Source organism: Methylobacterium adhaesivum, assembly GCF_022179065.1.
Lineage (GTDB): Bacteria > Pseudomonadota > Alphaproteobacteria > Rhizobiales > Beijerinckiaceae > Methylobacterium > Methylobacterium adhaesivum.
In genome coordinates this window covers 168,424-224,610 of sequence record NZ_BPQD01000003.1, presented here as the reverse complement: position 1 = coordinate 224,610, position 56,187 = coordinate 168,424, and the positions used below count along the sequence as shown (strand labels likewise).

The following is a 56,187-nucleotide window of genomic DNA, read 5'->3' as shown; positions in this document are numbered from 1 at the left end:
AGTGCCGGTCTACGCCAACGTACTGGCCGCCCCGATCAGCGACCGCGACGCCATCCGCGACGCCCTCGTGGCCCAGGTCACCGGCACCGTGCGCTGGCGCGAGAGCGTCGCCGCCATGGCGGCCGGCGGCATCGACCTGTTCACCGAGGTCGGCACCGGCAAGGTTCTCACCGGCCTCGTCAAGCGCATCGCGGCGGGGGCCTCGGCCGGCGCCGTCGGCACTCCCGACGACGTCGCCGCGTTCCCCGCTTTCGTAAGGTAGGCTCTCCCATGTTCGATCTCACCGGCCGCAAGGCCCTCGTCACCGGCGCCACGGGCGGCCTCGGCGGCGCCATCGCGAAGGTGCTCCACGCGCAGGGCGCCACCATCACGGTGTCGGGCACGCGGCGCCCGGCCCTCGAGGCTCTCGTCGCCGACCTCGGCGGCGAGCGCCTCCACATCGTGGAATGCGACCTCTCCGACAAGGCAGCCGTCGAGGCCCTGGTGCCGGCGGCGGAGGCCGCGATGGGCGGCCTCGACGTGCTCGTGAACAACGCCGGCATCACCCGCGACAACCTCGTGCTGCGGATGAAGGACGACGAGTGGGACGCGGTGATCGCGGTGAACCTCACGGCGGCCTTCCGCCTGTCGCGCGCCGCCGTGAAGGGCATGATGAAGCGCCGCCACGGCCGCATCGTCAACATCGGCTCGGTGGTGGGCACCACGGGCAATCCGGGCCAGGTGAACTACGCCGCCGCCAAGGCCGGATTGGTCGGCATGACCAAGGCCATGGCGGCCGAGGTCGCCACCCGCAACCTCACGGTCAATTGCATCGCGCCGGGCTTCATCACCTCGCCGATGACCGACGCCCTCAACGAGAAGCAGCGCGAGGGGATTCTGACCCGCGTGCCCATGAACCGCCTCGGCACCGGCGACGAGATCGCCGCCGCCACCCTGTATCTCGCCTCCGACGAGGCCGGCTACGTCACGGGCCAGACGCTCCACGTCAACGGCGGCATGGCGATGGTGTGATCCGTCATCGGCGGCAAGCTTTGCTGCACCGCACACCCGAAAAACACGCCGGCGGCGCGAAAAAGCCACGGCGCTGAACGGGTTGTGAACCGGGCCTCGCCAGCACCGGAACCCTGTGTTAACACCCCGCCTGCCGTGCGAGGGGGGTTGACGGTTCGGCGTGTTGCGGAGATTCCCATAACGACGCGGGCCCGAGTCGCGGCCCGCCCGAAACGCGCGCGAGCGAACACACCGGCCGCATCCGAGACCAGCACACACGGTCGCGGGCCGGCGGCCACGGCGACACCATCACGACTCTTGAAGAGCTAAGGACCAAGACCGATGAGCGATATCGCTGAGCGCGTGAAGAAGATCGTTGTCGAGCACCTCGGCGTGGAGCCGGAGAAGGTGGTCGAGGGCGCGAACTTCATCGATGATCTCGGCGCCGACAGCCTCGACACCGTCGAGCTCGTGATGGCGTTCGAGGAAGAATTCAACGTCGAGATCCCCGACGACGCCGCCGAGACCATCCAGACGGTCGGCGACGCGGTGAAGTTCCTCGAGAAGAACTCCGCTTAACTTCGACGCGACGAGGCGCCGGAAGCGGGGTCGTACACGACCCCGCGCGCCATTCGTTTCAGGACGGGACCGGTTCGGGATAGTGCGATGCGGCGGGTAGTGGTGACGGGTCTGGGCATGGTGACGCCGCTGGCCAGCGGGGTCGAGGCCACCTGGAGCCGGTTGATCGCCGGGGAGTCGGCGGCGAAAGCCGTGACGGCGTTCCCCGTCGACGACCTCGCCTGCCGCATCGCCTGTTCCGTGCCGTTCGGGAACGGCAGCGACGGCACCTTCGATCCGGACGCCTGGATGGAATCGAAGGAGCAGCGTAAGGTCGATCCGTTCATCGTCTACGCCATGGCGGCCGCCGGTCAGGCCCTCGACGACGCCGACTGGCACCCGACCTCCCATGAGGATCAATGCGCCACGGGCGTGATGATCGGATCGGGCATCGGCGGCATCGGCGGCATCTACGACGCGTCCGTGACCCTGCACGACAAGGGTCCGCGCCGGATCTCGCCGTTCTTCATTCCCGGGCGGATCATCAACCTGGCGTCCGGCCAGGTCTCCATCGCCCACGGCCTCAAGGGCCCGAACCATTCCGTGGTCACCGCCTGCTCGACGGGCGCGCACGCCATCGGCGACGCCGCCCGGCTCATCCAGTTCGGCGATGCCGACGTGATGGTGGCGGGTGGGGCCGAATCCCCGGTGAACCGCCTCGCGCTCGCGGGCTTCGCCGCCTGCCGGGCCCTGTCCACCGGCTTCAACGACGACCCGACCCGGGCGTCGCGCCCCTACGACAAGGACCGCGACGGCTTCGTCATGGGCGAGGGCGCCGGCGTGGTGGTGCTCGAGGAGTACGAGCACGCCAAGGCCCGCGGCGCCAAGATCTACGCCGAGGTGGTGGGCTACGGCCTCACGGGCGACGCCTACCACATCACCTCGCCGGCCCCGGACGGCGACGGCGCCTTCCGCTGCATGAGCGCCGCCGTGAAGCGCGCCGGCATCCAGGCCTCCGAGATCGACTACATCAACGCCCACGGCACCTCGACGCCCATGGGCGACGAACTGGAGCTGAAGGCCGTGGAGCGCCTGCTCGGCGACGCCGCGCCCCGCGCCGCCATGTCCTCCACCAAATCCGCCATCGGCCACCTACTGGGTGCGGCCGGCGCCGTGGAAGCCATTTTTTCCGTTCTCACCATCCGCGACGGGGTTCTGCCGCCGACCCTCAACCTCGACACCCCCTCCGTCGAGACCGCCATCGACCTCGTGCCGCACGAGGCCAAGCGCAAGCGCGTCGATGTCGTGCTGTCGAATTCGTTCGGGTTCGGCGGGACGAATGCGAGCTTGGTGATGCGGCGGGTGGATTAGAGCAAGTGCCCTCATGGAATTGAGATGATAGAGAAGAGATTTCAAGTATTTGTTAGCTCTACCTTTAAAGATTTGATAACAGAGCGGCAAGAAATAACTCAAGCCCTATTGGAGCTCGACTGTATTCCATCTGGAATGGAGCTATTTCCCGCAGCAAACGAAGATCAATGGACATTGATCAAAAAAGTTATTGATGATTGTGATTACTACATAGTTATTATAGCTGGAAAGTATGGATCTCTAGGACCAGACGGTATCAGCTATACAGAAATGGAATATCGGTACGCACTCGATAAGCAAAAGCCAATTATTGCATTTTTACACAAAGATACAAGTACATTGCCCGCCAATAAAACGGAGGCCGGCATTTCAGAACGCGAAAAATTACAAAAATTTAGGACACTGGCGCAGAAAAAAGTTGTCAGATTTTGGGAAAACCCCACCGAGCTTGGATCGGTAGTAAGCCGAAGCCTTGTACAGTTAACAAAATCCACTCCGGCAATAGGCTGGGTACGCGGAGACAATGTCCCAGATGAGTCTGCCGCGCAAGAAATACTCAAATTACGCAAAATCATTGATAAATTAGAGAAAGAAAAAATAGAACGCGCTCATGCCGCCCCAGCTGGAGCAAGCCTATTATCTCAGGGAAAAGACAAAATTCAAATCGAATGCAGTATTTCTTACTATATTAGAGGCGATATATTTGCACAATCAGAGGAACTCAGCTGGGAAGTTTTGATCGATTGGGACACAATCATTGCTGCTGTAACGCCATCGCTTATTGATGAAGCCAATGAAGGCACAATGCGCGCTCGAATAAATGATGCCTTATTCGGCTATGATTATCATAATATGAAAAAAGACGAAATACTATCAAAGCATCACATTGACAGCACCAAAATAACCACTAAATCGTTCGAAACCTGCCTTGTACAACTAGTTGCTCTTGGAGTTATATCCAAAAGTACAAGAAATAGAAGCATTAAAGATAAAACATCTTATTGGAAATTGACAGACCACGGCGAAATGCTCATGTACAAGCTTCGTGCAATACATAAGAACACTTCAGAAACCATACAAAATCCGTAGCTTCCGCGAAAATCTCGTAATTTCCCCAGCAAAATATGCAGAAGTTTCTAGCTGTTTGACGCTGCTCATCCGACAATCCCCATTTCGCCACAAAACCGACTAAGCTCGCGCGCCAAAAGGCCCGCCCTTCGCGCCCGCCCCGGTGTCGCGCGAGAACGCCCCGTGCGGTAAAAGCAGCCGGGGAGGGGGCCCTGAAGGCCCGCACAGGATCACCATGTTCTTCCGCAAGCGCCCGACCCCCGAGCCCGTGCCGGCCGCCTCCGAGGAGCGGGCGTTGCCCCAGCGCCTGTCGCCGCGCAGCCCGAGCGAGGCGATCAAGCCCACGGCCGCGCCGCCCCCGCCCGACCTGCCGCCGCGCCGGCGCGGCGGGCTGCTCGCCACCGTCTCCGGGCTGTTCACCCTGTCGGTGGTGCTCGCCATCGGGGTGATGATCGGGCTGACCCTGTTCGAGCGTCAGGTAAAGGAGCCGGGGCCGCTCCCCGCCGACAAGGTGGTGGTGATCTCGCCCCGCTCCGGCACCACGGAGATCGCCCAGGCCCTGACCCGCGAGGGCGTCATCACCCACACGGCCCTGTTCGAGTGGGCGGCCCGCTTCAGCGGCAAGGCGCTGAAGGCCGGCGAGTACACGTTCAAGGCCCATGCCAGCATCGGTGAGGCCATCGACACCCTGGCCTCGGGCCGTCAGGTCCAGCACGCCGTCACCTTCCCCGAGGGGCTGACGAGCGAGCAGATCGTGGCGCGCCTCAACGAGAACGACATCCTCACGGGCGACATCAACGAGATCCCGCCCGAGGGCGCGCTCCTGCCCGACACCTACAAGTTCGAGCGCGGCGCCACCCGCCAGCAGATCGTCAACCTCATGCGCACCAAGCAGCGCGAGGTCCTGGCCGACATCTGGAAGCGCCGCTCCGCCGACATCCCGGTCAAGACCCCGGCCGAGATGGTGACGCTGGCGTCCATCGTCGAGAAGGAGACCGGCCGGGCCGACGAGCGGCCCCGGGTCGCCGGCGTGTTCGTCAACCGCCTCAACAAGCGCATGAAGCTGCAATCGGACCCCACCATCGTGTACGGGCTGGTGGGCGGGCGCGGCACCCTCGGGCGCGGCATCCAACGCGGCGAGATCGAGCGCGCGACGCCCTACAACACCTACGTCATCGAGGGCTTGCCGCCCGGCCCCATCGCCAATCCGGGCCGCGCCGCCCTGGAGGCCGTGGCCAACCCGTCGCGGACGAAGGACCTGTTCTTCGTCGCCGACGGCACCGGCGGCCACGCCTTCGCCGAGACCCTGGAGGGCCACTCGCGCAACGTCGCCCGCTGGCGGCAGGTCGAGCGCGCCCGGCAGGCCCCGACCCCGGACGCCGCCGTGGACAAGGTCGAGCCCACCCCGGACCCCGGCCGGGCCTCCGCCTTCGCCCCGGCCGAGGGCACGAACTTCGCTGGCGGCGGCGACCCCACGGCGCCGCGCTCCAAGGCCTTCGACGCCTCGGAGGGCACGCGCCTCGACCCCCTGCGCAACAAGACCTTCGACCTCAATTCGCCGAAAACCGTGCCGGTGCTGAAGCAGCCGTGAGGGCGGGGCGCGCGCGTTGACGGGAGTCGGCATCGCCAGGGCGATGTCACGAGCGCAGGACGGATCGGCGTAGACCGCGATGGCGCTCCCTCTCCTGAAAGGAGAGGGCTGGGGTGAGGTGTGTGACCTCTCCGGAAAACTCACACACCTCACCCTGTCCCTCTCCTTCCAGGAGAGGGGACCCGCGCCGCCGACGGGATGCGTGAAGACGGTCGCCAGGGACCGGGAAACGCCTCCCTGCACGCTCACCCGGTAGCCACCCGGCCGGATGCGGGGCATTGTCCGGCGAACTCGGTCACAATCGGTCGCATACCAGCATGATCCTCTCCAGCATGACAGGATTCGCCCGGGCCACGGGCACCACCGGGCCGGTCCAATGGGCCTGGGAGGTCCGCGCCGTGAACGGACGCGGGCTCGAGGTGCGCCTGCGGGTGCCGAACGGCTACGACGCGGCTGGGGAGGTCGCCCGCACCGCCCTTCAGAAGACCCTGGCGCGCGGGCAGTGCCAGCTCTCCCTCACCCTGTCCCGCCCCGACACCGCGCCGCGCATCCGGATCAACGAGGCGCTGCTGGCCGACCTCGCGGCGGCGGTGGCCCGTGTGCCCCTGCCCGAGGGCGTCGCGCCCGCCACCCTCGACGGATTGCTGGGGCTGCGCGGCGTCGTCGAGGCCGACGAGGATGCGAGCCTCGACGCCGACGCCCTCGCGCGCGACCTCGCGGACGGGGTGGTGCGCCTCGTCACCGACCTCGTGGAGGCCCGCCGCGCCGAAGGCCGGCAGCTCAAGGCCATCATCGAGGGCCAGCTCGCCGAGATGGCCCGCCTGACCCGCGCCGCCGAGGCGTGCCCGGCCCGCCAGCCCGAGGCCGTGCGGGCGCGCCTCGCGGCCACGGTCTCGACCCTCATCGCCATCGGCACCCTCGACCCCGACCGCCTGCACCAGGAGGCGGTGCTCCTCGCCGCCAAGGCCGACGTGCGGGAGGAGCTCGACCGCCTCGGCGCCCACCTCGCCAGCGCCGCCGACCTCTTGGGGCAGGGCGGCCCCATCGGCCGCAAGCTCGATTTCCTCGCCCAGGAGCTCGGGCGCGAGGCCAATACCCTGTGCGCGAAGGCCGGCGACATCACGCTGTCGCGGATCGGACTCGACTTGAAGGCCGTGGTGGAGCAATTCCGCGAGCAGGTTCAGAACGTCGAATAGGTTTTTCTCCATGCAGGCCACGGGCATCGCGCGGCGCGGGTTCATCCTCATCCTGTCCTCGCCCTCGGGTGCCGGCAAGACCACCCTGACGCGCCAGATGGCGTCCGATCAGAAATGGGGGCTCGACCTCTCCATCTCGGTGACCACCCGCCAGCGGCGCCCGTCCGAGATCGACGGCAAGCACTACAACTTCATCGACCGCGAGGCCTTCGAGGCCCTGCGCGCCGCCGACAACCTCCTCGAATGGGCCGAGGTGCACGGCAACTTCTACGGCACCCCGCGCCGCCCCGTGGAGCGGGTGCTCGGCGCCGGCCGCGACATGATCTTCGACATCGACTACCAGGGCACGCGGCAGGTGCGCACGAAGCTCACCCAGGACGTGGTGACGGTGTTCATCCTGCCCCCCTCGCTCGCCGAACTCCGCCACCGCCTCGAGCGCCGGGCCGAGGATTCGTCGGACACCATCGAGAAGCGCCTCGCCAACGCCCGCCTCGAGATCCAGCGCTGGAGCGAGTACGACTACGTCATCGTCAACGACGACCTCGACGACGCCTTCCGCAGCCTCGAAGGCATCCTCGTGGCCGAGCGCCTGAAGCGCGAGCGCCGCACGGGCCTCAGCGCCTTCGTCGAGAGCCTCCTCGCCGAGCCGAATTAGGCAGACGGCATCACCGTGGCGCGGCGCGCCTCCAGCATCTGCCAGGCGATGAGGGCCGGCACGCCGAGCACCACGTCGGGCACGCGCTTGGCCAGGGACAGGGCCAGCGCCGTGCCCGGATCGAGGCCGAACAGACCGCCGAGCAGCACGAAGCCGCCCTCCTGCACCCCGAGCCCGCTCGGCACCGGGAACGCCGCCGACTTGATCGCCTGACTCAGGGCCTCGATCACCAGGATCTCGGTCCAGCTCACCTCGGCGCCGCCGATGCAGGCGAGCGCGATCCAGATCTCGGCGGCTCCCATCCCCCAGGCCAAGAGGTGGAGGACGAACCCCGCCGCGAGGTCCCGGCGCCGGCCCGGCGCCCAGATCGCGTCCAGCGCCGCGTACACCCCGCCCGGCGCGCCGTCCGATGGGGCCACGGCCGCGCCGGCCCAGCGGCGCATCCGGTCCGTGCACCGGCGCACGACGGCCCGGGCCGCGCCGCTGCGCTGGACCGCGAAGAACGCCGCGACGAGCACCGCCGTCACCGCCAGCGCCCCCGCCGTCCACGTCGCCAGGGCCTCGGCCGTGCCGCCGCCGACCCGCGTGAGAAGCCCCACACCCAGGAGCGCGAACAGGCCTTGGGTCGCCACCTGCAGCAGCATGTCGACGAGGATCGAGGCCGCGGCGAGCGACCCCGCCACGCCCCAGAACGTCAGCAGGCGCCCCCCCACCACGTCGCCGCCCACGGACGCCACGGGCAGCAGGACGTTGATGCCCTCCCGCACGAAGCGCAGGATGAGGAACGCCCCCGCTTCCACCCCGGCGAGCCCCCGCAGGAGCCGTCCCCAGGCGACCCCGCACAGGGCGACGACGACGCCCCGGACGAGGACGATGCCGATGAGGCCGAGGGCGCCGATCCGCCCGAACGCATCGGCCACCGCGTGGAGATCGTGCGTCACCACGAGCCAGATGCCGAGGGCGAGGCCGAGCACGGTGCCGAGAAGCGGCAGCCGCCGCAGGATCGCCCGGCCGATCCGCCGTCCTCCGGTGCCGGGCGCGGTCATTCGGGGCGATTCCGCTGGATGGTGACGCCGGAAACGAGCTTCATCGCGGGCCCCGCCAGCCTTCGGTCTCAGGGGATGCGCGGTCCGGAGCCATCGTCCTCCGGCGCGCCGGGCGGCGTTAGCGCGGCTTTGGGGCCGAAATCGGGGAGGAGGGCGTCGAGGATCGCCTGACGGTCCCCGGCCGGATCGACGAGGGCGATGCGGCCCCGCGCCAAGCTCGCCGTCGTCGCCACCGCGACGGCGCGCTTCGGGCACGGGCCGAGGCACCCGACCTCGACGAGGCGGGGCTTCGCCATGCGCTCCTTCGACGATCCAGCGCGCTCCTTCATGGCGCGCTTGAGAACGCTGCGGAGGGCCCCCTTCGGCAGCCCCTGGCGCTTGGCGCATTTGGTACAGACGAGCACGACAGCGTCGAACTTCGCTCGGGCGTAGCGGATCTTCTCGGGCCCGGGCGGCGCCGTCTCACGAACCTTGATCTTCTTTCCCCTGGCACTCTCTCCGCGCGCCTGGGTATCGGCGCGCGCCACGTCTGTCCGGTCTCGTTTCATCGGGTTCCCTGAGGGGTGGCGCCTCTTACCGCGTCCAACCGGCCCACGCCTTAAAAAGGGCCGAAAAAAGCGGGACTCGGCAGGTCAACGGCATGGCGTCGAAACGGCTCCGCGTCGCGCCGGGCGCGCGCTGCGGGGTCGCGCTCGCGCGCCGAGCCTCCAGGAACCCGATGTGATGAATGTCGACGAGGTCAAGCAGTCGGAGCGCCTGCGCGGGGTGATCGACCTCGCCCTGCGGGCGGTGCCCGATCTGCGGCGCAACGCCGAGACCGTGGAACCGATCCCGGCCGGCCGGGCACCGGCCTTCCTGCGCAAGGCGGGCGAACGCCTCGACTGGCGACGACTGCCGGGCCTGCGCCCGGCCTCCTCGAAGCCGCCCAACCTCATCGGCGACCTGATCCGCAACTTCAGCGTGTTCGTACTGCTGCCGACCCTGCTGCTGGCGGTCTATTTCTACGGCTTCGCCTCGAACCAGTACATCGCCGAAGCGCAGTTCACCGTGCGCGGCAATGTCGAGCCCATGGAAGACGCGTCGGTGGGCCAGTTCGCCGACTTGGTGCAGAAGCACAACAGCCAAGACAGCTTCATCGTCAAGAACTACATCCAAAGCCAGACCCTCGTGACCAAGATCGAGGAAACGCTGAAGATCTCGGCGATGTTCTCCCGCGACGAGGCCGACTTCTGGAGTCGATTCCGGCCGCCGCAGCCCATCGAGGAACTGACGCAGTACTGGCGCAAGCACGTGATCGCGCGCATCGACGTGATCTCGGGCATCATCACCCTGACGGTCCGTGCCTTCACGCCGGAAGACGCCCTCGCCATCTCGAAGGAGGTGATCGCCCGCACGGAAGTGCTAATCAATCAGATCTCCCGGGCGGCTCAGGCCGACCTCGTGGCGCACGCGGAGTCCGATGCCGTTCGCGCCCAGACCCGCCTGCGCGAGGCCCACCTCGCCCTGCAGACCTTCCGCAATCGCTGGGGCATCATCGATCCGATCAAGGCGGCGGAAGCGACGCTGACGACCCTCGGCAGCCTGCGCAAGGACCAACTCAAGGCCGAAACGGATCTGCAGGTTCTGCGTGGCTCGAATCTCGACGAGAAGGCCCGCAGCATCCAGACCCTGGTGGCCAACCTCGCGGCGATCCAGCAGCAGACCAAGCGGCTTCAGGAGCAACTGACCACGGAGGGGCTCACGGGCACCGATCCGTCGAACAACATGACCCGGGCGCTCCTGGAATACGAAGGCCTGCAGGTCGAGAAGACCATCGCGGGCAAGCTGAACGAATCGGCCAATCTCATGGTCGATCGCGCCCGTGTCGCGGCCACCAAGCAGCAGATCTTCCTGGCGACCTTCGTGCCCCCGGATCTGCCCCACGATTCGCTTTATCCGCGCCGGGGCTACAGCGTCCTCGTGGGCTTCTTCTGCTTCCTGGTGCTGTGGAGTTCCCTCGCGCTCATCGTGGCGGGCCTGAAGGACCAGCGTCTGTAGAAGCGTCTCGCGGAGGTTCCAGGCTCCCCTCGCGTCAAATCCGGAAACCCATGTCCGAATTCGCCGATCTCGTCGCCCGTGCCGTCAACCCGTCCATGACCCGGGAGGCCCGGCAAGCCGTTTACGTCGTCGTCAAGGAGGCCGTGCAGCGTCTCCAGGCCCGTGACGGAATGACGGCGGACGATCCACGCATCGCCCTGCAGCAGCACCTCGTCGAGGAGACGATTCGCGATGTCGAGGCCGACATCGCCCGATTCATCTCCCTCGAGAAGCTCGAGCGGGCCCACGCCGCGCAGGTGGCCGACGAAGCGGCGCGGAACCGCTGACGCGTTGATCACGCCCCGTCACGGGGCCCGCGCTTCCACCGCTCATCCGGACGGAGACGACGGTCCGGATGAACCAAGCTTTCGCGATCGCGCGAGCGCCGTCATCACGAGACCGCCGTGATCACGTGTCCTGCCGCCGCGCGGGCACCTCGGTGCACCACACGATCTCGGAGCAAGAGCCGACGGTGAGCGAAGTCCCGCGCGGATCCTTCAGCCGTAAGTCGCCGAGGGGCGCACGCTGCCGGGCTCGACCACGCTCATGCCGGCATCGACGTACTCGTTGAGCTTGTTGCGCAGGGTCCGGATCGAGATGCCGAGGATCTTGGCGGCATGCGTGCGGTTGCCGAGGCAGTGGTCGAGGGTCTCGAGAATGAGTTCACACTCCACCTGCGCCACCGTCTGCCCGACGAGGCCGCGAGTGGCCGCCTCCGCGACGCGCGCGGCGCGCTCGGCCGGGCCGGCCACGGGCTCGCCGATGCTCTCCCCTTCCGGCGTCAGGATCGCCTCCGGACCGATCTCTGGACCGGACGCGAGCAGCACCGCGCGGTGCAGGGTGTTCTCGAGTTCGCGCACGTTGCCGCGCCACGGATTGGCGGACACGAGGGCCTGCGCCTCGCGGCTCAGGGGCCGCGCAGGCAGGCCGTTCACCTCAGCGTATTTGCGGGCGAAGTGGCCGGCGAGTTCGAGGATGTCGCTGGGGCGCTCGCGCAGTGGCGGCAGCTTCAGGTGCACGACGTTGAGGCGGTAATACAGATCCTCGCGGAACGTGCCCTTGCGGACCTCGTCCAGGAGGTTTCGGTTCGAGGTCGCCAGGACCCGGATATCGACCTTGACCGGGGCGGAGCCGCCGACCCGGTCGATCACCCGCTCCTGGAGGGCGCGCAGCAGTTTCGACTGCAGCCGCACGTCCATCTCCGAGATTTCGTCGAGGAGGAGCGTACCGCCGCTGGCTTCCTCGAACCGGCCGATGCGGCGCGCGACGGCCCCGGTGAAGGCGCCCTTCTCGTGACCGAACAGTTCGGATTCGAGGAGCGCCTCGGGGATGGCCGCACAATTGACGCTGACGAACGGCTTGGCCGTGCGGTTCGACTTGCTGTGGACGTGGCGGGCCAGCACCTCCTTGCCGGTACCGCTCTCGCCGGTGATGAGCACGGAAGCCTCGGAGCGGGCGATCTGCTCGGCCATCCGCACCACCCGCTCCATGGACGCGTCGCGCCAGACGAAGGCACGACCGTCCTCGGAGACCGCCTGCAGCACCGCCGCGATGAGGTCCGGATCCGGCGGCAGGGGGATGTATTCGCGGGCGCCCGCCTGGATCGCCGCCACGGCCGCCCGCGCATCCGTGGTGATGCCGCAGGCGATGACCGGGGTCCGAATGCGTTCGTCGACGAGGGCCGTCACGAGTTCACGGATCGGCAGGCCCACATCGATCATGATGAGATCGGCGCCCTTGGCGCGCAGCACCGCCAGCCCCTGCGGCAGGTTCTCAGCATTCGTAACGGCCGCACCCCGGTTCATGGCGATCCGGGACGCGGTGACGAGTTCGCTGTTGAGACGACCGATGATGAGAAGCCGCATGACTCAAGGTCTCCGTATCGGGGCCTCGCGCGGGCGCGCGGCGGGCCGGGAAAGGTCAGTGGTCGTTCTTGATGATCTCGGTCATCGTCACGCCGAGGCGCTCCTCGACGAGAACGACCTCGCCACGGGCGACGAGACGATTGTTGACGAAGATGTCGATGGCCTCGCCGACCTTGCGGTCGAGCTCGAGCACGGCGCCGGGCTGGAGCCGCAGCAGGTCGCCGATGGGCATCCGCGACGAGCCGAGGACCGCCGAGATCACCACGGGCACATCGAAGACCTGCTCGAGATCGGCGGCACTCTTCGGGGTGGTCGGCGCCTCACGGATGGATTCGGTGCCGAGCCCGTCGAAGGAGGCATCGGTTCCGTTGAGCTGCGGCAGGGTGAAATCGTCGGACATGGCGAGGCTTTCTGAAAGATCAGGCGGAAAGGCCGAGGGCTTTGAGCACGGCGGCTTCGATACGGGCGCGGTCGCGCACCACGCCGCCGTCGGCCCATTCGATACGGGCATCGCCCGGGACGAGGTCAGGTTCGCCCAGCACCACGAGGCGGCCCTCGAAACCGCGCTCGCGGGCCAGGCGCTTCACCAGGGCTTCGGCGTCGTCGACGAGGCTCTCGTGGACCCGCACCACGAGGTGCGGCACGCCGCGCAGATGCTGGAGCGCGGAGCGGGCCGCGTCGCCGATGGCGGTCAACGGAAGGGCATCGAGGGCTTCCCCCGCGATGCGGCGGCCGAGGGTCACGGCGAAGGTCATGGCCTGCTCCTCCCGCTCGGTATCGCGGGCATCGAGCTGGCCGAGCAGCCCGGCGGCGGCGAGACCGAGGCGTGTGAGCGCATCGGCCATGCGGGCCTGCGTCTGCATCTCGGCCTGGGCGCGGCCCTCCTGCACACCCTGGGCGTGAGCCTCGGCCAGCGCCTGGGCGTGAGCCAGCGCCTGGGCCTCGGCTTCGGCCTGAGCCGCCTCGTCCTTGGGGGGAGGGGGGCTGGCCGGACGGGGCCGGAATTCCGTGTCGAACAGGAAGGGGCGGGCGCTCAATAGACCAACTCCTCTTCGCCGCTCGACTTGGCGATCATGATCTCACCCTTCTCGGCCAGTTCCTTGGCGAGTTCGGTCATCTTGGACTGGGACTCGTCCACGTCCTTGAGCCGGATCGGCCCGAGCCCGCTCATCTCGTCAGTGATGTTCTTGGCCGCACGGGTGGACATGTTGGACAGGAAGAAGCTGCGCACCCGCTCGTTGGCGCCCTTCAGGGCCCGGCAGAGAGTCTCGTTGTCGGTCTTGCGCAGCAGGGTCTGCACGCTGCCCGGATCGAGCTTGAGCAGATCCTCGAAGGTGAACATGAGCTGGCGAATCTTCTTCGCCGAACCGCGATTGGCTTGGTCGAGGGCCGCGAGGAAGCGGCCTTCGGTCTGCCGGTCGAAGGCGTTGAAGACGTCGGCCATGAGTTCGTGGGCGTCGCGGCGCGTCGTCTGGGCAATGGTGGAGACGAACTCGGTGCGCAGGGTCTCCTCGATGTGCCGCAGGGCCTCCTTCTGCACGGTCTCCATGCAGAGCATCCGGTTCAGGACGTCGATGGAAAAGTCTTCGGGCAGAATGGTCAGAACCTTGGCGGCGTAGTCGGAGCGGACCTTCGAGAGCACCACCGCCACGGTCTGGGGGTACTCGTTGCGCAGGAACGAGGCGAGGATCTCGGGATCGATCTGGGTCAGACTCGCCCAGACGCGCTTCCCCGACGCGCCCTTGATCTCGGCCATGATTGTCGAGACCTGGCTCTCCGGGAAGATCTTGAGCAGCAGCGACTCGGTCCGCTCGAAGTTCGACGAGATGCCGCCCCCCGAGGAGAGACGCGCCACGAAATCGATCATGAGCTTTTCGACGGTATCGGCCTCGAGGGAGCCGAGTTGCACCATGGCCTGCGAGACCTTCTTGACCTCGTCCTCCTCGAGCATCTGCCAGATCGGCGCGCCCTCGGTTTCGCCGAGCAGAAGCAGCAGGGCGGCGGCGCGCTGGATGCCGCCCATCGAAGTGTACGTCAGCGCGCCACCCGTGGCCGCGACTTCCGTGCTGAGGTTCATACCTGAGGACATGGCCTCAACTCCCTAGGGCAACGTCTGTGGAAAGAGGGGGGATCGGCGGATCTCAGGGCTCGTTGATCCAGTTGCGCAGGACCTCGACGGTCTCGTTCGGACTGGCGCGGACCATATCGACCACGCGCTGGACCGCCTCGGTCTGGATCTGACCATTGACCTGGGCGAAGTCGACGAGGCGGGCGGTGGTGTTCTCACGCGGCGTCAGCGCCAGGGCCGGATCGGAGGCCGGGCCGGTCACCAGGGCGACGGGGCCGGGCTCGGTGTCGAGCATCTTGCGCAGGAGCGGGCGCACCACGGACAGCAACACGATGAGGGTGAGCATGGCCAGCACCGTCAGTTCGACGATGCGCATCACGTCCTCCCGCGACTGGGGCATCAGCGACTGGAGCAGGCTCGGCTCGGCGACCTCGGGCAACGCCGGGGTCTCGGCGAACCGCAGATTGACCACCTCGACCTGGTCGCCGCGCGCCTTGTCGAAGCCGATGGCCGTCCGCACCAGGGTTGCGATGCGCTCGACCTCGGCCGCCGGACGCGGCTGGTAGGTCGGCCGTCCGTCCGTTCCCGGCACGTAGGCGCCGTCCACGAGGACCGCAACGGAGAGCCGCTTGACCCGACCACCCTCGGCCACTTCGGTCCGGGTCACCCGCGAGATCTCGTAGTTGGTGGTCTCCTCGTTCTTGTTGCTCGAGTCCTTCTGGGCCGGGGGGGCCGGAGTCTGGTTGGCGCCCGGCAGCTCGTTGCCGACGGTCACGGCCCCTTCGTTTCCGGCCGTCAGGGAGTTCTCGTTGCGGGTCTGCGTGGAGCGCACGACGCGGCTCTCGGGGTCGAAGCTCTCCGAGCGGCTCTCGATGCGGTTGACGTCGAGTTCGGCGTTGACCTGCACCCGAGCGCGGCCGGTCCCGACGACGCCGGCGACGATCTCCTCGATCTGCGCCCGCAGGCGCCGCTCGATGCCGACCTGTTTCTCCTCCATGCCGAGGCTCTTGTCGGCTTCCGCATCGCGGGCGCCGTCGGCGAGCAGGCGCCCGCGCTCGTCGACGATGGACACGCGGTCTGGCTTGAGCCCTTCCACCGCCGAGGCGGTGAGGTGGCGGATGGCACGGACCTGCCCCTGGTCGAGGTCGCCCATGAGCTTCAGGACGATGGCGGCGCTCGGCGTCTCGCGATCGCGCTCGAACAGGCGCCGCTCGGGGATGACGAGGTGGACCCGCGCGGCCTGAACCCGGCCGATGGCCCGGATGGAGCGGGACAGTTCGCCCTCGAGCGCCCGCAGATGGTTCACGTTCTGGACGAAGTTGGTCGACGAGAAGGCATCGCCCTTGTCGAAGATCTCGTAGCCGACGCCGGCCTGGCTCGGCAGTCCCTTGCCGGCGAGATCCATGCGCAGGCGGGGTAAATCGGCACGCGGCGCCATGATGGTCTGACCGGCATCGCCCTTGGCCTCGTAGCGGATACCGCGGGTGTCGAGTTCGCGGATCACCGCCGAGGAATCCTGAATGGACAGGTCTGCGAACAGCACGCCCATGTCGGGTTTCGAAACCCGCAGGATTACGAAGGCGAAAAAGCCAATGAGGGTCATGGTGACAGCGGCCATGGCGGTCAGCCGTGCCGGACCCATCTTCGTCACCAGTTCAAGAACCGACTTCACGGCGCGACGCCTCCACCCGAGCAAACGTGACGGATCGCCCGTCCCCACCCGGCAAGTTTTGCCCATATCGTGGTTAGCGACCGGTTAACGTCCGTTAGGATCGGCCCCAAAACGGGACAGGAATCCGGAACGCGAAAAGACCGCGCCCCGGGGAGGGCGCGGTCTTTCGAAGGGAGTGCCGTGTAACTTTGTCTTTCGTACCGCCCGCCTCGTCCCCGTCGGGGCAGAGGATCCGGTGGATGCTTCGAGCGGGCAGGCGCCCGTCTCGGAGTGCCTCACAAATCTCCCGACCATCGCCGGTCCTCGCTCTGGGCCCGGCGGCGCAGCGGGAGTTGTGTGAGAGACACTCAGTGGCGGTAGTGCTGGATCCGAGTCGTTCGCAGCCCCGCAAGGCCGTGCTGGTCGATGGAGAACTGCCAGCTCAGAAACTCCTCCGTGGTGAGGGTATAGCGCTGGCAGGCTTCCTCCAGGCTCAGCAATCCCCCCCTCACGGCGGCGACGACCTCAGCCTTTCGGCGAATAACCCAACGCCGAGTGGTTGTCGGCGGCAGATCGGCAATGGTTAACGGACTACCATCAGGCCCGATGACATACTTAACTCTCGGGCGGCTCGGTTCGGTCATGATACGCTCTACAACTCGACTGACCTGTCGAATTTGGAAGCTACTCGTGCCCACTTAAAATATCTTGAAGCCAAAGGATCACATCTGAATCGTGCCCACGCTCATGTGGACAACCCCGATCCGATGTTCCGGACACTGCTGATCGGAACCCGTGCGGAGCCGATGAGGAGCACCGGCGAGGTGCCGCTGAGGTCGACGCCGTCGACCTTTCCGGTGACCTGCGTGGCGACCGTCACCGCCGACCCCGTGGCGTCGCGGGCATCGACCTGGATCGTGTACGTGCCGACCGGCGCGTTCATGCCCGTGGTGGAGAGACGTCCGTCCCAGACGTAGGACTGGGCACCGGCGGTCAGGGACTTGCTCTGGCTCGCCACGACGTTGCCGTTGGCATCCTTGATCGTGATGGTCGCCTGGGTGGCGGCCTTGGACGGGTTCAGGGTCCAGGTCGCCGATCCGTCGGCCAGATCCGCCGTCTTACCGTCGGACGTCACCGTCTGGCCGATGAAACCCGTGGCCGAGGCCGTGCTGGAGGACTTGGCGTTGTTCAGGATCGCATCGAGGCGGTCGTTGGACTTCAGCTGCTGCTCGACGCCGGCGTACTGGACCAGCTGCTGGGTGAACTGGTTGGTGTCCATGGGGTCGAGGGGGTTCTGGTTCTTCAGCTGCGTGGTCAGCAGGGTGAGGAACTGCGTGAAGTTGCCCGCGATCTCCTGAGACGAGGTCTTGGTGGCGGAACTCGCCGTGGTGGTGGCGCCCGTGACGCTGCTGATGCCGGTTGACATGATGGAGTCTCCCTCAGATTCGGATGTCGAGGCCAGTGAGGCCGCTCAAGGTGCGCAGGGGAATGGCCTCGAGGGCGGCGCGGCCCTCGGGCTGATTGAGACGGCCGGAGCCGGACCCGCCGTCGGGACGGCGTCCGTCGGAGCCTTGATCCTCGGTGCCGCGGCCGCCGGATTGCGTGTCGCTGCGCAGGGACAGGTTGATGTTGGCCTCGGAGGCGTCGAGGCCGGCCTGCGACAGGGCCTGTTGCAGACTGCCGGCATCCCGCTGGAGCAGGGCGAGGGTCTCGATGCGATCGACGACGAGGTGCGCCATGACGGTGCCGCGCTCCTTATCGATGTCGAGACGGACATCGATGCGCCCGAGATCGCCCGGATCGAGGCGGATCTCGAAATGGTTCGAGCCCTGAAGCGAGCGCAGACCGATGGTCATCGGCACGGCTCCCAGCGGGATCGGCGGCGACGCCGGCACCGGGGTTTGCGTGGCCTGGGCGGCTGGCGCCGCTGTGCCGGACGTCGCCGCCGTGGCGGCTCCGGCGGCAACGCCCGCAAGATGCGTGTCGAAGGTCTCCGGCGCGGCGTGATGCGGCGCATCGGGCATGGGCATCACCGCCGGGCCGCCCGCGGCGTCCTTGTTCCCAGCCACCTCCTGCACGGCGACGGCCGGATCGGACTTGCCGGAGGACGCGGCCTCGGACTTGCCGACCGTCGCGCTCGCGGAGGCAGCGGTAGCCTCGCCGGCAGCTGCGTTCGGCACGCCCTTCGGCGCCTGGGCGGCGCCCGCCACGCCTTGGACCGACACCGTCGAAGCCCCCGGCTTTCCCGCCGGTTTCGGATCGGATTTGGCGCCGCTCGACGCGGCCATGGCGAGGCCGACGAGTGCCTGTCCGGCGGCGGGCGGCGCGCCGTCCGGCGGCTGGGCCGCGCCCAGGGGAGGGGCCAGTCCCAGTTGCGCCGGATCGAAGGGGCCGGCGTCGGCGACTTTCGGTTGAGTGATGGCGCTCGGATCGGTGGACCCCGGCACCACATCCTTGGACGATAGGGCGGTCCCTGCCGCGAGTTGGGTGGCGTCCGTCGTCGGCGAGGCCAGTGCCTGATCGGTGCCGTCAGCGTTCGAAACGCCGGGCATGGCGGAAGCGACCTGACCGGCGATGACGGGCACGGCGCCCGCCTGCGCCTGGACCGCCCCCGATGAGGGCTGACCCAGATCCGCCTTGGCCGTTCCCGTAGCCGATGCGGCCTGGGCCGAACCACCCTGAACCTGCCCGGCCGGTCCCGCGCCGAAGAACGGCGCAGCCTGACCGCTCTGGCCGGGTACCGGCTGCGGCCGAGGCGGAATCGGAGGCTGGGCCTGGAAAAGGCCGAGGAGCGTTATATCCTGGTCCTCGGCGGATGCGTCGGAAACGTCGCTCTCATCCTGAGTTTCGTCGGTGGAGGCCGCGTTCGCCTCAACCTGTCCCGTTCCGGCATCGGTCGCCTCGGACGGTGTGCGGGGAGCGGTCGGGTCGGATGCGCTCGCCGGGGCCCGCCGCTCGTCGCTCGTCTGCCGCGTGGTGTCTTCGGACGAGGCGGCGTCTGCAACCGCCGCGCGAGACGGCGCAGGACGCTCGGCCTTCGCTTGATCGGTCCTGGCTTGATCGGTCCTCGCTTGGTCGGTCCTGTCCGAGGCGGACGCGGCATCGGGGCGATCGCGCTCCGCACGCTGCGGTCGGCTACGGGTATCCCGCGACGGGTTCGCCGCCTCGGGAGCGGCCGCCTTCGGATCATCGAGCGTGAAAGCGGGCCGCGAGCCGGTCCGCGTCGTGGTGCGCGCCGGAGCCGGAGCCGCGCGACGCAGGAAAATATCCGTTTCGAGGAATGCTTGTGCCATGGCGTCCGAACTCTCCTTGCCGGACTAGTCAGCAAGGGCCGAGCCAAGCCAAAAAATCTTCTAAGCTCTTGTTTTTACGGAATTTATCTTTCGAATCGGGAAAACGCTCCGAGGAAATTCCGCCCCTGCTCGGCAGGATCTGCCGATCGCGGACGGCTTTGCCGGGTTCGGGCTGCCGCCCGAAACGTCCGGTCCCGGACGGATCTCGTCCTGCCATCCAAGAGTGCGGCGGGCGTTGGGCGCGGGACACGCGAGCGAGCCCCGTCGCCCGGTCCCTGGAACTCGCGTACAAGGAACGCTATAGACTCGTGCCCGGGACCGGACCGGCCCGGTCGGCGAAATCTGGCGTGATGAATTCCCTCGATCTTCCCAAGGCTCCGCACGAGACGCGCGTCGTCGTCGCCATGTCCGGCGGCGTCGATTCTTCCGTCGTGGCCGGGCTGTTGAAGCGTCAGGGCTACGACGTCGTCGGCATCACGCTCCAGCTCTACGACCACGGCGCGGCGACCCATCGCAAGGGGGCGTGCTGCGCCGGTCAGGACATCCATGACGCCCGCCGCGTCGCCGAGGCCCTGGGGATTCCTCATTACGTCCTCGACTACGAGGATCGTTTCCGGGAATCGGTGATCGATCGCTTCGCCGAAAGCTACCTCGCCGGCGAGACGCCGATCCCTTGCGTCGAGTGCAACCGGTCCATCAAGTTCCGCGACCTCCTCGCGACGGCGCGCGACCTCGACGCGGACGTCCTGGCCACGGGCCATTACGTCGCGAGCCGTCCCATGCCGCAGGGCGGACGCGGGCTCTACCGCGCCCTCGACCCGGCACGGGACCAGAGCTACTTCCTCTACGCCACCACGGCCGAGCAGCTCGACTTCCTGCGGTTTCCACTCGGTGAGCTGCCCAAGAACGAGACCCGGCGTCTCGCGCACGAACTCGGCCTATCGGTGGCCGAGAAGGCCGACAGCCAGGACATCTGCTTCGTACCCCAGGGGCGCTACGCCGACGTCATCGCCCGGCTGCGGCCCGACGCGGCCCGGGCCGGAGACATCGTCGACCTCTCCGGACGCGTCCTCGGCCGCCACGAGGGGATCGTCAACTACACCGTCGGCCAGCGACGCGGCCTGCGCCTTTCTATCGGCGAGCCCCTCTACGTCGTTCGCCTGGAACCAGACACGGCCCGCGTCATCGTCGGCCCACGCGAGGCCCTGGCGACGAGCCGCATCCGCCTGACGGACGTGAACTGGCTCTCCGGCACGGCCCCCGCCGATCTTCCCGTGGCCGTGCGGGTACGCTCGACCCGCGAGCCGCGCGCAGCCTCCCTTACCCTCGACGCCGCCGCTGGCACCGCCGAGATCGTGCTCGCGACGCCCGAGGACGGCGTCTCGCCCGGACAGGCCTGCGTGATCTACGCCGACGACGGTCCGCGGGCGCAGGTGCTCGGCGGTGGCACCATTCGGCGTATCGACGCGTTGCAGGCTGGGGCCGCGCAGGCGGCCTGAGCGTGCGCGCGCCCCGAACCTTTTCCCCATAGGACGACGAAATCGACATGCTGAGCGAGCCGCGGGAGGCCGGTCCGAGCACCGCCCTGATGCGCAAGGCCTATGCCCGTTGGGCACCGGTCTACGACGTGGTCTACGACAAGCTGACGGAACCGGCCGCCCGGGACGCCGTTGAGGCGGCCGTGGCCTGCGGACCGCGCATCCTCGAGGCTGGCGTCGGAACCGGCCTGTCGCTGGGCTACTATCCGCGCACGAGCTTCGTCTGCGGCGTCGATCTCTCCGAGGACATGCTGAAGCGCGCCCGCGCCAAGGTGCGCCGGCGCGGTCTCACCCATGTCCGCGGCCTCCAAGTGATGGACGTGTGCCGCCTCGGCTATGCCGATGCGAGTTTCGATGCCGTGGTGGCGCAGTTCCTCATCACCCTGGTGCCCGATCCGGAAGGCGCCCTATCGGAATTCCTGCGCGTGGTGCGGCCGGGCGGCGAGATCGTGCTCGCCAACCACTTCGGACAGACGGATGGCCCCATGGCCAAGGTCGAGGAAATCGTGGCCCCCCTCTGCACCAAGATCGGCTGGTCCTCGGACTTCAAGTCCACGCGGATCGAGGCCTGGGCACGGGCCAACGGCGTCGAGTTCATCGGCGTCGCCCCGACCTTCCCCGGCGGCTTCTTCAAGATCCTGCGGATGCGCAAGCCCGCCTGAGACCGCCGCCCTCGGCCGAGACGAACACGACGAAGCCCGGGGCGCCACACGCCCCGGGCTTCGTCGCGTATCAGGCTCCGCAAAACCTCTTCGTGGTGGACGCAAGCGAGGCTGTGGCGGGGTCGCAACACCGCAAAACCATCCAGACTTTGCCATGGGAGGCGCCTGCCCCCGCCGCGATCCCGCCATAAACCAGGACCACCTCAGGCTGCGCGGTAAACGGTAGTCCCCCCAACGCTTTACCGCGGAGTTCCGAGTCTTTCCCGCATCGAACCGTACGGGTTCGCGCACCGCTCGCGCGGGGCCGCGCCCTCGGTCCGGCGGGTGACCGGACCTCGTCGTCAAGCGTACCGGGCCGGGGTGGCGAGATTGACCATGGACGCGCGCAGCACCGACAAGTCGAAGCTTCCGAGCCGTCACGTGACGGAGGGGCCCGAGCGCGCGCCGCATCGGTCGTACCTCTACGCCATGGGTCTTACAAAGGAACAGATTCACCAGCCCCTCGTCGGAGTGGCCTCATGTTGGAACGAGGCCGCCCCGTGCAACATCTCGCTCATGCGCCAGGCCCAGGCAGTCAAGAAGGGCGTCTCGGCGGCCAACGGCACCCCGCGTGAGTTCTGCACCATCACCGTCACGGACGGCATCGCCATGGGGCATGCCGGCATGCGCGCGTCGCTGCCGTCCCGCGAAGTGATCGCCGATTCCGTCGAGCTGACCATGCGCGGCCATTCCTACGATGCCCTCGTCGGGCTGGCGGGCTGCGACAAGTCCCTGCCCGGCATGATGATGGCCATGGTGCGCCTCAACGTGCCGTCGATCTTCATCTACGGCGGCTCGATCCTGCCCGGCTCGTTCCGGGGGCGGCCCGTGACCGTGCAGGACCTGTTCGAGGCCGTGGGCAAGGTCGCGGTGGGCGACATGAGCCTCGACGACCTCGATGAGCTGGAGCAGGTCGCCTGCCCCTCGGCCGGCGCCTGCGGCGCCCAGTTCACGGCCAACACCATGGCGACGGTCTCGGAGGCCATCGGCCTTGCGCTGCCCTATTCGGCCGGCGCGCCCGCGCCCTACGAGATCCGCGACAAGTTCTGCATGACGGCCGGCGAGAAGGTGATGGAACTCATCGCCAAGGGCATCCGTCCGCGCGACATCGTCACCCGCAAGAGCCTCGAGAACGCCGCCGCCGCCGTCGCGGCCTCCGGCGGCTCCACCAACGCGGCGCTCCACCTCCCGGCAATCGCCCATGAATGCGGCATCAAGTTCGACCTGTTCGACGTGGCCGAGGTCTTCAAGCGGACGCCCTACATTGCCGACCTGAAGCCGGGCGGGCGTTACGTCGCCAAGGACATGTTCGAGGTCGGCGGCATCCCCCTCCTCATGAAGACGCTCCTCGATCACGGCTTCATGCACGGCGACTGCATGACGGTAACCGGTCGCACCATCGCGGAGAACATGGAACGGGTTCACTGGAACCCCGACCAGGACGTGGTCCGCGCCGCCAACACGCCGCTGACCCCGACAGGCGGCGTCGTCGGCCTGCGCGGCAACCTCGCTCCCGAGGGCGCCATCGTGAAGGTCGCTGGCATGCCGGAATCGGCGCAGGTCTTCACCGGCCCGGCCCGGGTGTTCGACGGCGAGGAGGCCTGCTTCGAGGCCGTCCAGAAGCGCACGTACAAGGAGGGCGAGGTTCTCGTCATCCGCTACGAGGGTCCCAAGGGTGGCCCCGGCATGCGCGAGATGCTGTCCACCACCGCGGCCCTCTACGGCCAGGGCATGGGCGACAAGGTCGCGCTCATCACCGACGGTCGGTTCTCGGGCGCGACGCGCGGGTTCTGCGTCGGCCATGTCGGGCCGGAAGCCGCCATCGGCGGTCCCATCGGGTTGATCCGGGACGGCGACATCATCACCCTCGATGCCATCAAGGGGACCCTCGACGTCGCCGTGAGCGACGCGGAGTTCGCCACGCGCCGCGCCGCCTGGACGCCGCGCACCAACTCGGCGACCTCCGGCTATCTCTGGAAGTACATGCAGACCGTCGGCCCCGCCGTGGACGGCGCGGTGACCCATCCGGGCGGCGCCGAGGAGACGCACACCTATGCCGACATCTAGGACCGCCCTCGGCCGCTCCGCGCGGCCGGCTGGGGCCGCTCCGGATCGGCGCGGACGCGCGGCGCTCGCCGTGGCGGCGGGGGTTCTGCTCCTGTGCGGAATGCCTGCCGAAGCCCTCGACGCCACCGCCCGGACGCCCGTGCCCCCGGCCGGCTACCGGACGGCCCGCGAGGCCCTGCGCTCGGGCGTGCGCGACTACAACGCGGGCGACAAGGAAGGGGCCGCACGCGCCCTCGAATACGCCGCCGGCCAGGGCCATGCCCTGGCCCTGTGGAAGCTCGGCCGCATGTATGCCGAAGGCGACGGCGTCCCCCACGACGATCTCAAGGCGTTCGAGTTCTTCTCGCGGATCGCCGACGATCCCACCGACGAGGGACCCGACGCCCAGAATTCCGGCGTGATGGCGAGCGCCTTCACGGCTCTGGGCGCCTATTTCCTCGACGGGATCAAGGGCACCTACGTGCGCCCGAACCCGGAGCGGGCCTACGACATGTTCAACTACGCGGCATCGTATTTCGGCGACCCGAACGCACAGTACAACCTCGCCCGGCTCTACCTCGAGGGCACCGGCGTCGAGGCCGATCCGCGCCAGGCCGCCCGCTGGTTCAACCTCGCGGCCGAGAAGGGCCACGCTCCGGCGCAGGCGCTCCTCGGCGAACTCCTCATCAACGGTCAGGGCGTGCCGAAGCAGCGCGCTCGGGGCCTGATGTGGCTGACGCTCGCCCGCGAGGCCGCGCAGGGGCGCAAGGACGATTGGATCGTTGCTCTCTACGACAAGGCTTGGTCCGCTGCGAGCGAGGACGACCGCCAGGCGGCACAAGCTCAGGCCTCGCAGGCCCAGGCACAGGTGACGGGGTCCGCGAAGCGCCGCCGTTAGAGCATCACCCCGAATAGGGTCTTCGGGGTGATGCTCGGATCGCGGCGCCTGTCGGGCCTACGGGTTCGTGCGTGCCGCCAGCGCCGTGACGAAGGACGGGCGCTCCAGGGTCGCGGTGACGTACCGGGCGAGCTTCGGCCACCGGCCGGCATCGACCTTTTCGCCCGCCAGATGCAGGTTGTGGAAGCACGTCGTCACCGAGATGTCGGCGATGCTGAAGGCGTCCCCGACGAGGTACGGCCCGTCGATCTGCGACTCGAGATAGTCGTAGATCTTCGGGAATTTCTCGTTCAGCGCCGTGGCGACGGCGGCCTCGTCGCCGGGCTTGCCCTGCAGGTTGGGCTTCACCACCCGCTCGACGAACGGCACGATGATCACCGGAAACATTTCGGTGTCGCCGAACTTGTCGAACCAGATCGCCCGGCCAAGGGCCTTCGCCTCCGTCGGCACCAGGGCGGGGCTCGGAAACTTCGCCTCGATGTAGTGCAGGATCGCGGAGGAATCGGCGAGGAGGAAGCCGTCGTCGTCAAGGGCGGGAATCTTGCCGAGGGGGCTCGCAGCCTGGAAGGCCGGATCGGGATCGTGGAAGAACAGCGGGATATGCTCGGCGCTCTGCCCCTTCTCGGCCAGGGCCACGAGGACCTTGCGGACGTAAGGGGAATAGCCGGTGCCGTAGAGTTTCACGTGTTGAGGCTCCTGTCGGGAGGGAACGACGTGCCAACCCGCCACGGCCGGCTTGGTTCAGCGGCTTTCGCCGCGCGGGAGCTCCGCCGTCAGGTGAGCTCCACCGTGACAGGTACGTGGTCGGACGGCTTTTCCAAGCCCCGCAGGCGCTTCTGCACCGAGGCCGAGACGAGGCGGTCGGCGGCCTGGGGCGAGAGCAGGAGGTGGTCGATGCGGATGCCGGCGTTCCGGTTCCAGGCACCGGCCTGATAGTCCCAGAAGGTGTAGAGGTCGGGCTTGGGATCGCAGGCGCGCAGGGCCTCGGTGAAGCCTTCGGCCAGGAGGGCGCGGAAGGCCGTGCGGGTCCGGGGAAGGAACAGGGCGTCGTCCCGCCAAGCGTCGGGATCGGACGCGTCCTCGGCCTCGGGGATCACGTTGTAGTCGCCCGCGAGCACGATGGCCTCCTCGTGCATCATGAGATCGCGGGCGTGCCGGCGCAGGCGCTCCATGAAGGCAAGCTTGTAGGGATATTTCGGGCTGTCGACGGGATTGCCGTTGGGCAGGTAGATGGAGGCGACGCGCACAGGCGCCGTTCCCTCGCCCGTGACCAGGCCCTCGATGTAGCGCGCCTGCTCGTCGTTCTCGTCGCCGGGCAGGCCGCGCCGGACCTCGCCGAGGGTGAGGGGCGCGCGCACCAGCAGGGCGACGCCATTGTACGCCTTCTGCCCCAAGGTCTCGACGGCATACCCCGCCGCCTCGATCTCGGCGCGGGGAAAGCCGTCGTCCTGGCACTTCAACTCCTGCAGGCAGACCACATCGGGCTTGGCCTCATCGAGGAAAGCCACGAGGTGGCCGACCCGTTGCTTGATGGAATTGACGTTCCAGGTGGCGATCCGCATGGCGTTTGATGTCCTGACCCCTCGACGGGGTCCGTCATCGGGGCTTCGCGGTTCGGTGGCAAGCCGGCGGGGAGGGAGGAGGGGCGCAAGGCATGAGCGAGACGTGGTTCGCACCCATCCGCGCCTATTGCGAGCGCACCGACGCGACGTTCTGGGCGGAGCCCGCCAATGCGCTCTCCAACGCCGCCTTCCTCGCGGCGGCGGGCGCGGTGCTGTGGCGGGAGCGGGAAGGGGATCGGCCCGATCCGTTCGTGCGGGCGCTGGCTGGTCTCGTCGCCGTGGTCGGCCTCGGCTCGTTCCTGTTCCACACCCTGGCCGTGCGCTGGTCGCTGCTCGCCGACGTGATCCCCATCGCGGCCTTCATCCACGCCTACTTCTTCCTGGCCCTGCGGCGCTTCTTCGGTTTCGGCCGCGCGGCGGCTCTCGGCCTGACCCTGCTGTTCCTCGGTTTCGGGTTCGGCCTGGAACCGGCCCTCACCGCCGCGAGCGGCCTCGATCTCGATGCCTTGAGCAACGGCTCCATCGGTTACGTCCCGGCGATCCTCGCCCTCTTGGGTGTCGGCACGGGCCTCCTCCTCACCACGGACGCGAGACGGGGGTTCCACCGACGCGCGAGCGGCCGTGCGCTGTTCATCATCGCCGTCCTGTTCGGCCTGTCCCTCACGGTCCGCACCCTCGACCGGAATCTGTGCGCGAGCCTGCCGCTCGGCACGCACTTCCTTTGGCATCTCCTGAACGCCGCCGTGCTCTACGGCCTCCTGATGACGGCGCTCGGAGCGCGCTGGGACCGATTCCGCTGAGGGCGGATTTGTTGCACCCCCCGAAAATTCGTTGCAGAAGAGCCCGCCGCTCCCGGCGGGAGCGGACGGACTGACCCGTGGACGGTCGCCCCGCGCGGGCATGCCCGGACGGGCTTGGCAAGATGACGGATTGCGACCCATGAAACAGAGCCTCCGCCTCGGCGTCGCCGGTCTCGGCACCGTGGGGTCCGCCGTCGTGCGAATGGTCGCCCGTCGGGCCGATGCCCTGGCGGCGGCGGGTGGGCGCGATGTCCGGATCGTCGCCGTGTCGTCGCGCGACAAGGGTCGCGATCGCGGCCTCGATCTGACCAGCGTCACCTGGTTCGACGATCCCGTGGCGCTCGCCGCCAGCTCGGAGATCGATTGCGTCGTCGAACTCATCGGCGGGGCGGAGGGACCGGCCCGGGCGACGGTAGAAGCCGCCATCGCGGCAGGAAAGCACGTGGTCACCGCCAACAAGGCGCTGCTGGCCAAGCACGGAGCGGCCCTCGCGGCGGCGGCGGAAGCCAAGGGCGTCAGCCTCGCCTACGAGGCGTCCGTGGCCGGCGGCATCCCGGTGATCAAGGCCCTGCGCGAGGGCCTCACCGGCAACGCCGTGTCGCGCATCTACGGAATCATGAACGGCACCTGCAACTACATCCTCAGCCGGATGGAACGCGAGGGCCTGACCTTCGAGGCCTGCCTGAAGGACGCTCAGGCGCTCGGCTACGCCGAGGCCGACCCGACCTTCGATGTCGAGGGCTTCGACACCGCCCACAAGCTCGCCATCCTCACGAGCCTCGCCTTCGGGGTGGAGATCGATGCCGAGGGCGTCTCGGTGGAGGGGATCTCGGCAATCCAGCCCCTCGACCTCACCATGGCGGAGGAACTCGGCTACCGGATCAAGCTGCTGGGCGTCGCACAGGTGGCCGCCGGCGGCATCGAGCAGCGGGTCCATCCCACCATGGTGCCGAAATCCTCGGCCATCGCCCAGGTGATGGGCGTCACCAACGCCGTCACCATCGATGCCGACGCGGTCGGCGAACTCACGCTGATCGGCCCCGGGGCCGGCGGCGAAGCCACGGCCTCGGCCGTGGTCTCGGACATCACCGACCTCGCCGCCGGGATGCAGCGCCCGACCTTCGGCCGCCCGAGCACCGCGCTCAGCCCCTCACAGCGCGTCGCCATGCAGCGCCACGAGGGCGGCTACTACATCCGCCTCACGGTCCACGACCGGCCGGGCGTCGCGGCCGGCGTCGCCACCCGGATGGCCGAGCGCGATATCTCCATCGAGAGCATTCTCCAGCGCCGTTCGGAGAGCGCCGCGACCAAGGATCCGCACGGCCGCTCCGGCCAGCCCGTGCCCCTGGTGCTCATCACCTACGCGGCGACGGAGGGGACCATTCGCGCGGCCCTCGAGGCCATCGCGGCGGACGGCTTGCTGGCCGAGGCGCCGCAACTCATCCGCATTGAGCGGGAATAGGCGGCACGTCGCACGATTTCGCACAAACGTGGGATGACGACGCACCGGGCGGTGGCGTTTCTCGAACTTTAGTTCATAGAGATCGCACGAACGGCGAAAGGCGCGGACAGGTCCAAATGGCGAACGGCAACACGACATCCGCGGGTTCGGTCGGTCGCACCCTGGCCCTGGAGTTGGTGCGGGTGACCGAGCGCGCCGCCATCGCGGCCGCCCACCTGCGCGGTCAGGGCAAGGAGCGGGAAGCCGACCAGGCCGCCGTCGACGCCATGCGGGCCGAGCTGAACACCCTGGCCATCGACGGCACCGTAGTGATCGGCGAGGGCGAGCGCGACGAGGCCCCGATGCTCTACATCGGCGAGCGCCTCGGCACCGGCGCCGGGCCGAAGGTCGATATCGCCGTCGATCCCCTCGAAGGCACCACCCTGTGCGCGAAGGACATGCCCGGCGCCATCGCGGTGATGGCGCTCGCCGAGGCCGGCTCGCTTCTGGCCGCCCCCGACGTCTACATGCAGAAGATCGCCATCGGCCCCGGCTACCCGGCCGGCCTCGTCGATCTCGACGCGAGCCCCGCCGACAACATCGCGGCGCTTGCCCGCCACAAAGGCGTCGATCCGGCCCAGATCACCGCGATCATCCTCGACCGGCCACGCCACATGGGCCTCATCGCCGCTGTGCGGGCGACGGGGGCGGGGATCCGCCTCATCTCGGACGGCGACATCGCGGGCATCATCCACACCACGAGTCCGGACGAAACGGGCGCCGACATCTATCTCGGCACGGGGGCTGCCCCCGAGGGCGTCATCGCCGCCGGGGTGCTCCGCTGCATCGGCGGCCACATGCAGGGGCGGCTCATCCTCGACAGCCACGAGAAGCGCGAGCGCGCGGCACGAATGGGCATCAGCGACCCCAACCGGAAGTACGAGCTTCACGACATGGCGCGCGGCGACGTCATCGTGGCGGCCACGGGCGTGACCGACGGAGCGCTCCTCAAGGGCGTGCGCTTCAAGCCGGACCGGGTCGAGACAGAAACGGTGGTCTACCGCTCGGCCACCGGCACCGTGCGGCGCATCCACGGCGAGCGCCGCTGGCCGCGCCCCCACGAGAACGGCCGCCGCCCCGACCTTAGGGCGTGAAGTCCGCGACGGTCGTCCCGTCGCGCATCGACCCCGGCCCGAACCCGCCCCGAAGGGTGGGCCGCCGCGTCAGTTGAACAGCGAACCGACGCCGCCCTGCACGCGGCCGAGGCCCTGCTTGGCGATGGCGTTGCCCGGATCGAGCTGCGCGGCGCGCTGATAGCTCTCCACCGCTTCCTTGCGGCGGTTGGACTTCTCGTAGGCGACGCCGCGATAGGCCCAGGACGTGGCGTCCTTGTTGTTGACGTTGAGCGCCGCGTTGTAGTCCTCGATGGCCTTGTCGTACTGATTGGTGGCGATGAGGCTCTGGCCACGGGCGGCGTAGGGCGCGGCCACGAACGGATTGCGGTCGATGGCGGCGTCGAAATCGGCGATGGCCTGGATGTTCTGGTTCTGCTTCTGCCGCACCAGGCCGCGGGCGTGATAGGCCTCAGCCGATTCCGGCGTCAGGCGAATCGCCTGATTGAGATCGTTGGTCGCCCCGTCGAGGTCGCCCTGCGCCCGCAGGACGTTGGCACGCCCAATATAGGCCGGACCATAATTCGGGTCCGCCGCGATGGCCTTCGAGAAGTCCGCGAGGGCGGCATCGTTGCGACCGATCTGGCGATTGGCGAGCGCCCGGTTGTTGTAGGCCGACGCCGAGTTCGGATCGATCTGCACCGCCTTGGTGAAATCGCCGATGGCGTCGTTGAACTGGCCCGAACGGGCATAGGCCGCGCCGCGCGTGACGTAGGCGGCGGCATCGTTGGGGTTGCGCTGGATCACCTCGCTGAGCGAGGCGATGTTGACGTTGGTGGCGCCCGTCGTGTCGGTCTCGAGCACGGCGAACTGCTTCGGCGCGGTGGCCGTGCCGTAGGTTTCGCAACCACCGAGGGCGCCCGCCACGAGGGCGGCCCCGATCAGCCCCGCCTTCGATGCTCGCAGCGTCAGAACCGTCATGAACCCGCTCCCCCCGGGCGCCCGTGCCTCGCACGGCCCCGCCCCGTCAATCTCGCTCGAAACCCGGGCCGCCCCGATCCGCGCGCCCCGTCACGACGGTCGCGCATCGCGGTGAACGCACGCTTAAGGCCGGCGCCGTCCCTGCCCTCAAGCGTGCCCATGTGGCGAACGTATGGCCCGTGCCCCGCAACCACCCGAAGCGGTTCGACCGGCCCCGAAACGGCAAGGCACTGTGGTGCCGAGGCCGCACTTTCGGAGATTGAATCAGGCTTCCGCCGCCTCGATGGCGCCGCTGAGGTCGAGCCATTCCTCCTCGGCCGCCTCCAGGGCGCCGGCGGCGTCCGAACGCATCTTGGCGAGTTCGCCGGCCTTCGCGGCGTTGGCCTGGAAGGCGGTGCCGTCGGCGAGCGCGGCGTCGATCTTGGCCATGGCCTCGGCGAGCTTCTTCATGCGCGCCTCCACGGCCTCGATCTTCTTGCGCAAGGGGGCCAGCGCCACCCGGCGCTCGGCGTTGGAACGCCGCTCCACCGCCTTGACGCCGCCGGCGGCCTCGGCCGCCTCCTTCTCGGCTGGCCGCTCGGGACCGGCGAGGACGAGACGGCGGTAATCGTCCATGTCGCCGTCGAACGCCTTCACGCTGCCGTTGGAGACGAGCCACAGCCGGTCGGCGCAGGCCTCCACAAGGAAGCGGTCGTGGGAGACGAGGATGACGGCGCCCTCGTAGTCGTTGATCGCCTCCACCAGGGCCTGCCGGCTCTCGATGTCGAGGTGGTTGGTGGGCTCGTCGAGGATGAGGAGGTGGGGGCCGTTGAAGGCGGCCAGTCCCATCAGGAGCCGGGCCTTCTCGCCGCCCGAGAGCTGCGAGACCGGTGTCTCGGACTTGGTGCCGGAGAAGCCGAGGCGCGCCGCCGCCGCGCGGGCCTTTGATTCCGGCACGTCCGGCATCAGCTCGCGGACATGGGCGTAGGCGCTCTCGGCGGGGCGCAGCTCGTCGAGCTGGTGCTGGGCGAAGTAGGCGACCTCCATCTTGCCCGAGCGCCGCATCTCGCCGCTCAAGGGCGGCAGGCGGCCGCCGATGAGCTTGCAGAAGGTGGACTTGCCGTTGCCGTTGGCGCCGAGGAGGGCCACCCGGTCGTCGGGGGCCAGACTGAGGTTCAGCCCCGACAGGACGATCCGGTCGGGATAGCCCGCCTGCACCCGCTCCATGGCGACGATGGGCGGCGACAGGGGCCGTTCCGGGCTGGGCAGGCGGAACGCCGGCACGTCGTCCTCGATCACCGAGGCGATGATCTCCATCTTGGCCAGCCGCTTGACGCGGGACTGCGCCTGGCGCGCCTTCGTGGCCTTGGCCTTGAACCGGTCGACGAAGCTTTGGAGATGGGCGCGCTCGGCGTCCTGCTTCACCTTGGCCTTGGCCTGGAGGGCGCGTTTCTCGGCCACCTGACGGGCGAACGAGGTGTAACCGCCCCGGTAGATTGCCAGCTTGCCTCGGTCGAGGTGGAGGATGTGGTCGACGCACTCATCGAGCAGATCGCGGTCGTGCGAGATGATCACCGCCGTGCGGGGATAGCGCTCGAGGTAGTCGTAGAGCCAGATCGTGCCCTCGATGTCGAGGTAATTGGTCGGCTCGTCCAGCAGCAGCAGGTCGGGCTCGGAGAACAGCACGGCGGCGAGCGCCACGCGCATGCGCCAGCCGCCGGAGAAGTCCGAGCACGGCCGCCCCTGCGCCTCGGCATCGAAGCCGAGGCCGTGCAGGATGGCCGCCGCCCGGGCCGGCGCGGAATGCGCCTCGATATCCACGAGCCGGGTCTCGATCTCGGCCCGGCGTAGGCCGTCGGCGTGCTCGGCCTCGGCCATCAGGCGCGCGCGCTCGGTGTCGGCGGCGAGAACCACGGCATGCAGGGTCTCGGGGCCGGCCGGCGCCTCCTGGGCGACGGCGCCGATGCGCATGCCCTTGGGCATCGACACGGTACCGCCCTCGGTGGGCAGCTCGCCGAGGATCGCCTTGAACAAGGTGGTCTTGCCCGCGCCGTTGCGCCCCACCAGCCCGACCCGGGCCCGGTCAGGAATCGAGAAGGTGGCGCCGTCGAGGATCAGGCGCTCGCCGATGCGGTAGGTGAGGTCGTTGACGCGCAGCATGGACGGCGTTCTGGCGCCGTGCCCCGGCCGTGGCAAGCGCCGCGCGACGGTTTCCTCGTCCCGAGCCGGCCCGCCGCCGCCGGGTCGTCGCGGATCAGACGAGCTCCCAGGCCGTGGGGTCGCGCAGCAAAGCTGCCACGAGGGCGTGGTTCAGCCGGTGTCCCGTGTGCCGGGCGGTGACGTGACCGAGCACCGGATGACCGATGAGGGCGAGATCGCCGACGAGATCAAGGATGCGATGGCGCACGGGTTCGTCGGCCCCACGCATCCCGCCGATCACACGGTCACCGAGGATCGCCGCCGTGGTGCGGAGATTCGCCCCGCGCAGGACGGGCCGCCCCGTGGCGTAGGCGTAGAGTTTGAGGGGTACGGCCCATTTCAGGCGGCCGAAGCTGCGCGCGGGGGCGAGGGCCTCGACGAAACTGTCCCGGGTGATCTCGCCCTGCCAGCGCATCGGGCCGAGCTTGGCGAGGGCGAGCTCGCCCGCGACGCTGAAGCGCTCGGCGGGCTCGATGGACAACCATCGGTCGCCCTCCCTCACCTCGACCGTCCGGCGGATGCGTAGGCGGCTGCGCGGGAGCGCGAGGGTGTGCCGACCGGCCTGCGCCAAGGCCGCGCACCAGGGGAGGGCGCTGCCGTCGAAGATTGGAAGCTCCTCCGCATCGAGGTCTACGGTGGCGTTGTCGATGCCGAAGGCGCTCAAGGACGCCATCAGATGCTCCACCGTCCGCACCAGGGTCCCGTCCGGCCCACGCAGGGCGGTGCAGAGCGGCTGCGCCTCATACAGGTGCCACAGGGCGGGCACACATGCCGGTCCACTCCTGCGGACGCGTCGAAACACGATGCCGGCCCCGGCGTCCGCGGGCGCCACCCGAACGGTCACCGCCCGCCCCGTATGAAGGCCGTACCCGGACAAGGTGAAGGCTTCGCCGAGGGTGGTCTGAACCTCCGCGGACCGGGCAAATCCGTCCACCCGCGAGACCGCTCGGGACGGCTCGGCAGGCCGGATGTTCCTGGCGAGGCCCGGAAAGTCGGGGACGACGGGAGAAAGCTGGGGCATCGCGATAGTCCGCCCCCGAGCGAGCGGGACACGTGCCCATCAGGGATAAAATCCGGCTACCGATCCATGTTAGTTTCTGCAAGTGAATGCGTAGTATCGATCCCCACTTTTCCACGCAGGCACGACAAGATCGGCCCCCTGGATAACAGTCGTCCGACCCCGTTCTGTCCACGTCCATCGCGGGGGCTGCAGCTTGACCGGCCCGCGCCCGGTCGCCACCATCGCATAGCGGGATCGTCGGCCATTCGGCGATCCGGAGGCATGGCTCTATCAGAGGTTTGGTTGGCGCGCCGGATCGGCAGCGATCCACCTCGGGTCAGAATTGGGCGCATGGCGCCACCGGGAGTTTTCGATGAGTCGGCTGGCAACGATCCCGTTCTTCAAGGAACCGGGAATCGAGTTGTCGTCCTATGAGACGCGTTGCCATTGGCGCCGGTTCGACGAGAACGAGGTTCTGGTCGATTACGACGACATCTCCACCGATGTGTACTTCCTCACCTCGGGCGAGGTCCGCATCCTCAACCGGTCACAATCGGGCAAAGAGGTGATCCTGGGCGAGATGCGGGGCGGTGCCTTCTTCGGGGAGCTTGCGGCGCTGGACGGCATCGGTCGCTCGGCCAACGTCACCGCGCTGACGCGCGGCGAGGTCTGCGTGGTGCCGGCGCCGATCTTCCGTCAGATGATCTTCGCGTCCGAGGCCATCGCCGACCGGTTGTTCCGCTTGCTCGCGAAACGCGTGCGCGAGCTCAACACCCGGATCATGGAACACGCGCTCCTCGACCTGCGCCATCGCCTCTACGCCGAACTGCTGCGCCTATCGGTGCCGCGCGCGGGCGGGGACGGCGCGCGCGTCGTCACCCCGCCGCCCTACCACCACGTCCTCGCCGCCCGCATCGGGTGCCGGCGCGAACAGGTGACCCGCGAGTTCACCGTGATGGCGGCCGACGGGCTCATTGACCGCACCCGCGGCGCCCTCGTGATCCGCCGTCCGGACCTCCTGGAGGCCCGCGTTGCCGAGGCCCTTCGAGAAGACAGCTGAGCCATGCGGGCCCGAGCCCCGGGGAGGGGGCGGCTGGTTTAGCCGTCGCGCGTTCGATCGCGGCGCACGGCGCCCGGTCAGGGCGCGTAGGCGCGTGCGGCGGCGGGCAGATCCGGCTTGCGGCTCGTGGTCGAGGTGCGCAGGGATCCCGACGTAAGGCCGTCGCCCGCCTCCGGGGCGGCCTTGCGGACCGTGACGGCGTCCCACGGGCCGACGATGGCATAGCTCGGTCCCGGACGGGTGCTTCCATCGGCGGCGGCGCGGGGCAGGAGCTGCGCCCGCGTCTCGACCCGGCGCTCGGGCAGGACCAGGGCACCGCTCAGGGCGCCGGTCAGGGCAGGGGTGCGCAGGGTGGCATCGACGATTTCCCCGATGCCGTCGACGACCTGCAGGGTCAGGCTGGCATGCTCGAAGGCGGTCCGGCCGTTGCGGCGGGCCAGCGCTCCGGCCGCCACCGCGCCGTTGCGATGGAGGACATCGGACAGGTCGATCCCCGCCAGGGCCCCCCCGTTAATGGCCACGGTGGCGCGGCCGTCGAGGTGGCGCACCAGGGCGTCCGCCGTCGCCCCCACGCCCTCGAAGGCGAAGTGGCCGCGCGCAGCCCCGAACACCCAGCGATCCTGCCCGAGATCGACCAGCAGGGCGCCGAGGTCGAGGCCGTCGAAGGTGCCCTGGAGCTTGACTTCGGTTTTATCCGGATCGGCCGCCAGGGGAACGAGGCCGAGGCGCCCCTTCAGGAGGCCACCCTGCAGGGTGGCGCGGCTGAGGGCCGCCTCGACGCCGCCCTGCTGCACGAGAATGCTGGCGGCCATGTCCTCGAACGCGAGGGGCCCCATGCGGGCCCGGCCCGCCGAGACGCGCAGGTCGAGATCGCCCCCCGTGAGCGGTCGCAGGGCCAAGCTGCGTCCGCTCCAGCCCGGAGCCTCGTCGGCACCGAACAGACGCAGGGTTTCGGCGAGGAGGGGAGCGAGATTGAGACTGTCGGCCGCCAGGGTCGCCTGGATGGATGGCCGGGCCCCCGCCAAGGACACCGAGCCCGCTCCCTCGAACCGGTCTTCGCCCACGTGAACGCGGACGCTCGGCAACAGCAGGGCCCGATCCCGGACCTCGAAGCGGCCTGCGAGGGCGAAAGCTTCGATCACCGGGGACAGCGCGACGTCGCTGCCCATCCAGCCCAGGGTCTCGGGCAGGGAGCGGGTCCGCAGACTGGCCGTACCGCTCAGGGCCAAGGCGTCCATGGCGCGCCCCCCGAGGGAGCCCTCGCCCTCGGCGGAAAGGCTGCCGGCCGGCCAGTCCGCCGTCGCCGCGAAGGGACTCGACGCCCCCCCGGCCAAGTCGGCGATCCGCAATCCCGAGACGGTGAAGCGAGCCGGAACAGCATTCCACGAGAAGGCGCCGGCGATCTCGGCCTCCGCGCTCCAGCTCGGCCAGGACACCATGAGATTGACGTCCCGGGCGGTCTGCACGCGACCGTCGCGGGGGTCGAGCCCCGTCACCGTACCCCGGCTCAGGGTGAGGCGGCGCGGGTGCGGAGCCCCGGGCGCGAGCAGGGCGGCGGCCTGCGCCATCGGCCCGGCCCAGCGCCTATCGCCGTCGCGGGTGGGCAGATGGATCGTTCCCCCCTCGAGGGAGGCGGTGTTGACCTCGGTGCGACCGAGGAGGAGCGCGAAGAGATTGAGCTGAAGCTTGAGGGCGCCCCCCTCGGCCAGGGGCGTGTCCTCGCCCGTCGCCGCGGTGAAACGCACGCCCCCGAGGCTGAGCCGGGGCAGGGGCAGGAGCGCCACCTCCGCCGGGCCGGAGGCCGTCAGGGCGATGCCGTAGGTGCGGACGAGCGATCCGGAGACGAAGGCCACGGCGCGCTCGGTCGGCACCGTCCACGGCAAGCATCCCCCCGCGAGGCCGGCGGCCAGAACACTCAAGCCGAAGAGGGAAGCGAGACGGCGCAGCGACAGGGCACTCCGTAAGGAGAGGCGGAAACCGGCCGGGCCGGCGCATCCGGCCGGGCATCGTCGTGGGCGCCCCCACCCGACGACGAACGCCGATACTCCTCGAACCCCTACCCCTTCCGGCGCGGTTTGTCTCCCGGAGACACGGCGTCGTGCACCGCCGATCGCCGCGGCAGCGGTTCGCGACGCGGCGAATGACACCCGGGCGCAGCTGTCGAGGCGCATCGCAGGGCCCCGGCTGGTCATCGAGAAGTGCTTGGCTTAACCGCAACGGAGCGCGATGCTGCCGGCAGTCGAGACGTTTGGCCGGAGACCTTTAGGGGAGGGCGCTCATGAAGAAAGTACGCACCGATGCGACGGAGGCCCTGGCCGGCCTCCTGACGGACGGGATGACGGTGATGGCCGGGGGCTTCGGCCTGTGCGGTATTCCCGACGAGCTCATCGACGCGATCCGCGCGTCGGGGGTCAAGGGGCTCACGGTGATCTCGAACAATGCCGGCATCGACGGGGTCGGCCTCGGCAAGCTCCTCGAGACCCGCCAGGTCGCCAAGATGATCTCGTCCTATGTCGGCGAGAACAAGGAATTCGCCAGGCAGTATCTCGGCGGCGAACTCGCCATCGAGTTCAATCCGCAGGGAACGCTGGCCGAGCGCATCCGCGCCGGGGGCGCGGGCATCCCGGCCTTCTTCACCAAGACGGGTGTCGGCACCCTCATCGCCGAGGGTAAGGAGGTGCGCGAGTTCGACGGGGAGTCCTACGTGATGGAGCGCGGCCTCGTCGCGGATCTCGCCATCGTCCACGCCTGGAAGGGCGATACGGAAGGCAACCTCGTCTACCGGAAGACGGCCCGCAACTTCAATCCGATGATGGCCACCGCCGGCAAGGTCACCGTCGCCCAGGTCGAGCACCTCGTGCAGCCGGGCGAGATCGACGGCGATGCGATCCATACGCCCGGCATCTTCATCAAGCGCATCATCCACGTGCCGGTCCGTGAGAAGCGCATCGAGCAGCGCACGACCCGCAAGCGCGGCGAACCCGCCACCGTCTGAGAGCAGCAGGGAGAGACATCACCATGGCCTGGACCCGCGAACAGATGGCGGAGCGCGCCGCCAAGGAACTGCGCGACGGCTTCTACGTGAATCTCGGCATCGGCATTCCGACGCTGGTGTCGAACTACATCCCGGATGGGATGTCGGTGCAGCTGCAATCGGAGAACGGCATGCTCGGCATGGGCCCGTTCCCGTACGAGGGCGAGGAGGATCCCGACCTCATCAATGCCGGCAAGCAGACCATTACCGAGCTGCCGACGACGAGCTACTTCTCCTCGTCGGATTCCTTCGGGATGGTGCGGGGCGGGCATATCAACCTGTCGATCCTCGGCGCCATGCAGGTGGCCCAGAACGGCGACCTCGCCAACTGGATGATCCCGGGCAAGATGGTGAAGGGCATGGGCGGCGCCATGGACCTCGTGGCGGGCGTCAAGCGCGTCGTGGTGGTGATGGAGCACGTCGCCCGCAACAAGGACGGCTCGGAGAGCCCGAAGCTCCTGACCGCCTGCGACCTGCCGCTGACCGGCACCCATGTCGTCGACATGGTCATCACCGATCTCGGCGTCTTCACCATCGACAAGAAGGGCGATGGCGGCATGACCCTCATCGAGCTCGCCGACAGCGTCACCGAGGACGAGGTCCGCGCCAAGACGCAAGCGGCCTTCACCGCCCGGCTCGGCTGACCCGCCTCGTTTCGGGACGCTCCGGCGGCGCGCGTCCGCCGCGTGCCTAATGGCATATTAAGCCGATCCGTCGAAATGTCGTCGCGGGCCGGGGGCACGTCGTTCCCGGTTCGCGTGGCGTGAGACAAAGGTATCGGCCGATGGATAGCGTTCCGGCAAGGATGGACAACGTCGTACCGTTTCGGCGGGCGACCCCGCAGCCCCCGCCGGCCCGGCCCGGAAGCGCCGTCCGCGCCACCACCCCCGCGTCCCGGCGCAGCGACCAGCGCGCGGTCATGGATGCGGTCTACGCCACCGGCACGCTCGCGGTGGCGGCCGGCGACCGCGAGACCAAGCTCATCGCCGCCCGCCTCCAGGTCTACGGCTTCCTCATCATCGAGGAGATCGACACCGACGGGACGTTCCGGCGCCTGCGCCCCTCCGAGGCGATCCGGGCCCGCTCAGAGCGCCCCTGGCGCGTCACGAAGGCCTCCTACGGCGCCAGCCTCTCGGTGACGATTCCGGCCGTGGACGGCTTCCTGTTCGAGCAGCCGGCATAAGCAGGTTTCGCAAAAGTGGTCACCGGTCTTGTGCCCAAAACCTGCGACAGACCGAGGAGCCAAGCAGAGTGAAGCGTTGGCCTGCCAACGCGAACCTGCTTAGCGGGCGTGTCACCCATCGGATCCCGCGATCACAGCCACCGCTCGTCGAGATCGGTGGCGTTCCGCTCGGCCACGGGCTGGGCCTCGTCGCCCTGCGCGAAGATCACGACATCGTCGGGCCCGACATCGCGGGTGGCGTAGAAGTCCCAGCGGCGATGGATGACGCGCGGGCCGCCGAACACCCGGTAGGCATTCCAGTAGCGGTCGTCGCGAAAGCCGACGTAGTGGACCGCGCGCGGTGGACGCTTCTCCGATTCGGCCATGGTGTCGCCGTCCCTCGTCCGGGCACCACCGGCGCCGAGCCTTCGCATATGGGCGTCGGCGGACCGTCCGGCAGGGTCCTGACGTCCCCGGCACGGTCCCGCGACCTCTCGTCTTCATCCGGAACACACGGCGCCGTGACCGGTTGCCTAAAGACTGTACCGGCTGCCCAGCGTTCGTGCAGTCCGGCGTTCGAGTGATGAGTGCGTATGCAATTTCCCAGGGACGACCGCGATCATGCCCTCGCGCACGCCTTTCGCGACTTCATCCGTGATCCGCCATTTCCCTGCGTCGGCGCCAAATCCGCCCTTTCGAAAGGGCAGATGAAGATCGTCGTCGCGCGGGACATCACCTCCGGCTGGGACGACATGCGGATCTATCCCGCGCTTCTGGCCTTCGCCGCACGCTACAAGCAGACGCCGGACCTGTTCCAGAGCTTCGCCGTGGTGTTCGAGGGGCCGGGCGACCTCGGCGAGGAGCAGTTCGAGCGTCACCTGTGGGCCCGCGCCCAGTCCCTGGCCGACAAGGATTCCTGGCTTGGGCATCCTTGGGACCAACGCGTCGCGACCGATCCCGAGAGCCCGCATTTCTCTCTCAGCTTCGGCGGCGAGGCCTTCTTCATCGTCGGCCTCCACCCCCGTGCGAGCCGGCCGGCGCGCCGCTTTTCCTCTCCGGTTCTGGTATTCAACCTCCACGCCCAGTTCGAGGTTCTGCGGGCGGCCAACCGTTACGAGAAGCTTCGGAGTTCGATCCTCGAGCGGGATACGGCTTTTGCCGGTTCGGCCAACCCGATGCTGGCACGCCACGGCGAAGTGTCGGAGGCCCGCCAGTACAGCGGACGGGCGGTCTCGGATGCATGGCGCTGCCCGTTCCAGGGTCGCCATCAGGCTGAGGGCAAGCCAGATGTGTGAGACGCGATTCCCCAAGGAGATCGCGCCGCGTTCGGGCGTCGCCTTCACCCTCGACCGGGGGCAACGCCTCACGGTCATCGACCCGCGCGGCGAGCAGGTGGCCGACCTCCTCGCGTACAACCGCCACGATACCGGCGAAGTGCTGTCCTCGGGCCGGACCCTCGACTACGCGAGCCGGATCTACCTCACGACGGGGGACCCGCTCTATTCGAACCGCTCCAACGTCATGCTCACCATCGTGGCCGACACCGTCGGGAGGCACGACTTCCTGCTGACGCCGTGCTCGAAGGATACCTTCCGCATCATCTACGGCGACACCGATCCGCATCGCGGCTGCTTCGGCAATCTCGCGGCGGCCCTCGAACCCTACGGCATCGGCTCCGACCAGATTCCCATCGCCTTCAACTGCTTTATGAACGTGCCCATCAATGGCGCCACCGGGGCGATCACCGTGGCGCCGCCCCTGAGCCGGGCAGGCGACCACATCACCTTCGAGGCGCAGCAGGATCTCATCATCGGTCTGACGGCCTGCTCGGCGCTACAATCGAATAACGGCAGCTTCAAGCCGATCCACTACCGGATCGATCCGCCGATCGGAGCGCCGCAAGACCCATGACCGGTCCCATGCGCGTGAATTGCGCGCAGGCCACCTCATTGTGCAACGCCCTCGCCGCCCATGCGTAGGCTCCCCGACGCGCAGGGATCTTCACGCCCGGCCCGGAGGATCCCATGAAACACAAAGCCCTCAACGAGCAGACGATCGTCGTCACGGGGGCCTCCTCGGGGATCGGCCTCGCCACGGCCCGCATGGCCGCGAAGAACGGCGCACGCGTGGTCCTCGCGGCCCGCAGCGGCGCGGCCCTCGACGCCATTGTGGCGGAGATCGAAGCGAGCGGAGGCCGGGCGATCGCCGTGGTGGCCGATGTCGGCGTGCGGGCCGAGGTCGAGACCATCGCCGAAAAGGCCATCGCCGCCTTCGGAGGGTTCGATACCTGGGTGAATGTCGCGGGCGTGACCATCTACGGCCCCCTGCGGAAGGTCTCCGACGCGGATCATGCCCGGCTGGTGCAGACGAACCTCTGGGGTACGATCTATGGGTCCCTCGTCGCCGTCGAGCACCTCGCCCGGCGCGGGGGCGCCCTCGTGAACGTCGGCAGCGTCGCCTCCGACCTCGCCTTCCCGTTCCAGGGCATGTACTCGGCGAGCAAACACGCCGTGAAGGGGTTCACCGACGCCCTGCGGATGGAGTTGCGCCACGAAGGCGCCCCGGTTTCGGTCAGCCTGATCAAGCCGACCTCCATCGACACGCCGCTGCCGCGCCGCGCCCGCAACTACATGGACCGGGAGCCGATGCTGCCGCCGCCGGTCTATCCGCCGGAGGAGGTCGCCCACGCGATCCTGCACTGCGCGGTCCATCCGCAGCGCGACGTCTTCGTCGGCGGCGCCGGCAAGGTCTTCGCCGCGACCAAGGAGTTCGCGCCGGGGGCCTTCGATCTCCTCGCCCCGGCCATCGTCGCCATGCAGAAGCGGCCCGGCCGGCCGCGCCGGCCGGAGGGAAGCCTGCACGGCCCGGAGCAGGACGAGACCGGCCATACCAGGGGAGACCAGCCAGGCTACGTTATGCGGACCAGCGCCTATACCCGCGCCAGCCTGCATCCCCTCGCCCTCGTGACCGGCGCCGTCGGGTTGGGCTTGGCCGCGACGGCGCTGCTGGCGCCGCGCCCGAGGGGCCGGCGTTCCTGAGATGAGCCGGATCGCCTCGCTTCCCCTGGCCCTCGACCGCATGGCGGATCCGACCGTGCCCCGCCGTTCCGTCTCCCTGGGTGAGGGGCGCTCCCTCGCCTATGCCGAAGCGGGCGAGGGGCCGCCCCTCGTGCTCATCCACGGGACATTGCTCGCCCTCGAAGACATGTGGCTCGCCCTCGAGCCCCGCCTGTCGCGGCATCACCGCGTCATCGCGGTGGATCGCCCGGGCCATGGCCTGAGCGCGCGGCACCGCCTCGTCGATGCCTCGCCATGGCGCCAGGCGACGCTGATCCACGAGGCGCTGCAGAGCCTCGGAATCGAACGCCCCATCGTGATCGGCCACTCCTTCGGCGGAACCGTCGCGCTCTGCTACGGCCTGCTGTTTCCCGAAGAGACGGCGGGCCTCCTCGCCCTCGCACCCCTGTGCTTTCCCGAGATTCGTCTCGAACAGATCCTGTTCGGACCGCGCTTCACCCCCGGTCTCGGGGAGATGATCGGCCCCTTGCTCGCCGGAACCAGCGACCCCACCCTGCTGCCGCTGCTGTGGCGCGCGATCTTCCTGCCGCAGATCATGCCGGAGGCCGTCGCCAAGAGCTTCCCGTTCGCCCTCGCCAGCGGCCCGGAACGGATGATCGCGGAGGGCGAGGATGCCTTGAGCGTCTGGCCGGCCCTGAGCCGCGCCGCCCTGTCCTATACCCGTTGCACGGTGCCGGTCGGCATCCTCGGCGGAACCGCCGACCTCGTGGTCAACAACGCGCTGCAGGGGGCGCTTGCGGCCCGGGCGATCCCGCAGGCCCGCTTCGACTGGGTGCCGGGCGCTGGCCACATGCTCCATCATTTTCATCAGGATACGGTGGCGGCCGCCGTGGATCGACTGGCCGGTCGTCTGCCGTAGCCGCCGCGGGGTCCCGAGGCTGATCACGCCGAAGACGCGGGGTACGACCACCCTGCCGCCCGATTCTGTCACGGGCTGGCGGAGCGATCGTGCCCACGCGATACGAGCCGATACGCAACTTGGCTCGACGGAAAGACTACCGCCGCTGGGTTAGCGCCGCCGTAAGGGTGCCTGGGCGGCGTTTCCCGAAATGGGAAGCGCGGGGGTCGGCCCAAGCCTCCTCCGACTTCCACTGGGTCAGTTTCGTGACGCCGTTGCGAGGCAGAGCCCGAAGTGACCGTCCGAAACCGATATCAGTGGCTCGCGGTGCCGCCGCTCAGGGTCAGCGTGAGGTAGCGCTGCGTCGTTGGGACGACGAGATCGGCCACGGTCTTGGCCATGGTCTCCTCCTCGCGCAGCGACTGGGTGAAGGCGGTCGCATGCGCACTTTGGCCCGCCGCCTCTCCGATGGTGAGGAGGGACCGGTAGGCGGCGATCTCGAAGTTCTCGAAGGCCTGGTTCGCGAATGCGTTCTTGAGGACCTCGTCCTGAGCCGGGACATGGGCCAAGGCCATCATGTTGCCGACGAAGCCGAGGAACCCCTCCTTCAGAGCCGACGGGCTCTCCGCAAGCGAAGCGAGGGCCTCCTCGAGGCGGTCGCGCTGGCCATGGGTTTCGGCGATATGCGCCCTCAGGGCTGCCGCCATCTCGGGATAATTCTCCAGGCGCTCGACCTGCCGCTCCATGATCTGCAGCGCCTGCAGCTCGAGGGCATGCGTATTCTTCAGGGCCGTTACGTAAATCTCACGCGCACCAATGGTCATGTTTTGAATTCCTCACGATGATTCGGGCTCGACAAAGTCGTCGGGACGATCATTCGCCCTCGCCCGCTATTCTGGAATCAACGCCGGTCGCCGCATCCTGTTGCGCATCTTTCGGGCAGCCGACGAAAACGCCGCGCCGCATGATGCTGCATCGCTTTTGCTTCATGACGGCCGTCAGCAGGACCGCAATGTCACCACGGGGAGGGGGCGTCGATTGCCTCGCCGGCCCGGCCGGGTGACGCCGTGACCGGAACGTGGGCCTCCGCGGGGCGTTGCGCCCCGTCGTACCGCTCGGGCATCTGGAGTCCTTCGTGCCGCAAAGACATCCCCTCCGCCTCTGGATCGTCCGCCATGGCGAGAGTGCCGGCAACGTCGCCCGGGATGCCGCGCAGGCAGCGGGTGCGGCGCGGATCGACATCCCCGAGCGGGACGTCGACGTTCCCTTGAGTGCCCTCGGCCACCGGCAGGCCCAGGCCCTCGGGCACTGGTTCGCGGCCATGCCCAAAGGGGAGCGACCGAACCTGCTGCTCGCCTCGCCCTACCGCCGCGCGGTCGAGACCGCGCGGGCGATCCGGCGCACGGGCGGCCTCGCTCCGGAAGCCCTGCCGCTCCTCCTGGACGAGCGCCTGCGCGAAAAGGAGTTCGGCATCCTCGACCGCCTGACGCGGGCCGGGATCGAACGGTTTCATCCCGAGCAGGCCGCCCTGCGCACCGATCTCGGCAAGTTCTACCATCGTCCCCCCGGCGGCGAGAGCTGGTGCGACGTGATCCTACGCCTGCGCAGCGCCCTCGATACGATCTCGCTCCACCATGACGACCGGCGCGTCCTCATCGTCGCGCATCAGGTCGTCGTCCTGTGCCTGCGCTATCTGCTCGAGGACATGACCGAGGCCGAGATCCTCGCCATCGACGCCGAGGGCGACGTGGCGAATTGCGGGGTGACCGAATACGCGTTCTCGGCGGATGCCTCGCCGGGAAGCGGCCTCGACCTCGTGCGCTACAACTTCGTCGCACCCCTTGAGGCAGAGGGCACCGCCGTTACCTCCGAACGCGACGCCAACGACGCCGCCGAGCCGGTCCCGCATCGCGGCGGGACGCGATAGGGACCTCCCATGAGCACCGTCACGCCCGTCACCGAGCAGTTGCTCCGCGCGATGGCGCTCCCCGCTCCGGGCGGCGACAGCAAGGACGGTCGCGGGCGCGTGCTCGTGGTGGCGGGCTGCACCGGCCTGCCCGGGGCCGTCCTGCTCTCCGCCAACGCGGCCCTACGGGCGGGCACGGGCAAGCTGCAGCTCGCGGTGTGCCGGGATCTCGCGATCCCCCTCGGGATCGCCGTACCGGAGGCGCTGGTGATCGGCCTGCCCCAAACGGAGGACGGCAACATCGACAGGGCCGGGGCCGACGGCCTCGCCCTACGGGCCGGCTCCAGCGACGCCGTCCTGGCGGGTCCCGGCATGATCGAGGACGCAGAGACCCAGGCCGTGGTCACGGCCCTGGTGCGGGGCGCCGCGCAGGCCGCCCTCGTTCTCGATGCGGGCTCCCTCATCGCCGTGCGCGCCGATCCCGGCCTGACCCGGATGCGCGCCAGCCCGGCGGTCCTCACCCCCCATGCCGGCGAGATGGCCCAGCTCCTCGGCCAGGACCGCGAGGCCATCGAGGCCGATCCCCTCGCGGCGGCCCGGCAAGCCTCCGAGCGGTTCGGCACGGTGACGGTGATGAAGGGCAGCCGGACCCATATCGTCACGCCCGACGGGCGCGCCTGGTGCTACGAAGCCGGCCATGTCGGCCTCGCGATCTCGGGATCGGGGGACACCCTCGCGGGTATCATGGTCGGGCTCCTCGCCCGTGGGGCCGCCCCCGAGACGGCGGCGCTCTGGAGCGTCTACGCGCATGGCGAAGCGGGGCGCCGCCTCGGCCGCCGCCACGGCGGGATCGGCTACCTCGCCCGCGAGATTCCGGGGGAACTTCCCGCCATCCTGGCCGGCGTCAGCGCGTAGGCCGCGCTCAGCGCTCCGTCGCAGCCGACGCCTCGTCACGCGGCAGCCCATCGTAACCTTCCATCCAGGCGGCGCGCTCCTCGCTGCCGGCGGGATACGGGCAGGCATCCTTGGGGCGTCCGTGGATGCGGGCCTGGGCGCCCTCCTCGACCGGGTCCACGAAGGCTGGTCGCGACTGGGTCATGCTCGTGCCTCCCCGGAAAGCCAGCACTTGGCTGGGACACGCAGATCAACCACACCCGATCCCTCTCGATCCCGCGAGCACGGCAAAAATCCGGCCCTTTATCATAGATCAATTTGTAGCCGCGAAGCTCAATCCCAGAAAATCCTCTCTGCCGGAACGAATTTCACGGGCAGGACTATTCTGAGCGACGCGGCAAGCGGCCGGACCACAACGATCCGACGCGAAGACTTCGGAGATCACGCCCATGTCCCAGCAGATTCCGGTGGCACCGGAGGCCGTGATCGAGACGCCTTTGTGCGAGGACGGCACCCACGCGGTGACCCAAGACCTCGCCTACCAGCGCCACGCCATCGTGAACGTCGTGTTCTACGGCCCTCCCGGCGCGGGCGATCGCGGGTGGGTGCTCGTCGATACCGGCATCGTCGGATCGAAGGCGGCCATCGTGACGGCGGCGGCCCGGCGCTTCGGCGAGGGGGCGCGGCCCGCCGCCATCGTGCTCACGCACGGCCATTTCGACCATGTCGGCGCCCTTCGCGATCTGGCGCAACTCTGGGAGGTGCCGGTCTGGGCCCATGCCCTGGAGCGCCCCTACCTCGACGGCTCCGCCGCCTATCCGAAGCCGGCCCCCGAGGTTGGCGGCGGTCTCATGGCGCGTCTCTCGCCCCTCTACCCGCGTGCGCCCGTCGATGTCTCGGACTGGCTGAAGACGCTGCCGGAGGACGGCGCGGTCCCGCCCATGCCGGGCTGGCGCTGGATCCACGTCCCGGGTCATTCCGTCGGCCAGGTCGCCCTGTGGCGCGAGGCGGATCGCAGCCTCATCGCTGGCGACGCTTTCGTGACCACCGCGCAGGAATCGGCCTATGCCGTCGCCGTGCAGGAGCCGGAGCTGCACGGACCGCCGATGTACTTCACCGTCGATTGGCCCGCCGCCCATGCTTCCGTGAAGACCCTCGCCGCCCTCGAGCCGGAGCGGGCGATCACCGGCCACGGGCGGCCTCTCGAAGGCGCGGCCCTGCGCGACGCCCTCCAGGTCCTCGCCCGCGACTTCGAGCGGGTCGCTGTCCCGGAGCACAGCCGGTATATCGGGGCGCCCGCCACGGCCGAGGACGGCTCGGCCTATCCCGACCCGTGATCCCGGCTCCGGCCGGAGCATCGTCCGCCCCGAAAGCCGGAGGCCACCTTTCGGGACGATGCTTCGAAGTTCCTGCTTTCGCATCGGCTTTTCCCGAAAGCCGGCGGCCACTCTTCGGGACGATGCTTCAGACCGCAAGGCCGAGCTGGCGCGGCGCCTCGGCCGCCCCGTGCTGAAGGCCCGAGAGCGACACGCCGATGAGGCGCACGCTGCGCCGCAGGGGAAACACGTCGCGCAGCAGGCCGAGGCTGATCTGCGCGAGAGCATCCCGGCTGCCGACGGGGGTGGCGAGGGAACGCGCCCGGGTGATCTGCTCGAAATCCGAGAACTTCACCTTCAGGGTTACGGTGCGGCCGGCGACGCCCTTGCTCGCGCAGGCTGCCCAGACCTTGTCGAGGATGGGCTGCAGCCGTTCCACCAGAACGGCGAACTCCGTCGTGTCGTCGGAAAATGTATTCTCCGCCCCCACCGACTTGCGGATGCGGTGTGCCCGCACGGGCCGCTCGTCGATCCCGCGGCAGACGGCGTGGTAGTAGCCCGCCGAACTGCCGAAGGCGGCCTGCAACTCGGCAAGGGACCGGGCCCTGAGGTCGCCGCCCGTTAGGATCCCGAGGCGCTTCATCTTGGCTTCAGTGACCGGGCCGACGCCATGGAAGCGCCCGATGGGCAGGGCCTCGACGAAGGCCGGCCCCATGGCCGGGGTGATGACGAACAGGGCGTCGGGCTTACGGTAGTCGGAGGCGACCTTGGCGAGGAATTTGTTGTAGGACACCCCCGCCGAGGCGACGAGGCCGGTGCGGGCCAGGATCTCGGCCCGGATGGCGCGGGCGACCTCGGTGGCGGTGGTGAAGCCCTTCAGATTCTCCGTGACGTCGAGATAGGCCTCGTCGAGGGAGAGCGGTTCAATGATGGGCGTGTGTTCGGCGAACACCGCCTGGATCTCGGCCGAGACCGCCTTGTAGACCTCGAAGCGCGGCTTGACGAAGACGAGGTCGGGGCAGAGCCGGCGGGCCGTGACCGACGGCATGGCCGAGCGCACGCCGAACACCCGCGCCTCGTAGCTCGCCGCCGCGACGACGCCGCGCTCGCGCGAGCCGCCGACGGCGAGGGGCCGCCCGCGCAGGCTCGGATCGTCGCGCTGTTCGACCGATGCGTAGAACGCATCCATGTCGATGTGGATGATCTTGCGGACGGGCGTGGCGGCCCCGGTCGTGGTCGCGGCGTCGTTCGGCATCCTGGCCTCGCACCCTGGGCGCGGCGCTTCGTTCGATCTTTGTTCCGTTCTTGAGGATCGCGCCGCGGCGGTCAAGATCACCCGTCGCCCCATCCCGTCCGGGATTCGTCCGTCCCCATTTCCCCGCGCCGCATCCGGGCAGACCGGCTGGGAACGGGCGCGGCGGTTTCGCTCAGCGAGCGGGCGGCACCCGCGCCCCAGACCGGCGTTGTCCAGGGAACCTCCGGCCTCAAGACCGCGCCCTTCCGTGACGACCCCTCCAACAGGCGCCGCCCCATGGCCTCATCCCCGTCACCGCTGTCCGCCCCCGCAGCCCCCCGGTCCTGCCTGTGGCGTCCCCGCCAGGTGCTCATCACCCGGGCGGCGCGGGGATTCGGTCATGGGCGTGCGATGGCCGAGCGCGCGGCCGCCCTCGGCGCCGAGGTCGTGGAACTGGCCGGCGATCGCCTGAACCTGCCGAAGGATCTTGACCCGCGCGCCGCCTATCGTGCCGCCAAGGCGACCCTCGCGGTGGTGGTGGCGCCGCCGAGCAAGCGCCGACTGCAGCCGATCCCGCCCTCGGCCGACTGGCGCTTCGACCTCGCCGAGGGCTGCCACGCCCATTGCCAGTACTGTTATCTCGCGGGCTCGCTTGCGGGGCCGCCGATCACGCGGGCCTACGCGAACGTGGACGAGATCCTCGCCGTCCTGCCCGAGCATCTCGGCGGCGGCAGCGTCACCTCGGCCTCCCCGGAGCGGGCGCACGAGGGCACCACCTTCGAGGCCTCGTGCTATGCCGATCCCCTCGGCATCGAGCATGTGACGGGCAGCCTATCGGAAGCCGTGCGGTTCTTCGGGCGCTGGGACGCCCCGGTGCAGCTGCGCTTCACCAGCAAGTTCGGCGACGTGTCATCCCTGATCGGCCTGCCGCATGGCCGGCGGGTGAGGGTGCGCATGTCGGTCAACGCAGAAGCCCTGATCCGCTACGAGGGGGGCACGAGCCCGCTCCAGGCCCGCCTCGACGCCCTCGGACGCTTGGCTCGCGACGGATACCGGGTCGGGCTCACGGTGGCGCCGATCCAACCCTTCGCCGACTCGCCCGCAGGCTACGACGATCTCTTCGCCCGCGCCGCCGCGTCCCTGGCGGGCATTCCCGACCTCGATCTGACGGCGGAACTCATCACCCACCGGTTCACGCCCGCCTCGAAGACCGTGCTGCAGGGTTGGTACCCCGGCAGCGACCTCGACCTCGACGAGGCGGCCCGCACCCGGAAACTGACGAAGTTCGGTTCGACGAAGTTCGTTTATCCCATCGAGACGATGCGCTCCCTTCGCGCATCGCTCCAGGACATGCTGCAAAGGCATCTGCCGGCCGCCAGGATCCTCTACTGGACCTGATGGGCGGCCGGTGGGCCGGGCAGACCCCGAATTGCAACCAGAGGCGAGGCGCCCGCAGGTCCCGTCACGGCACGGTGAAGGTCAGGCTGCCGTAGCCGAGCTGATCGAACCCGCCGCTGTTGGGGCCGTAATCACCGCCCCCACCATCGGGACCGGCTTGAGTCGCCGCCTGGACGAGTTCCGGCGCGGCAAGATGCTTGCGCTGCACGTAGTGTCCGACCAGCAGGGACCAGATCGGCCGGATCTCCCCACGGCCCTTGTCCGAGATGACCGGCTGCGTCACGTCGCTGTTCGTGTAGGGCGTATAGGGCACCTCGCCGCCCAGGTTGTAGCGTGCCACGTAGCGGGCGGCGGCGAGCAGCCTGTTGTCGTAGGCCCCGAACAGGTCATCGCCCTGCTGCCAGGCGATCTCGCAGAGGGTGCCCGCCAAGCCGATGCCCAGGAGCGTATGCCCCTGGTCGCGCCCGCTTTCCTGCCACTGCGCGAGGCCGCCGGGATACGTCTTCCAGGCCGCGTGCAGGATCGCGCCGTTGCCTGGACCGTTGAGGTAATAGTCGCGCCCGCGCTCGTAGAGGTCGCGCCGGTCGGTGAAGACGCCGATCGCCACCAGCGCGGCGACATTGCTGAGGTCCCAGTTGGCCCAGTAGTGATCGATGGCTGCGCCGTTGTGGTGTGCCAGGAACGCCTCGTTCATCGGCGCGAACACGCCGAGCAGCATGCGCGCAAAGGCGGCGCGATCTTGGGCCTGCCAGCCGGAGAAGTCGCGAAGGGTCTCGGCCGCGACGGCGAGCTGGTAACCGTAGAGCCCGGAGGCGAGGTATTTGTCCGACGTTCCGGTGATCGTCGTCAGCGTGCTCGCCCAGGCGTTCAGGATCGCAGCGGCGGTGGCCGCGCGGCGTGTATCACCGGTCAGCCGCCAGTCGAGGGCAAGGGCGTAGGCGGCGGCGGCATCGTTGAAGAGGCGAGCGTAATTCTCGGCCGGCTGCCCGGGCGCTGCCCCCCGCACCAGAACCGCGACCGGTCGCGGGGTATAAGCAGGATCGTCGTGGGCGTTGGCCCGCAGCCGTGCGAAGGATGCCGCCCACGGTTGCCGACCCTGTCGCACCGCCTGGGCGACGCCGGCAAATTGCTCGCGCGCGTTCAAGGCCCCCGGGTGGCGCATCGGCGCCGCAGGCCCGGCGAGAGGGCCCGACATCGCGACCAGACCCAGGACAAGGATGGACACCGACCTGCCCGCGAACCTTCGGATCATGCGGCCCGTGAATGTCGGCGACGCCAAACGGGCTACGCGCGGAACCGTGGCCATCGTGGACCGAGGCGCAGGCGACATCTGAATAAATCTCGCTCGACTCATGGAAGGATACTGCCAGACAATCCGGCCCGAAGTGCCAGCCGTGTCGTCGGCGAAAATCCGGACGCTGCGGGCGACCCGCCTATAGAGCGGTTCCCCGGCCTTGTCCTCGGAGAACCGCACGCATTCGTCTGCCACCGAACCCACGAGCCGGTGGGGGCGCACGGCAAAGGCAGCTTCAATCCTCCGAACCGACAAGGAACGAACTCTTCGGCAGGGCGGTGGCCCGCGCCAAGCCGCCCTCAACGCTAGCCTCCGAGACAGACCTTACAGGCGACCGGATGCACGCTGTCGAAGTCACAAGCATCCAAGCACGATCGTACCCGAGCCTCCTCGGCGCGGAGCGGGAGCTCGGCCTACGCAACAGGGCGTTAAGATGCCGAGAACCTCAATTCATCTTGCGATACTCGAATCAATCCTGACGCACCAAGACGAAATTGCCACCGCATCTTTCACTCAGCCTTAATTCTATTTTTTTGGCAAAGCTCCGACACCGATGAGAACACATTCATGGCCGCAAGCATCACCGCCCGCCGGTGCGCCTTGCCTACTTCGCGGGGGCGTCATTCAGAAAATTGGTGGGCCCGGCAGGACTCGAACCTGCAACCAGACCGTTATGAGCGGTCGGCTCTAACCATTGAGCTACAGGCCCCACGCGCATGTTCGTAAAGGGGAATGGGGTCGCTCGTCCAGCGCGTTCGAGGTCTGAGCCGGGCGGATTCGACCTTTCGCCACGGGCTGATACTCCCACCCTGCCGAGGGGTCGAAGCACAGCGACGCGAACCGATCGCATCGTCGCTGCGGGCGCAGGGGCATGGCGATGGCGCCTCCGGATTGGGTGTGGACCGGTTCAGGCGCCTTGGGCCGAACCACCCGTCTGCCTTACCCGCCACCACATAGGGGCGCGGGCGCGTCATCGACGGCGATCGCCCGATCGTCATCCGCGCTGATGAACGGGTTGCCGCGAGGGGGCGCCCGGTCCCTGGGCACCTCGCCGTTCGCAGCCAGCCGCCTCGACCGACCGGCGCCCCGATGGAACCGCGGCGACATGGATCGCGTCCTCATGCGCCCTCAACGGCCTCGTCTCCCGAACATGCACCCTTCTCGTGCCGTCCAGGCCGCTCGAGGTGGGACGTCGCGTCCTCGTCGCCGGGCGCAGGCGCCTGCTCCGGACCAGCGGGGCTCGCAAGACATGACACACCGAACACCAAGACGTCGGGCATGTCTTTCCAATGCATGGCATTCATCGTATAATCAAATCAAATACGAAATATATACTTCATGAACCCGAACTTATAGCATACAGAACCACAGAACAACGACGAAATAGAAACTTGCACCCCGGCCCGGCACCGCTCCAGGGAACCGGCCATCAGGGAGACGACAGCATGGCTCAGGGCGATCAGGTTGTTTTCGCGAGGCTCGACGTTGCGGAGGCGCTGGGGATCTGGCGCCATGCCACCGGACGGGTCGTCGGCATCCATTCCGGACGGGGCGAGCCCTTCGCCGTGGACGTGGAATTCGCCGGGCACGGGATCCTCATCGGCTACATCGCCTCGCTGTTCACCCGCATCGCCTGATCCGGCACCCGGTCGGGGCAGGGCGGGTCGCATCGGCGACGACCGCCTGTCCCGAGCGCATCCCGTCCCATCCCACCTTCCGCTGAAGGACCAGATCGAATGTCGAGCGCCCTCCAGGCTGGCATCGCCCGCGCCGGGCTCACGCGGCCGCCCCTGCGTAGCGTCAGCCACACCACGGCGGAAGCCGAGGTCTGGCGGGCCATGCGGAGCGAGGCGGAGGCGGCCATCGTCGAGGAACCGCTCTACGCCGGGATCATCCAGGCGACGATCCTCGACCAGCCCAGCCTCTCCCACGCCTTCGCGTACCGGCTCGCCCACCGGCTCGGCGACGGCGACCTCGCCCGCCTCTCCATGCGCGACCTCTGCCTCTCCGCCTTCGAGGCCGACCCGTATGCCGGGGCCCATGCGGTGCGCGACCTCGTCGCCATCCGCGAGCGCGATCCCACCTGCCGGCGCTATCTCGACCCGTTCCTGTTCTACAAGGGGCTCGCCGCCCTCGAAGGCTACCGGGTGGCCCACTGGCTCTGGCACCAGGGCCGGGCGACCCTGAGCCTCCACGTCCAGAGTCGGATCTCGGAGGTGTTCGGGGCCGACATCCACCCCGCCGCGCGCATCGGTTCGGGGGTGTTCATCGATCACGCCACGGGCGTCGTCATCGGCGAGACCACGGTGATCGCCGACGACGTCTCGATCCTGCAATCAGTGACGCTCGGCGGCAACGGCAAGGAGAGCGGCGACCGCCATCCCAAGATCGAGCGGGGCGTGCTGCTCAGCGTCGGCGCCAAGGTGCTCGGCAACATCCGGGTGGGCGAGGGGGCGAAGGTCGCTGCTGCGGCCGTGGTGCTGCACGACGTGCCGGCGCACACCACCGTGGCGGGCGTGCCGGCGCGGGTGGTGTCGCGGATCGAAACCGCGGAAGCCCCCGCCCTCAGCATGGACCAGTTCTTCGGCGATGGGATTTGAAACAACCGTCCGGTTGCCGCTTCCGCGACGGCAGACATTAAGAGGCGAAAACTCTTCACGGATGAGTGCCGGAAACAGACATTGCCGTAAGCCGGCAATCGAAGGCAACCACAACTCCGGATCAAAGAAAATATAGAAAAGTGTTTCGTTGACCGGCGGCGATTTACGAAGCTAAATCCGCTCGCCCCACAACGAAACGACGTCGCGATCCGGGGCTCCATCAATCATCACGAAGGTGGACGCGCGTCGGGCGCGGTTCCGATGCGATCATGATCGCATCGCGGCGCCCCCTTGGACTTCGCCGAACGACTTCCCCCGCACTATACGGAGACGACCCCTTATGAGTGGACCCGGTCTGAGCGTGAGCGCCTCTGCGGCACGCAATCTCGCCACCGCGACCGTCACGTCGGTGCAGAACGCGGCCAACACGCCGCGCTGGTTCCATCGCCTGCTGCCGTTCGTCGACGTCGCCGGCGGCGTCTACCGGGTGAACCGTCGCGCCGTCGTGCTGGCGAAGCCCGGCCGGATCGAGTTGTCCAACGAGAAGGGAGGCCGCGCCGTGCGCCCCGCCTCCCTGCGGCGCATCCCGCTGTTCAGCCGGCTGGGCGACGCCGAACTCAGCGCGCTCGCCGCGAAGTTCACCGCCTCGAAGCACAAGGCCGGTGAGGTCATCGCTGAGGAAGGCTCAACCGACCGCAGCCTCACGGTGGTGGCCGACGGCACCGTCGAACTGACCCTGTCGGGCCCGTTCAAGGGACGCCTGCGCCAGGGTCTGGCCACCGGCGGCGACTATTTCGGCGACGGCGATCTCGTCGGCGAGAACACGCCTGCTCCCGCCGTGAAGGCGCTCTCGGCGGTGACCCTGCTCACCCTCGACCGCTCGGCCATCGAGGACGAAGGCATTCGCTCGCGCATCACCCAATACGTCGAGGAGCGTGACCGGCTGAAGGGCCACACGAACTCCCACGGCGAGCAGGGCATCGAGCTGCTTGCGGTCCATACCGGCGAGCCGCGCCTGCCCACCACCTTCGTGGATTACGAGGAGGACCCGCGCGAGTACCACCTCTCGACGATCCAGACGATCCTCCACACCCACACCCGCGTCACCGATCTCTATTCCAACGAGATCGACCAGCTCCGCGAGCAGATCCGCCTCACGGTCGATGCCGTGAAGGAGCGCGAGGAGTGGGAGCTGTTCAACAATTCCGAGTTCGGCCTGCTGCACGAGGTCAGCCAGCGCCAGCGCATCCCCACCCGCGGCGGCCCGCCCACCCCAGACGATCTCGACGAGCTCCTGACCCTGGTGTGGAAGAAGCCCGCCTTCTTCGTGGCCCATCCCCGCGCCATCGCGGCCTTCGGCCGTGAGGCGACGCGGCGTGGCGTGCCGCCGGTGGTGATCCACCTGTTCGGTTCGCCCTTCCTCACCTGGCGCGGCGTGCCCATCGTGCCGAGCGACAAGCTGCCCATCGACATCGATCCGGTGACCGGCGCCCAGACCACCTCGATCCTGCTCCTGCGCGTCGGCGAGGGCGAGCAGGGCGTGGTCGGCCTGCAGAAGTCCGGCGTCACCGGCGAGATCGAGACCGGCCTGTCGGTGCGCTACATGGGCACCAACGACCATTCCATCGCCTCGCACCTCGTGACCCGTTACTTCTCGGCCGCCGTGCTGGTCGAGGACGCCATTGCCCGTCTCGATAACGTGCTCCTGGGCAACTATCATGACTACGCCTGACGCACCGTCCGTCGGCCTCCCCACGGGGGTGTTCGGCGATGCGGCGCATTTCGATCTCGTCGGGCGCCTCGCCCGCGAGATCTACGGTCAGGGGCAGGCCGCAAGTGCGCCCCTGACCTCCAACCTGCCGCAGACCCCGCAAGCGCCGCAGGGCCTCGAGAACCTTCCGCAAGGGTTCGGCCATCCCCTGGCTCCCAAGGCGGATCTGGGCACGCCCTCGGTCCCATCGGGTTCGGCGCCCTCGGGCCTGCAGCCCGACGTCGCGACGCTCGCGGCGCGCGCGTTCGGCGCGCCGCCGGTCGGCTTGGCCGGACTGTCGGGGCCGGGCTTTGCGCAGGCTTCGGTGTTCCCCTCGGTGCACCCGGAGGCACAGGCCCCGGGGCGGACCCTGCCGGAATTCTTCGTGCCGAGCGTGCCCGAGGTGGCCGCCGCCTTGCCCGGCGGCGCCGACCTCCACCGCACGGTCGCGACGGACCATCCGCGCGCGAACGGGTTCGCCCACGGCCTCGCCCCCTCCCTGGTTCCGGCGGCGCCCGGCAGCCACGGCAAGGACGAGGCCCAGGAGGCCTTTTCGCGGACCGGCCGGCTCTCGCCGGAGCCGGCTAGGCGAGACGCGACCCGCAGGGTCGACATCGCCGACGAGCCATTCTCGAAGGGGGACTACTACTTCCTCACCGACCGCAGCCGCCCGGGCGACGCGTCGCCCCGGGGGCAGCCGGGCCACGGCCAGGGTCACGGGCCTGCGCCCCATGTCTCGACGCAGGGCTCCAGCCCCGTGGCCGCACCCTTCGACGTCGAGCGTGTCCGCAAGGACTTCCCGGCCCTGCACCAGAGCGTCAACGGTCACCCCCTGGTCTGGCTCGACAACGCGGCTACCACCCACAAGCCGCAAAGCGTCATCGACGCGACGAGCGAGTTCTACGCCCGCCACAACTCGAACATCCACCGCGCCGCCCA

Annotated in this window: 54 protein-coding genes and 1 tRNA gene (2 of these 55 cut by a window edge); 33 read left to right on the top strand and 22 right to left on the bottom strand. The window is 68.7% G+C overall.

Annotation, left to right across the window (positions count from 1 at the left end; genetic code table 11):
* The 8 genes from fabD to gmk form a co-directional block, all read left to right on the top strand.
* On the top strand, window positions 1–262 hold the final stretch of the coding sequence (gene fabD / locus MFF01_RS04805) for an ACP S-malonyltransferase (protein ID WP_238222522.1). Its footprint begins 683 nt before the window's first position; only the last 262 of its 945 coding nucleotides appear in the window; its start codon lies beyond the left edge, outside the window; it ends in the stop codon at window positions 260–262.
* An 8-nt stretch (window positions 263–270) separates the two neighbouring features.
* Window positions 271–1,011, top strand: a complete 741-nt coding sequence (gene fabG / locus MFF01_RS04800) for a 3-oxoacyl-[acyl-carrier-protein] reductase (RefSeq protein ID WP_238222521.1) — start codon at window positions 271–273, stop codon at window positions 1,009–1,011.
* 321 nt (window positions 1,012–1,332) lie between these two features.
* Window positions 1,333–1,569, top strand: coding sequence for an acyl carrier protein (locus MFF01_RS04795; protein WP_018044468.1), 237 nt, complete (start codon window positions 1,333–1,335; stop codon window positions 1,567–1,569).
* Between the two features lie 87 nt (window positions 1,570–1,656).
* Window positions 1,657–2,919, top strand: coding sequence for a beta-ketoacyl-ACP synthase II (gene fabF, locus MFF01_RS04790; protein ID WP_238222520.1), 1,263 nt, complete (start codon window positions 1,657–1,659; stop codon window positions 2,917–2,919).
* Window positions 2,920–2,943: 24 nt separating this feature from the next.
* A complete protein-coding gene (locus MFF01_RS04785) occupies window positions 2,944–4,008 on the top strand; it encodes a DUF4062 domain-containing protein (RefSeq protein WP_238222518.1) in 1,065 nt (354 codons plus the stop codon).
* Window positions 4,009–4,222: 214 nt separating this feature from the next.
* A complete protein-coding gene (gene mltG / locus MFF01_RS04780) occupies window positions 4,223–5,578 on the top strand; it encodes an endolytic transglycosylase MltG (RefSeq protein WP_238222517.1) in 1,356 nt (451 codons plus the stop codon).
* A 317-nt stretch (window positions 5,579–5,895) separates the two neighbouring features.
* Entirely contained in the window at window positions 5,896–6,774 is an 879-nt protein-coding gene (locus tag MFF01_RS04775; RefSeq protein ID WP_238222515.1) for a YicC/YloC family endoribonuclease, read from the top strand.
* Between the two features lie 10 nt (window positions 6,775–6,784).
* A complete protein-coding gene (gene gmk / locus MFF01_RS04770) occupies window positions 6,785–7,429 on the top strand; it encodes a guanylate kinase (RefSeq protein WP_238222514.1) in 645 nt (214 codons plus the stop codon).
* Here the strand turns inward: gmk and MFF01_RS04765 are convergent.
* Window positions 7,426–8,475 carry a lysylphosphatidylglycerol synthase domain-containing protein gene (locus MFF01_RS04765; protein ID WP_238222513.1) on the bottom strand — a complete coding sequence of 350 codons (1,050 nt, stop codon included), beginning with the start codon at window positions 8,473–8,475 and terminating at the stop codon, window positions 7,426–7,428. The two genes, gmk and MFF01_RS04765, sit on opposite strands and share 4 nt — an antisense overlap.
* Before the next feature lie 68 nt (window positions 8,476–8,543).
* The gene (locus tag MFF01_RS04760) at window positions 8,544–9,002 is read right to left on the bottom strand and encodes a hypothetical protein (RefSeq protein ID WP_238222512.1); all 459 of its coding nucleotides are present in this window, start codon (window positions 9,000–9,002) and stop codon (window positions 8,544–8,546) included.
* A 196-nt stretch (window positions 9,003–9,198) separates the two neighbouring features.
* On the opposite strand from MFF01_RS04760, the gene MFF01_RS04755 reads away from it, so the two are divergent.
* Window positions 9,199–10,512 (top strand): KpsE/RkpR family capsule polysaccharide export protein, encoded by a 1,314-nt coding sequence (locus MFF01_RS04755; protein ID WP_238222511.1) that lies wholly within the window; start codon window positions 9,199–9,201, stop codon window positions 10,510–10,512.
* A gap of 50 nt (window positions 10,513–10,562) precedes the next feature.
* Window positions 10,563–10,838 carry a hypothetical protein gene (locus MFF01_RS04750; RefSeq protein ID WP_238222510.1) on the top strand — a complete coding sequence of 92 codons (276 nt, stop codon included), beginning with the start codon at window positions 10,563–10,565 and terminating at the stop codon, window positions 10,836–10,838.
* A 210-nt stretch (window positions 10,839–11,048) separates the two neighbouring features.
* Here the strand turns inward: MFF01_RS04750 and flbD are convergent, their stop codons facing one another.
* From flbD to MFF01_RS04710, 8 genes are all read right to left on the bottom strand, one after another.
* Window positions 11,049–12,416 (bottom strand): sigma-54-dependent transcriptional regulator FlbD, encoded by a 1,368-nt coding sequence (flbD, locus tag MFF01_RS04745; RefSeq protein WP_238222509.1) that lies wholly within the window; start codon window positions 12,414–12,416, stop codon window positions 11,049–11,051.
* Window positions 12,417–12,471: 55 nt separating this feature from the next.
* The gene (gene fliN, locus MFF01_RS04740; protein WP_238222508.1) at window positions 12,472–12,816 is read right to left on the bottom strand and encodes a flagellar motor switch protein FliN; all 345 of its coding nucleotides are present in this window, start codon (window positions 12,814–12,816) and stop codon (window positions 12,472–12,474) included.
* Between the two features lie 19 nt (window positions 12,817–12,835).
* Complete coding sequence (locus MFF01_RS04735) at window positions 12,836–13,453, bottom strand: FliH/SctL family protein (protein WP_238222505.1); 618 nt, start codon at window positions 13,451–13,453, stop codon at window positions 12,836–12,838.
* Window positions 13,450–14,493 carry a flagellar motor switch protein FliG gene (fliG, locus tag MFF01_RS04730; protein WP_373319651.1) on the bottom strand — a complete coding sequence of 348 codons (1,044 nt, stop codon included), beginning with the start codon at window positions 14,491–14,493 and terminating at the stop codon, window positions 13,450–13,452. Before fliG ends, MFF01_RS04735 begins: the two co-directional genes overlap by 4 nt.
* 64 nt (window positions 14,494–14,557) lie before the next feature.
* The gene (gene fliF / locus MFF01_RS04725) at window positions 14,558–16,156 is read right to left on the bottom strand and encodes a flagellar basal-body MS-ring/collar protein FliF (protein ID WP_238222500.1); all 1,599 of its coding nucleotides are present in this window, start codon (window positions 16,154–16,156) and stop codon (window positions 14,558–14,560) included.
* A 347-nt stretch (window positions 16,157–16,503) separates the two neighbouring features.
* On the bottom strand, window positions 16,504–16,779 hold the full coding sequence (gene sciP / locus MFF01_RS04720) for a CtrA inhibitor SciP (protein ID WP_018044452.1): 276 nt from the start codon (window positions 16,777–16,779) through the stop codon (window positions 16,504–16,506).
* A gap of 101 nt (window positions 16,780–16,880) precedes the next feature.
* Window positions 16,881–17,561, bottom strand: coding sequence for a flagellar hook assembly protein FlgD (locus tag MFF01_RS04715; protein ID WP_238222499.1), 681 nt, complete (start codon window positions 17,559–17,561; stop codon window positions 16,881–16,883).
* 13 nt (window positions 17,562–17,574) lie between these two features.
* A complete protein-coding gene (locus tag MFF01_RS04710) occupies window positions 17,575–19,428 on the bottom strand; it encodes a flagellar hook-length control protein FliK (RefSeq protein ID WP_238222497.1) in 1,854 nt (617 codons plus the stop codon).
* Between the two features lie 350 nt (window positions 19,429–19,778).
* On the opposite strand from MFF01_RS04710, the gene mnmA reads away from it, so the two are divergent.
* From mnmA to MFF01_RS04690, 4 genes are all read left to right on the top strand, one after another.
* Window positions 19,779–20,927: a tRNA 2-thiouridine(34) synthase MnmA gene (gene mnmA / locus MFF01_RS04705; protein WP_238223068.1), complete on the top strand. Its 1,149-nt coding sequence runs from the start codon at window positions 19,779–19,781 to the stop codon at window positions 20,925–20,927.
* Between the two features lie 47 nt (window positions 20,928–20,974).
* Window positions 20,975–21,628, top strand: coding sequence for a methyltransferase domain-containing protein (locus MFF01_RS04700; RefSeq protein WP_238222495.1), 654 nt, complete (start codon window positions 20,975–20,977; stop codon window positions 21,626–21,628).
* 375 nt (window positions 21,629–22,003) lie between these two features.
* Window positions 22,004–23,734 carry a dihydroxy-acid dehydratase gene (gene ilvD, locus MFF01_RS04695; RefSeq protein ID WP_238222491.1) on the top strand — a complete coding sequence of 577 codons (1,731 nt, stop codon included), beginning with the start codon at window positions 22,004–22,006 and terminating at the stop codon, window positions 23,732–23,734.
* Between the two features lie 100 nt (window positions 23,735–23,834).
* A complete protein-coding gene (locus MFF01_RS04690; RefSeq protein WP_373319650.1) occupies window positions 23,835–24,611 on the top strand; it encodes a tetratricopeptide repeat protein in 777 nt (258 codons plus the stop codon).
* A 57-nt stretch (window positions 24,612–24,668) separates the two neighbouring features.
* On the opposite strand, the gene MFF01_RS04685 is transcribed toward MFF01_RS04690, so the two are convergent.
* Both MFF01_RS04685 and xth read right to left on the bottom strand, forming a co-directional pair.
* Window positions 24,669–25,295 carry a glutathione S-transferase family protein gene (locus MFF01_RS04685; RefSeq protein WP_238222489.1) on the bottom strand — a complete coding sequence of 209 codons (627 nt, stop codon included), beginning with the start codon at window positions 25,293–25,295 and terminating at the stop codon, window positions 24,669–24,671.
* A gap of 89 nt (window positions 25,296–25,384) precedes the next feature.
* Window positions 25,385–26,173, bottom strand: coding sequence for an exodeoxyribonuclease III (gene xth / locus MFF01_RS04680; protein ID WP_238222488.1), 789 nt, complete (start codon window positions 26,171–26,173; stop codon window positions 25,385–25,387).
* A gap of 92 nt (window positions 26,174–26,265) precedes the next feature.
* Between xth and MFF01_RS04675 the strand changes: the two genes are divergently transcribed.
* From MFF01_RS04675 to glpX, 3 genes are all read left to right on the top strand, one after another.
* Window positions 26,266–26,973 (top strand): ceramidase domain-containing protein, encoded by a 708-nt coding sequence (locus tag MFF01_RS04675; RefSeq protein WP_238222486.1) that lies wholly within the window; start codon window positions 26,266–26,268, stop codon window positions 26,971–26,973.
* Window positions 26,974–27,112: 139 nt separating this feature from the next.
* Window positions 27,113–28,435: a homoserine dehydrogenase gene (locus tag MFF01_RS04670; protein ID WP_238222481.1), complete on the top strand. Its 1,323-nt coding sequence runs from the start codon at window positions 27,113–27,115 to the stop codon at window positions 28,433–28,435.
* A gap of 116 nt (window positions 28,436–28,551) precedes the next feature.
* A complete protein-coding gene (glpX, locus tag MFF01_RS04665; protein WP_238222480.1) occupies window positions 28,552–29,568 on the top strand; it encodes a class II fructose-bisphosphatase in 1,017 nt (338 codons plus the stop codon).
* Between the two features lie 69 nt (window positions 29,569–29,637).
* On the opposite strand, the gene MFF01_RS04660 is transcribed toward glpX, so the two are convergent.
* The 3 genes from MFF01_RS04660 to lpxC all read right to left on the bottom strand — a co-directional run bounded on the left by MFF01_RS04660 (window position 29,638) and on the right by lpxC (window position 33,706).
* Window positions 29,638–30,507 (bottom strand): tetratricopeptide repeat protein, encoded by an 870-nt coding sequence (locus MFF01_RS04660; protein WP_238222479.1) that lies wholly within the window; start codon window positions 30,505–30,507, stop codon window positions 29,638–29,640.
* A 264-nt stretch (window positions 30,508–30,771) separates the two neighbouring features.
* Window positions 30,772–32,646, bottom strand: coding sequence for an ABC-F family ATP-binding cassette domain-containing protein (locus MFF01_RS04655; protein ID WP_238222477.1), 1,875 nt, complete (start codon window positions 32,644–32,646; stop codon window positions 30,772–30,774).
* 94 nt (window positions 32,647–32,740) lie between these two features.
* Window positions 32,741–33,706, bottom strand: coding sequence for a UDP-3-O-acyl-N-acetylglucosamine deacetylase (gene lpxC, locus MFF01_RS04650; protein WP_238222475.1), 966 nt, complete (start codon window positions 33,704–33,706; stop codon window positions 32,741–32,743).
* A 352-nt stretch (window positions 33,707–34,058) separates the two neighbouring features.
* Here lpxC and MFF01_RS04645 point away from each other — a divergent pair, with 352 nt between their 5' ends.
* A complete protein-coding gene (locus MFF01_RS04645; protein ID WP_238222473.1) occupies window positions 34,059–34,745 on the top strand; it encodes a Crp/Fnr family transcriptional regulator in 687 nt (228 codons plus the stop codon).
* A 77-nt stretch (window positions 34,746–34,822) separates the two neighbouring features.
* On the opposite strand, the gene MFF01_RS04640 is transcribed toward MFF01_RS04645, so the two are convergent.
* Window positions 34,823–36,616, bottom strand: a complete 1,794-nt coding sequence (locus tag MFF01_RS04640; protein ID WP_238222470.1) for an AsmA family protein — start codon at window positions 36,614–36,616, stop codon at window positions 34,823–34,825.
* Between the two features lie 407 nt (window positions 36,617–37,023).
* On the opposite strand from MFF01_RS04640, the gene MFF01_RS04635 reads away from it, so the two are divergent.
* From MFF01_RS04635 to MFF01_RS04625, 3 genes are all read left to right on the top strand, one after another.
* Complete coding sequence (locus tag MFF01_RS04635; protein ID WP_238222468.1) at window positions 37,024–37,740, top strand: CoA transferase subunit A; 717 nt, start codon at window positions 37,024–37,026, stop codon at window positions 37,738–37,740.
* A 23-nt stretch (window positions 37,741–37,763) separates the two neighbouring features.
* Window positions 37,764–38,423, top strand: coding sequence for a 3-oxoacid CoA-transferase subunit B (locus MFF01_RS04630; RefSeq protein WP_238222466.1), 660 nt, complete (start codon window positions 37,764–37,766; stop codon window positions 38,421–38,423).
* Window positions 38,424–38,563: 140 nt separating this feature from the next.
* Window positions 38,564–38,962, top strand: coding sequence for a hypothetical protein (locus MFF01_RS04625; protein ID WP_238222464.1), 399 nt, complete (start codon window positions 38,564–38,566; stop codon window positions 38,960–38,962).
* Window positions 38,963–39,093: 131 nt separating this feature from the next.
* Here MFF01_RS04625 and MFF01_RS04620 read toward each other — a convergent pair whose 3' ends face one another.
* Window positions 39,094–39,327: a hypothetical protein gene (locus MFF01_RS04620; RefSeq protein ID WP_238222462.1), complete on the bottom strand. Its 234-nt coding sequence runs from the start codon at window positions 39,325–39,327 to the stop codon at window positions 39,094–39,096.
* Window positions 39,328–39,534: 207 nt separating this feature from the next.
* On the opposite strand from MFF01_RS04620, the gene gntA reads away from it, so the two are divergent.
* From gntA to MFF01_RS04600, 4 genes are all read left to right on the top strand, one after another.
* On the top strand, window positions 39,535–40,236 hold the full coding sequence (gene gntA / locus MFF01_RS04615; protein WP_238222460.1) for a guanitoxin biosynthesis heme-dependent pre-guanitoxin N-hydroxylase GntA: 702 nt from the start codon (window positions 39,535–39,537) through the stop codon (window positions 40,234–40,236).
* On the top strand, window positions 40,229–40,852 hold the full coding sequence (locus MFF01_RS04610; protein WP_238222458.1) for a DUF1989 domain-containing protein: 624 nt from the start codon (window positions 40,229–40,231) through the stop codon (window positions 40,850–40,852). The genes gntA and MFF01_RS04610 overlap by 8 nt, the downstream gene beginning before the upstream one ends.
* Window positions 40,853–40,965: 113 nt before the next feature.
* Complete coding sequence (locus tag MFF01_RS04605; RefSeq protein ID WP_238222457.1) at window positions 40,966–41,979, top strand: SDR family oxidoreductase; 1,014 nt, start codon at window positions 40,966–40,968, stop codon at window positions 41,977–41,979.
* A gap of 1 nt (window position 41,980) precedes the next feature.
* Window positions 41,981–42,877, top strand: a complete 897-nt coding sequence (locus MFF01_RS04600) for an alpha/beta fold hydrolase (protein WP_238222455.1) — start codon at window positions 41,981–41,983, stop codon at window positions 42,875–42,877.
* Window positions 42,878–43,170: 293 nt separating this feature from the next.
* Here the strand turns inward: MFF01_RS04600 and MFF01_RS04595 are convergent, their stop codons facing one another.
* Window positions 43,171–43,680 (bottom strand): ferritin-like domain-containing protein, encoded by a 510-nt coding sequence (locus tag MFF01_RS04595; protein WP_238222453.1) that lies wholly within the window; start codon window positions 43,678–43,680, stop codon window positions 43,171–43,173.
* A 311-nt stretch (window positions 43,681–43,991) separates the two neighbouring features.
* On the opposite strand from MFF01_RS04595, the gene MFF01_RS04590 reads away from it, so the two are divergent.
* Window positions 43,992–44,783, top strand: coding sequence for a histidine phosphatase family protein (locus tag MFF01_RS04590; RefSeq protein WP_238222451.1), 792 nt, complete (start codon window positions 43,992–43,994; stop codon window positions 44,781–44,783).
* Window positions 44,784–44,792: 9 nt separating this feature from the next.
* A complete protein-coding gene (locus MFF01_RS04585; RefSeq protein WP_238222450.1) occupies window positions 44,793–45,677 on the top strand; it encodes an NAD(P)H-hydrate dehydratase in 885 nt (294 codons plus the stop codon).
* A gap of 7 nt (window positions 45,678–45,684) precedes the next feature.
* Here the strand turns inward: MFF01_RS04585 and rmf are convergent, their stop codons facing one another.
* Window positions 45,685–45,861, bottom strand: coding sequence for a ribosome modulation factor (gene rmf / locus MFF01_RS04580; RefSeq protein WP_238222447.1), 177 nt, complete (start codon window positions 45,859–45,861; stop codon window positions 45,685–45,687).
* Window positions 45,862–46,105: 244 nt separating this feature from the next.
* Between rmf and MFF01_RS04575 the strand changes: the two genes are divergently transcribed.
* Window positions 46,106–46,993: an MBL fold metallo-hydrolase gene (locus tag MFF01_RS04575; RefSeq protein WP_238222445.1), complete on the top strand. Its 888-nt coding sequence runs from the start codon at window positions 46,106–46,108 to the stop codon at window positions 46,991–46,993.
* Between the two features lie 127 nt (window positions 46,994–47,120).
* On the opposite strand, the gene dinB is transcribed toward MFF01_RS04575, so the two are convergent.
* Window positions 47,121–48,227 (bottom strand): DNA polymerase IV, encoded by a 1,107-nt coding sequence (gene dinB, locus MFF01_RS04570; protein ID WP_238222442.1) that lies wholly within the window; start codon window positions 48,225–48,227, stop codon window positions 47,121–47,123.
* 276 nt (window positions 48,228–48,503) lie between these two features.
* Here dinB and MFF01_RS04565 point away from each other — a divergent pair, with 276 nt between their 5' ends.
* Entirely contained in the window at window positions 48,504–49,604 is a 1,101-nt protein-coding gene (locus tag MFF01_RS04565; RefSeq protein WP_238222433.1) for an SPL family radical SAM protein, read from the top strand.
* A 64-nt stretch (window positions 49,605–49,668) separates the two neighbouring features.
* Here MFF01_RS04565 and MFF01_RS04560 read toward each other — a convergent pair whose 3' ends face one another.
* The gene (locus MFF01_RS04560) at window positions 49,669–50,799 is read right to left on the bottom strand and encodes an alginate lyase family protein (RefSeq protein ID WP_238222432.1); all 1,131 of its coding nucleotides are present in this window, start codon (window positions 50,797–50,799) and stop codon (window positions 49,669–49,671) included.
* Window positions 50,800–51,531: 732 nt separating this feature from the next.
* Window positions 51,532–51,607, bottom strand: a tRNA-Ile gene (locus tag MFF01_RS04555).
* 736 nt (window positions 51,608–52,343) lie between these two features.
* Here MFF01_RS04555 and MFF01_RS04550 point away from each other — a divergent pair.
* From MFF01_RS04550 to MFF01_RS04530, 4 genes are all read left to right on the top strand, one after another.
* Window positions 52,344–52,535, top strand: a complete 192-nt coding sequence (locus MFF01_RS04550) for a hypothetical protein (RefSeq protein WP_238222430.1) — start codon at window positions 52,344–52,346, stop codon at window positions 52,533–52,535.
* A gap of 99 nt (window positions 52,536–52,634) precedes the next feature.
* Window positions 52,635–53,498: a serine O-acetyltransferase gene (gene cysE, locus MFF01_RS04545; protein ID WP_238222428.1), complete on the top strand. Its 864-nt coding sequence runs from the start codon at window positions 52,635–52,637 to the stop codon at window positions 53,496–53,498.
* A 340-nt stretch (window positions 53,499–53,838) separates the two neighbouring features.
* Window positions 53,839–55,230 carry a family 2B encapsulin nanocompartment shell protein gene (locus MFF01_RS22015; RefSeq protein WP_283207155.1) on the top strand — a complete coding sequence of 464 codons (1,392 nt, stop codon included), beginning with the start codon at window positions 53,839–53,841 and terminating at the stop codon, window positions 55,228–55,230.
* Window positions 55,217–56,187, top strand: the beginning of a protein-coding gene (locus MFF01_RS04530) for a family 2A encapsulin nanocompartment cargo protein cysteine desulfurase (RefSeq protein ID WP_238222425.1). 1,039 nt of this gene lie beyond the right edge of the window; 971 of the gene's 2,010 nt are visible here — the first part of the coding sequence; the start codon lies at window positions 55,217–55,219; its stop codon lies off the right edge, out of view. Before MFF01_RS22015 ends, MFF01_RS04530 begins: the two co-directional genes overlap by 14 nt.

Coding starts and splice junctions, on each gene's coding strand:
- fabG (WP_238222521.1), top strand. CDS start 271: ATGTTCGATCTCACCGGCCGCAAGGCCCTCGTCACCGGCGCCACGGGC.
- MFF01_RS04795 (WP_018044468.1), top strand. CDS start 1,333: ATGAGCGATATCGCTGAGCGCGTGAAGAAGATCGTTGTCGAGCACCTC.
- fabF (WP_238222520.1), top strand. CDS start 1,657: ATGCGGCGGGTAGTGGTGACGGGTCTGGGCATGGTGACGCCGCTGGCC.
- MFF01_RS04785 (WP_238222518.1), top strand. CDS start 2,944: ATGATAGAGAAGAGATTTCAAGTATTTGTTAGCTCTACCTTTAAAGAT.
- mltG (WP_238222517.1), top strand. CDS start 4,223: ATGTTCTTCCGCAAGCGCCCGACCCCCGAGCCCGTGCCGGCCGCCTCC.
- MFF01_RS04775 (WP_238222515.1), top strand. CDS start 5,896: ATGATCCTCTCCAGCATGACAGGATTCGCCCGGGCCACGGGCACCACC.
- gmk (WP_238222514.1), top strand. CDS start 6,785: ATGCAGGCCACGGGCATCGCGCGGCGCGGGTTCATCCTCATCCTGTCC.
- MFF01_RS04765 (WP_238222513.1), bottom strand. CDS start 8,475: ATGACCGCGCCCGGCACCGGAGGACGGCGGATCGGCCGGGCGATCCTG.
- MFF01_RS04755 (WP_238222511.1), top strand. CDS start 9,199: ATGAATGTCGACGAGGTCAAGCAGTCGGAGCGCCTGCGCGGGGTGATC.
- MFF01_RS04750 (WP_238222510.1), top strand. CDS start 10,563: ATGTCCGAATTCGCCGATCTCGTCGCCCGTGCCGTCAACCCGTCCATG.
- flbD (WP_238222509.1), bottom strand. CDS start 12,416: ATGCGGCTTCTCATCATCGGTCGTCTCAACAGCGAACTCGTCACCGCG.
- fliN (WP_238222508.1), bottom strand. CDS start 12,816: ATGTCCGACGATTTCACCCTGCCGCAGCTCAACGGAACCGATGCCTCC.
- fliG (WP_373319651.1), bottom strand. CDS start 14,493: ATGAACCTCAGCACGGAAGTCGCGGCCACGGGTGGCGCGCTGACGTAC.
- sciP (WP_018044452.1), bottom strand. CDS start 16,779: ATGACCGAACCGAGCCGCCCGAGAGTTAAGTATGTCATCGGGCCTGAT.
- MFF01_RS04715 (WP_238222499.1), bottom strand. CDS start 17,561: ATGTCAACCGGCATCAGCAGCGTCACGGGCGCCACCACCACGGCGAGT.
- MFF01_RS04710 (WP_238222497.1), bottom strand. CDS start 19,428: ATGGCACAAGCATTCCTCGAAACGGATATTTTCCTGCGTCGCGCGGCT.
- mnmA (WP_238223068.1), top strand. CDS start 19,779: ATGAATTCCCTCGATCTTCCCAAGGCTCCGCACGAGACGCGCGTCGTC.
- MFF01_RS04700 (WP_238222495.1), top strand. CDS start 20,975: ATGCTGAGCGAGCCGCGGGAGGCCGGTCCGAGCACCGCCCTGATGCGC.
- ilvD (WP_238222491.1), top strand. CDS start 22,004: ATGGACGCGCGCAGCACCGACAAGTCGAAGCTTCCGAGCCGTCACGTG.
- MFF01_RS04690 (WP_373319650.1), top strand. CDS start 23,835: ATGCCTGCCGAAGCCCTCGACGCCACCGCCCGGACGCCCGTGCCCCCG.
- xth (WP_238222488.1), bottom strand. CDS start 26,173: ATGCGGATCGCCACCTGGAACGTCAATTCCATCAAGCAACGGGTCGGC.
- MFF01_RS04675 (WP_238222486.1), top strand. CDS start 26,266: ATGAGCGAGACGTGGTTCGCACCCATCCGCGCCTATTGCGAGCGCACC.
- MFF01_RS04670 (WP_238222481.1), top strand. CDS start 27,113: ATGAAACAGAGCCTCCGCCTCGGCGTCGCCGGTCTCGGCACCGTGGGG.
- glpX (WP_238222480.1), top strand. CDS start 28,552: ATGGCGAACGGCAACACGACATCCGCGGGTTCGGTCGGTCGCACCCTG.
- MFF01_RS04660 (WP_238222479.1), bottom strand. CDS start 30,507: ATGACGGTTCTGACGCTGCGAGCATCGAAGGCGGGGCTGATCGGGGCC.
- MFF01_RS04655 (WP_238222477.1), bottom strand. CDS start 32,646: ATGCTGCGCGTCAACGACCTCACCTACCGCATCGGCGAGCGCCTGATC.
- lpxC (WP_238222475.1), bottom strand. CDS start 33,706: ATGCCCCAGCTTTCTCCCGTCGTCCCCGACTTTCCGGGCCTCGCCAGG.
- MFF01_RS04645 (WP_238222473.1), top strand. CDS start 34,059: ATGAGTCGGCTGGCAACGATCCCGTTCTTCAAGGAACCGGGAATCGAG.
- MFF01_RS04635 (WP_238222468.1), top strand. CDS start 37,024: ATGAAGAAAGTACGCACCGATGCGACGGAGGCCCTGGCCGGCCTCCTG.
- MFF01_RS04630 (WP_238222466.1), top strand. CDS start 37,764: ATGGCCTGGACCCGCGAACAGATGGCGGAGCGCGCCGCCAAGGAACTG.
- MFF01_RS04625 (WP_238222464.1), top strand. CDS start 38,564: ATGGATAGCGTTCCGGCAAGGATGGACAACGTCGTACCGTTTCGGCGG.
- MFF01_RS04620 (WP_238222462.1), bottom strand. CDS start 39,327: ATGGCCGAATCGGAGAAGCGTCCACCGCGCGCGGTCCACTACGTCGGC.
- gntA (WP_238222460.1), top strand. CDS start 39,535: ATGCAATTTCCCAGGGACGACCGCGATCATGCCCTCGCGCACGCCTTT.
- MFF01_RS04610 (WP_238222458.1), top strand. CDS start 40,229: ATGTGTGAGACGCGATTCCCCAAGGAGATCGCGCCGCGTTCGGGCGTC.
- MFF01_RS04605 (WP_238222457.1), top strand. CDS start 40,966: ATGAAACACAAAGCCCTCAACGAGCAGACGATCGTCGTCACGGGGGCC.
- MFF01_RS04600 (WP_238222455.1), top strand. CDS start 41,981: ATGAGCCGGATCGCCTCGCTTCCCCTGGCCCTCGACCGCATGGCGGAT.
- MFF01_RS04595 (WP_238222453.1), bottom strand. CDS start 43,680: ATGACCATTGGTGCGCGTGAGATTTACGTAACGGCCCTGAAGAATACG.
- MFF01_RS04585 (WP_238222450.1), top strand. CDS start 44,793: ATGAGCACCGTCACGCCCGTCACCGAGCAGTTGCTCCGCGCGATGGCG.
- rmf (WP_238222447.1), bottom strand. CDS start 45,861: ATGACCCAGTCGCGACCAGCCTTCGTGGACCCGGTCGAGGAGGGCGCC.
- MFF01_RS04575 (WP_238222445.1), top strand. CDS start 46,106: ATGTCCCAGCAGATTCCGGTGGCACCGGAGGCCGTGATCGAGACGCCT.
- dinB (WP_238222442.1), bottom strand. CDS start 48,227: ATGCCGAACGACGCCGCGACCACGACCGGGGCCGCCACGCCCGTCCGC.
- MFF01_RS04565 (WP_238222433.1), top strand. CDS start 48,504: ATGGCCTCATCCCCGTCACCGCTGTCCGCCCCCGCAGCCCCCCGGTCC.
- MFF01_RS04560 (WP_238222432.1), bottom strand. CDS start 50,799: ATGTCGGGCCCTCTCGCCGGGCCTGCGGCGCCGATGCGCCACCCGGGG.
- MFF01_RS04550 (WP_238222430.1), top strand. CDS start 52,344: ATGGCTCAGGGCGATCAGGTTGTTTTCGCGAGGCTCGACGTTGCGGAG.
- cysE (WP_238222428.1), top strand. CDS start 52,635: ATGTCGAGCGCCCTCCAGGCTGGCATCGCCCGCGCCGGGCTCACGCGG.
- MFF01_RS22015 (WP_283207155.1), top strand. CDS start 53,839: ATGAGTGGACCCGGTCTGAGCGTGAGCGCCTCTGCGGCACGCAATCTC.